At 62.9% G+C, this 51,407-nt stretch carries 51 protein-coding genes; 33 read left to right on the plus strand and 18 right to left on the minus strand.

Annotation, left to right across the window (positions count from 1 at the left end):
* Window positions 1-360, plus strand: a 360-nt coding sequence (locus NCS03_RS12205; protein WP_250529218.1) for a hypothetical protein, incomplete at its 5' end; no start/stop codon positions are given.
* On the opposite strand, the gene NCS03_RS12210 is transcribed toward NCS03_RS12205, so the two are convergent.
* Window positions 347-1,123 (minus strand): enoyl-CoA hydratase, encoded by a 777-nt coding sequence (locus NCS03_RS12210; RefSeq protein ID WP_250529219.1) that lies wholly within the window; start codon window positions 1,121-1,123, stop codon window positions 347-349. The genes NCS03_RS12205 and NCS03_RS12210 overlap by 14 nt on opposite strands.
* Window positions 1,124-1,264: 141 nt before the next feature.
* Here NCS03_RS12210 and paaN point away from each other — a divergent pair, with 141 nt between their 5' ends.
* The 4 genes from paaN to paaK all read left to right on the plus strand — a co-directional run bounded on the left by paaN (window position 1,265) and on the right by paaK (window position 5,749).
* Complete coding sequence (gene paaN / locus NCS03_RS12215; protein WP_175983113.1) at window positions 1,265-2,974, plus strand: phenylacetic acid degradation protein PaaN; 1,710 nt, start codon at window positions 1,265-1,267, stop codon at window positions 2,972-2,974.
* Window positions 2,975-3,132: 158 nt separating this feature from the next.
* Complete coding sequence (gene paaG, locus NCS03_RS12220) at window positions 3,133-3,924, plus strand: 2-(1,2-epoxy-1,2-dihydrophenyl)acetyl-CoA isomerase PaaG (protein ID WP_250529220.1); 792 nt, start codon at window positions 3,133-3,135, stop codon at window positions 3,922-3,924.
* Window positions 3,925-3,988: 64 nt separating this feature from the next.
* On the plus strand, window positions 3,989-4,375 hold the full coding sequence (gene paaI / locus NCS03_RS12225) for a hydroxyphenylacetyl-CoA thioesterase PaaI (protein WP_235366211.1): 387 nt from the start codon (window positions 3,989-3,991) through the stop codon (window positions 4,373-4,375).
* A 69-nt stretch (window positions 4,376-4,444) separates the two neighbouring features.
* Window positions 4,445-5,749, plus strand: coding sequence for a phenylacetate--CoA ligase PaaK (gene paaK / locus NCS03_RS12230; RefSeq protein WP_008344438.1), 1,305 nt, complete (start codon window positions 4,445-4,447; stop codon window positions 5,747-5,749).
* A gap of 65 nt (window positions 5,750-5,814) precedes the next feature.
* Here paaK and mltA read toward each other — a convergent pair whose 3' ends face one another.
* The gene (gene mltA / locus NCS03_RS12235; RefSeq protein WP_034473941.1) at window positions 5,815-6,978 is read right to left on the minus strand and encodes an MltA domain-containing protein; all 1,164 of its coding nucleotides are present in this window, start codon (window positions 6,976-6,978) and stop codon (window positions 5,815-5,817) included.
* Between mltA and NCS03_RS31340 the strand changes: the two genes are divergently transcribed.
* The gene (locus NCS03_RS31340) at window positions 6,977-7,126 is read left to right on the plus strand and encodes a hypothetical protein (RefSeq protein ID WP_502801101.1); all 150 of its coding nucleotides are present in this window, start codon (window positions 6,977-6,979) and stop codon (window positions 7,124-7,126) included. The two genes, mltA and NCS03_RS31340, sit on opposite strands and share 2 nt — an antisense overlap.
* 25 nt (window positions 7,127-7,151) lie before the next feature.
* Here NCS03_RS31340 and apaG read toward each other — a convergent pair whose 3' ends face one another.
* On the minus strand, window positions 7,152-7,526 hold the full coding sequence (gene apaG / locus NCS03_RS12240; protein ID WP_008344432.1) for a Co2+/Mg2+ efflux facilitator ApaG/CorD: 375 nt from the start codon (window positions 7,524-7,526) through the stop codon (window positions 7,152-7,154).
* Window positions 7,527-7,746: 220 nt separating this feature from the next.
* Between apaG and rpe the strand changes: the two genes are divergently transcribed.
* The 8 genes from rpe to NCS03_RS12280 all read left to right on the plus strand — a co-directional run bounded on the left by rpe (window position 7,747) and on the right by NCS03_RS12280 (window position 14,931).
* Entirely contained in the window at window positions 7,747-8,442 is a 696-nt protein-coding gene (rpe, locus tag NCS03_RS12245) for a ribulose-phosphate 3-epimerase (RefSeq protein WP_008344430.1), read from the plus strand.
* Window positions 8,439-9,179: a phosphoglycolate phosphatase gene (locus tag NCS03_RS12250; RefSeq protein ID WP_008344428.1), complete on the plus strand. Its 741-nt coding sequence runs from the start codon at window positions 8,439-8,441 to the stop codon at window positions 9,177-9,179. Before rpe ends, NCS03_RS12250 begins: the two co-directional genes overlap by 4 nt.
* A 364-nt stretch (window positions 9,180-9,543) precedes the next feature.
* Entirely contained in the window at window positions 9,544-11,040 is a 1,497-nt protein-coding gene (gene trpE, locus NCS03_RS12255; RefSeq protein ID WP_008344426.1) for an anthranilate synthase component I, read from the plus strand.
* A 12-nt stretch (window positions 11,041-11,052) separates the two neighbouring features.
* Window positions 11,053-11,637, plus strand: coding sequence for an aminodeoxychorismate/anthranilate synthase component II (locus NCS03_RS12260; protein WP_034473938.1), 585 nt, complete (start codon window positions 11,053-11,055; stop codon window positions 11,635-11,637).
* A gap of 4 nt (window positions 11,638-11,641) precedes the next feature.
* A complete protein-coding gene (gene trpD, locus NCS03_RS12265) occupies window positions 11,642-12,676 on the plus strand; it encodes an anthranilate phosphoribosyltransferase (RefSeq protein ID WP_008344422.1) in 1,035 nt (344 codons plus the stop codon).
* Between the two features lie 22 nt (window positions 12,677-12,698).
* Entirely contained in the window at window positions 12,699-13,484 is a 786-nt protein-coding gene (gene trpC, locus NCS03_RS12270; RefSeq protein ID WP_008344421.1) for an indole-3-glycerol phosphate synthase TrpC, read from the plus strand.
* Window positions 13,485-13,504: 20 nt separating this feature from the next.
* Complete coding sequence (locus tag NCS03_RS12275; RefSeq protein ID WP_008344419.1) at window positions 13,505-14,152, plus strand: CYTH domain-containing protein; 648 nt, start codon at window positions 13,505-13,507, stop codon at window positions 14,150-14,152.
* Window positions 14,149-14,931, plus strand: coding sequence for a uracil-DNA glycosylase (locus NCS03_RS12280; RefSeq protein ID WP_008344418.1), 783 nt, complete (start codon window positions 14,149-14,151; stop codon window positions 14,929-14,931). The genes NCS03_RS12275 and NCS03_RS12280 overlap by 4 nt, the downstream gene beginning before the upstream one ends.
* 48 nt (window positions 14,932-14,979) lie before the next feature.
* On the opposite strand, the gene NCS03_RS12285 is transcribed toward NCS03_RS12280, so the two are convergent.
* The 4 genes from NCS03_RS12285 to NCS03_RS12300 form a co-directional block, all read right to left on the minus strand.
* Window positions 14,980-15,576, minus strand: coding sequence for an FMN-dependent NADH-azoreductase (locus tag NCS03_RS12285; protein WP_008344416.1), 597 nt, complete (start codon window positions 15,574-15,576; stop codon window positions 14,980-14,982).
* A 142-nt stretch (window positions 15,577-15,718) separates the two neighbouring features.
* Window positions 15,719-17,518, minus strand: a complete 1,800-nt coding sequence (locus tag NCS03_RS12290) for a M61 family metallopeptidase (RefSeq protein WP_250529228.1) — start codon at window positions 17,516-17,518, stop codon at window positions 15,719-15,721.
* Window positions 17,519-17,689: 171 nt separating this feature from the next.
* Window positions 17,690-18,421: a DsbC family protein gene (locus NCS03_RS12295; protein WP_034473936.1), complete on the minus strand. Its 732-nt coding sequence runs from the start codon at window positions 18,419-18,421 to the stop codon at window positions 17,690-17,692.
* A 50-nt stretch (window positions 18,422-18,471) separates the two neighbouring features.
* A complete protein-coding gene (locus NCS03_RS12300; RefSeq protein WP_239295457.1) occupies window positions 18,472-19,644 on the minus strand; it encodes a UbiH/UbiF family hydroxylase in 1,173 nt (390 codons plus the stop codon).
* Between the two features lie 200 nt (window positions 19,645-19,844).
* Here NCS03_RS12300 and ychF point away from each other — a divergent pair, with 200 nt between their 5' ends.
* From ychF to NCS03_RS12320, 4 genes are all read left to right on the plus strand, one after another.
* Entirely contained in the window at window positions 19,845-20,939 is a 1,095-nt protein-coding gene (gene ychF, locus NCS03_RS12305; RefSeq protein WP_034473932.1) for a redox-regulated ATPase YchF, read from the plus strand.
* Between the two features lie 139 nt (window positions 20,940-21,078).
* Window positions 21,079-21,387: a DUF3761 domain-containing protein gene (locus tag NCS03_RS12310; protein WP_250529221.1), complete on the plus strand. Its 309-nt coding sequence runs from the start codon at window positions 21,079-21,081 to the stop codon at window positions 21,385-21,387.
* 138 nt (window positions 21,388-21,525) lie between these two features.
* On the plus strand, window positions 21,526-23,193 hold the full coding sequence (gene ettA, locus NCS03_RS12315) for an energy-dependent translational throttle protein EttA (protein ID WP_250529222.1): 1,668 nt from the start codon (window positions 21,526-21,528) through the stop codon (window positions 23,191-23,193).
* A gap of 131 nt (window positions 23,194-23,324) precedes the next feature.
* Window positions 23,325-24,452, plus strand: coding sequence for a DUF748 domain-containing protein (locus tag NCS03_RS12320; RefSeq protein ID WP_008344403.1), 1,128 nt, complete (start codon window positions 23,325-23,327; stop codon window positions 24,450-24,452).
* 23 nt (window positions 24,453-24,475) lie between these two features.
* Here NCS03_RS12320 and NCS03_RS12325 read toward each other — a convergent pair whose 3' ends face one another.
* The 3 genes from NCS03_RS12325 to NCS03_RS12335 all read right to left on the minus strand — a co-directional run bounded on the left by NCS03_RS12325 (window position 24,476) and on the right by NCS03_RS12335 (window position 27,304).
* Window positions 24,476-25,099, minus strand: a complete 624-nt coding sequence (locus tag NCS03_RS12325) for an HAD family hydrolase (protein ID WP_250435229.1) — start codon at window positions 25,097-25,099, stop codon at window positions 24,476-24,478.
* A gap of 18 nt (window positions 25,100-25,117) precedes the next feature.
* Window positions 25,118-26,905, minus strand: coding sequence for an aminopeptidase P family protein (locus NCS03_RS12330; protein ID WP_502801519.1), 1,788 nt, complete (start codon window positions 26,903-26,905; stop codon window positions 25,118-25,120).
* Window positions 26,906-27,031: 126 nt separating this feature from the next.
* On the minus strand, window positions 27,032-27,304 hold the full coding sequence (locus tag NCS03_RS12335) for a hypothetical protein (protein ID WP_034473925.1): 273 nt from the start codon (window positions 27,302-27,304) through the stop codon (window positions 27,032-27,034).
* A 369-nt stretch (window positions 27,305-27,673) separates the two neighbouring features.
* On the opposite strand from NCS03_RS12335, the gene NCS03_RS12340 reads away from it, so the two are divergent.
* The 7 genes from NCS03_RS12340 (at window position 27,674) to NCS03_RS12370 (ending at window position 33,856) form a co-directional block, all read left to right on the plus strand.
* Window positions 27,674-28,492: a glycosyltransferase family 2 protein gene (locus tag NCS03_RS12340; protein WP_250529224.1), complete on the plus strand. Its 819-nt coding sequence runs from the start codon at window positions 27,674-27,676 to the stop codon at window positions 28,490-28,492.
* 188 nt (window positions 28,493-28,680) lie between these two features.
* Window positions 28,681-29,976, plus strand: a complete 1,296-nt coding sequence (hemA, locus tag NCS03_RS12345) for a glutamyl-tRNA reductase (RefSeq protein ID WP_008344394.1) — start codon at window positions 28,681-28,683, stop codon at window positions 29,974-29,976.
* 97 nt (window positions 29,977-30,073) lie between these two features.
* Complete coding sequence (gene prfA / locus NCS03_RS12350; RefSeq protein ID WP_034473922.1) at window positions 30,074-31,156, plus strand: peptide chain release factor 1; 1,083 nt, start codon at window positions 30,074-30,076, stop codon at window positions 31,154-31,156.
* The gene (prmC, locus tag NCS03_RS12355; protein WP_239295460.1) at window positions 31,153-31,977 is read left to right on the plus strand and encodes a peptide chain release factor N(5)-glutamine methyltransferase; all 825 of its coding nucleotides are present in this window, start codon (window positions 31,153-31,155) and stop codon (window positions 31,975-31,977) included. The genes prfA and prmC overlap by 4 nt, the downstream gene beginning before the upstream one ends.
* Window positions 31,978-32,050: 73 nt before the next feature.
* Complete coding sequence (gene grxD, locus NCS03_RS12360) at window positions 32,051-32,362, plus strand: Grx4 family monothiol glutaredoxin (protein WP_034473919.1); 312 nt, start codon at window positions 32,051-32,053, stop codon at window positions 32,360-32,362.
* A gap of 11 nt (window positions 32,363-32,373) precedes the next feature.
* Window positions 32,374-32,976: a UbiX family flavin prenyltransferase gene (locus tag NCS03_RS12365; protein WP_034473917.1), complete on the plus strand. Its 603-nt coding sequence runs from the start codon at window positions 32,374-32,376 to the stop codon at window positions 32,974-32,976.
* 94 nt (window positions 32,977-33,070) lie between these two features.
* Window positions 33,071-33,856 carry a DODA-type extradiol aromatic ring-opening family dioxygenase gene (locus NCS03_RS12370; RefSeq protein ID WP_250480698.1) on the plus strand — a complete coding sequence of 262 codons (786 nt, stop codon included), beginning with the start codon at window positions 33,071-33,073 and terminating at the stop codon, window positions 33,854-33,856.
* A 57-nt stretch (window positions 33,857-33,913) separates the two neighbouring features.
* On the opposite strand, the gene NCS03_RS12375 is transcribed toward NCS03_RS12370, so the two are convergent.
* Window positions 33,914-35,464 (minus strand): APC family permease, encoded by a 1,551-nt coding sequence (locus tag NCS03_RS12375; RefSeq protein ID WP_075583595.1) that lies wholly within the window; start codon window positions 35,462-35,464, stop codon window positions 33,914-33,916.
* A 493-nt stretch (window positions 35,465-35,957) separates the two neighbouring features.
* Here NCS03_RS12375 and NCS03_RS12380 point away from each other — a divergent pair, with 493 nt between their 5' ends.
* A complete protein-coding gene (locus NCS03_RS12380; protein ID WP_007000074.1) occupies window positions 35,958-36,161 on the plus strand; it encodes a cold-shock protein in 204 nt (67 codons plus the stop codon).
* Between the two features lie 74 nt (window positions 36,162-36,235).
* Here NCS03_RS12380 and NCS03_RS12385 read toward each other — a convergent pair whose 3' ends face one another.
* Window positions 36,236-37,486, minus strand: a complete 1,251-nt coding sequence (locus NCS03_RS12385; RefSeq protein ID WP_034473913.1) for an Hsp70 family protein — start codon at window positions 37,484-37,486, stop codon at window positions 36,236-36,238.
* Between the two features lie 182 nt (window positions 37,487-37,668).
* On the opposite strand from NCS03_RS12385, the gene NCS03_RS12390 reads away from it, so the two are divergent.
* On the plus strand, window positions 37,669-39,156 hold the full coding sequence (locus tag NCS03_RS12390; protein ID WP_175983103.1) for an MFS transporter: 1,488 nt from the start codon (window positions 37,669-37,671) through the stop codon (window positions 39,154-39,156).
* A gap of 6 nt (window positions 39,157-39,162) precedes the next feature.
* On the opposite strand, the gene NCS03_RS12395 is transcribed toward NCS03_RS12390, so the two are convergent.
* Entirely contained in the window at window positions 39,163-39,759 is a 597-nt protein-coding gene (locus NCS03_RS12395) for a nitroreductase family protein (protein WP_250440230.1), read from the minus strand.
* Window positions 39,760-39,863: 104 nt separating this feature from the next.
* Window positions 39,864-41,147 (minus strand): MFS transporter, encoded by a 1,284-nt coding sequence (locus NCS03_RS12400; protein WP_033536108.1) that lies wholly within the window; start codon window positions 41,145-41,147, stop codon window positions 39,864-39,866.
* 131 nt (window positions 41,148-41,278) lie between these two features.
* Here NCS03_RS12400 and NCS03_RS12405 point away from each other — a divergent pair, with 131 nt between their 5' ends.
* Both NCS03_RS12405 and NCS03_RS12410 read left to right on the plus strand, forming a co-directional pair.
* On the plus strand, window positions 41,279-41,926 hold the full coding sequence (locus tag NCS03_RS12405) for a TetR/AcrR family transcriptional regulator (protein WP_250529225.1): 648 nt from the start codon (window positions 41,279-41,281) through the stop codon (window positions 41,924-41,926).
* Window positions 41,923-42,480 (plus strand): DUF1415 domain-containing protein, encoded by a 558-nt coding sequence (locus tag NCS03_RS12410; protein WP_250480701.1) that lies wholly within the window; start codon window positions 41,923-41,925, stop codon window positions 42,478-42,480. The genes NCS03_RS12405 and NCS03_RS12410 overlap by 4 nt, the downstream gene beginning before the upstream one ends.
* Here the strand turns inward: NCS03_RS12410 and NCS03_RS12415 are convergent, their stop codons facing one another.
* Complete coding sequence (locus NCS03_RS12415) at window positions 42,481-43,356, minus strand: class I SAM-dependent methyltransferase (RefSeq protein WP_008344377.1); 876 nt, start codon at window positions 43,354-43,356, stop codon at window positions 42,481-42,483.
* Between the two features lie 376 nt (window positions 43,357-43,732).
* On the opposite strand from NCS03_RS12415, the gene NCS03_RS12420 reads away from it, so the two are divergent.
* Window positions 43,733-44,053: a hypothetical protein gene (locus NCS03_RS12420; RefSeq protein ID WP_008344375.1), complete on the plus strand. Its 321-nt coding sequence runs from the start codon at window positions 43,733-43,735 to the stop codon at window positions 44,051-44,053.
* 48 nt (window positions 44,054-44,101) lie between these two features.
* Here NCS03_RS12420 and NCS03_RS12425 read toward each other — a convergent pair whose 3' ends face one another.
* Window positions 44,102-44,800, minus strand: coding sequence for a FadR/GntR family transcriptional regulator (locus NCS03_RS12425; RefSeq protein ID WP_175983099.1), 699 nt, complete (start codon window positions 44,798-44,800; stop codon window positions 44,102-44,104).
* A 224-nt stretch (window positions 44,801-45,024) separates the two neighbouring features.
* Here NCS03_RS12425 and NCS03_RS12430 point away from each other — a divergent pair, with 224 nt between their 5' ends.
* The 3 genes from NCS03_RS12430 to NCS03_RS12440 all read left to right on the plus strand — a co-directional run bounded on the left by NCS03_RS12430 (window position 45,025) and on the right by NCS03_RS12440 (window position 49,091).
* The gene (locus tag NCS03_RS12430) at window positions 45,025-46,149 is read left to right on the plus strand and encodes a mannitol dehydrogenase family protein (protein WP_034473910.1); all 1,125 of its coding nucleotides are present in this window, start codon (window positions 45,025-45,027) and stop codon (window positions 46,147-46,149) included.
* Between the two features lie 97 nt (window positions 46,150-46,246).
* Window positions 46,247-47,533, plus strand: coding sequence for an MFS transporter (locus tag NCS03_RS12435; protein WP_008344369.1), 1,287 nt, complete (start codon window positions 46,247-46,249; stop codon window positions 47,531-47,533).
* Between the two features lie 16 nt (window positions 47,534-47,549).
* Complete coding sequence (locus NCS03_RS12440) at window positions 47,550-49,091, plus strand: UxaA family hydrolase (protein ID WP_250529226.1); 1,542 nt, start codon at window positions 47,550-47,552, stop codon at window positions 49,089-49,091.
* Between the two features lie 53 nt (window positions 49,092-49,144).
* Here NCS03_RS12440 and NCS03_RS12445 read toward each other — a convergent pair whose 3' ends face one another.
* Together NCS03_RS12445 and NCS03_RS12450 are read right to left on the minus strand one after the other, a co-directional pair.
* The gene (locus NCS03_RS12445) at window positions 49,145-49,525 is read right to left on the minus strand and encodes a hypothetical protein (RefSeq protein ID WP_008344366.1); all 381 of its coding nucleotides are present in this window, start codon (window positions 49,523-49,525) and stop codon (window positions 49,145-49,147) included.
* 29 nt (window positions 49,526-49,554) lie between these two features.
* Entirely contained in the window at window positions 49,555-51,189 is a 1,635-nt protein-coding gene (locus NCS03_RS12450; RefSeq protein WP_250529227.1) for an NAD(P)/FAD-dependent oxidoreductase, read from the minus strand.
* Window positions 51,190-51,407: the final 218 nt, after the last annotated feature.

The following is a 51,407-nucleotide window of genomic DNA, read 5'->3' on the forward strand; positions in this document are numbered from 1 at the left end:
CTATCGCCGATTCCGAAGAACCAGCCGCACTCGCCATCAAGCGCCCACACTTATCGGCTGTTAGTTTTTAAAGAGCACATCGCAAGACAAGCCTTACTTCAACTTCCGTCTTGCGTCGCTGCATCAGCAGCAGAGAAACGAGATTATGAAGAACGTTTCGGTTCGTGTCAACAAGAATTCGAAGTTTCTTTTTCCTGCCGATCCGCGCCCGGAGCCTTCTACAACCTACCCCCCAAGCACACCGCCGATACCGCCCTCTCCCGCTTCCTTCGCGTTCATCGAATCGCGAAGGAACGGAATTCTAGTGAGCGGAATCGAGGAGCGCAAGCGCTTTCTCACATGAACGTCACCGATGCTTGAAAACCGGCTTACGCTTTTCAACGAACGCCGCCATGCCTTCCTTCTGATCCTCCGTCGCGAACAGAGAATGGAACAGACGCCTCTCGAAATGAACACCTTCTGCGAGCGTTGTCTCGTAAGCGCGATTAACAGCCTCCTTGGCCATCATCACGGCGGGCAGCGAGAAGCCGGCGATGATCGTCGCCGCTTCGACGGCCTCGTCCAGAAGGCGATCCGCCCCGACGATGCGCGACACCAGCCCCGCCCGTTCGGCCTCGCTCGCGTCCATCATGCGCGCAGTCAGGCACATATCCATCGCCTTGGCTTTCGATACAGCGCGCGGCAAGCGCTGCGTGCCGCCCGCTCCCGGAATCACGCCGAGCTTGATCTCGGGCTGACCGAACTTGGCCGTGTCGGCGGCGATGACGATGTCGCACATCATCGCGAGTTCGCAACCTCCGCCGAGCGCAAAACCCGCGACCGCGGCAATGATCGGCTTGCGAATCGTGCGGATCGTTTCCCAGTTACGCGTGATGTAGTCGCCCTTGTAGACATCCATATAGGAGTAGCCGGCCATCATGCCGATGTCCGCACCCGCCGCGAACGCCTTTTCGCTGCCGGTCAGCACGATTGCGCCGATGTCTCCGTCGGCGTCAAATGCCTTGAGCGCGACGCCCAGTTCGTCCATCAGCGCGTCATTCAGCGCGTTCAGCGCTTTCGGACGATTCAGCGCAATCAGTCCGACCCGACCACGCGTCTCAACCAGCAGATTGTCGTAAGCCATTCGCTCCTCCTTGCGATCCTCAGGTAAGCCCTAATGAAAAGTCATTCGTCACTGCATCTCGATAATGCTACCATCACCAACCAACCGGTCGGTTAATTATTCGGCCTGGCACCTTTCCCTCGTTCTTCTCTTCTCGCGACCATGACACATCCGCTATTCACGAAGCACGAAGCGACGCTCGACAAAGCGCTCGCAGCCATCGAAACGCGCGGCTACTGGAGCCCGTTCGCCGAAATGCCGAGCCCCAAAGTGTACGGGGAAACGGCCAGCGCCGATGGAGAGGCAGCATTCAAAGCTCATCTCGGCAAGACTTTCGAACTCGATCAGCCTTCGACGGGCGAAACGGTCGGGAAGGAGCGTTCGCCGTTCGGCATCGCGCTGGACGTCCGCTATCCGAAGGCCGATCCCGACGCGCTGACTCAAGCTGCGGCCAAGGCGCAGTCCGCCTGGCGCGCCGCCGGCCCGCAGGCTTGGGTGGGCGTGAGCCTCGAAATCCTGTCGCGCCTGAACCGCGCCAGCTTCGAGATCGCGTACGGCGTGATGCACACGACCGGCCAGGCATTCATGATGGCATTCCAGGCCGGTGGCCCACACGCGCAAGACCGGGCGCTGGAAGCCGTCGTCTATGCGTGGGACCAGCTACGTCGCATCCCCGCCGAAGCGCACTGGGAAAAGCCGCAAGGCAAAAATCCGCCGCTCGCGATGCAAAAGCGCTTCTCCATCGTCCCGCGCGGCACGGGCCTTGTGCTCGGCTGCTGCACGTTTCCGACCTGGAACGGCTATCCCGGCATGTTCGCCGATCTCGCAACCGGCAACGCCGTCATCGTCAAGCCGCACCCTGGCGCGATCCTGCCGCTCGCGATCACCGTGCGAATCGCGCGTGAAGTGCTTCGTGAGGCCGGCTTCGATCCGAACGTCGTCACGCTCTTGGCCACCGAACCCAACGACGGCGCGTTGGTCCAGGAACTCGCCGTGCGTCCCGAAATCAAGCTCATCGATTTCACGGGAAGCACGCAAAACGGCACCTGGCTCGAGCGCAACGCGCATCAGGCGCAGGTCTACACCGAGAAGGCGGGCGTGAATCAGATCGTCATCGATTCCGTGGACGACATGAAGTCCGCCGCGCGCAACATCGCCTTCTCACTCGCCCTCTATTCCGGTCAGATGTGCACCGCGCCGCAGAACATCTACGTGCCGCGCAATGGCATCCGCACCGCCGAAGGCCAACTGAGCTTCGATGACGTCGCGAAAGCGCTCGCGGGCGCCGTCGAAAAACTCGCATCCGATCCGGCCCGCGCCGTCGAGCTCACGGGAGCGATTCAGAACGATGGCGTCGTGGAACGCGTCACCGAAGCGCGCAAGCTCGGCGACATGCTGCTCGACAGCCAATCTCTCACGCACCCTGCGTTTCCCGAAGCCCGCGTTCACACACCCCTCATGCTCAAGCTCGACGCGCGCACCGACGAAGCGAAATTCACCAAGGAATGGTTCGGCCCGATTTCGTTCGTCGTCGCGACCGACTCGACCGCGCAATCGCTCGAACTCGCCGGGTCGATCGCGCGCACGCACGGCGCCTTGACGTTCTCGGTCTACAGCACCGACGACAAGGTGATCGAAGCCGCGCACGAAGCAGCCATTGAAGGCGGTGTCGCGCTCTCGATCAACCTCACCGGCGGCGTCTTCGTCAATCAGACCGCGGCATTCTCCGACTTCCACGGCACGGGCGCGAACCCCGCGGCCAACGCAGCGCTTTCGGATGCAGCTTTCGTCGCAAATCGCTTCCGAGTAGTGCAAAGCCGCGTCCATGTTGCACCGAAGGCCGCGTCGGCGGAAGCTGGCCAGACGGCATAAGCCAATCGACACAAACGATCCAAAGGCCGGATCGCCGTGCAAACGGCTTATGCCATTCGGCCTAATGGAAAGCTCGCGGTCGCGCGGCTAGTATCGGCTGCAAGGAATGGCGGCGAGCACGCGCCGCCGCAGCCGGATTCGTCGAGAGAGGAAATGTAATGACAGAGAAGTCCGTGTTCTTTCACGTCGATGTCGAGACGCGCGTCGCGACGTTGACGCTCAATCGCCCCGACAAACTGAACAGCTTCACGCGCGAGATGCATCGCGAGTTGAACCAGGCGCTCACTGAAATAGAAGCGGGCAATGCGCGCGCGCTCGTCATCACCGGCGCGGGTCGCGGCTTCTGCGCGGGACAGGATCTCGCGGATCTGGATTTCACGCCTGGCTCGATGTCGGATCTGGGCGATCTCATCGACGAGCACTTCAATCCGCTCGTGCGCAGGCTTCAGGCTTTGCCGATGCCGGTCATCGCGGCAGTGAACGGCACGGCCGCTGGAGCCGGCGCGAATCTCGCGATGGCGTGCGACTTCGTCGTCGCGGCGCGCTCGGCCAGCTTCATTCAGGCATTCGTGAAGATCGGCCTCGTGCCCGATTCGGGCGGCACATGGCTGCTGTCGCGCCGCGTCGGTGAGGCGCGTGCGCTCGGGCTCGCGCTGACGGGCGAAAAACTCAGCGCCGAGAAGGCGGAGGCGTGGGGCATCGTGTGGCGCGTCGTCGACGATGCCGAGCTGCAGCAAGCGGCCGCGCACCTGGCCGCCCAACTCGCGCAGCAGCCGGCGCGCGCGGTCGTCGCGATCAAGAAAGCGATCCGCGCGAGCGCGAACAGGACTTTCGACCAGCAGCTCGATCTCGAACGCGATCTTCAGCGCGAGCTCGGTGCGTCGCCGGATTACATCGAAGGCGTCGCCGCGTTCAAGGAGAAGCGCGCACCGCGCTTCGAAGGTCTGTGAGAACCGAATCGAACTGGAGATATCTGTGACGCCACAACAACTCGCGGAAGCCACGGCGAAAGCCATGTACGAAGCGGACGCATGCTCGCGCGCGCTCGGCATCGAGCTGATCGAAGTCCGGCCCGGCTATGCGCGTCTGCAAATGGACGTGCGCCCCGACTTTCTGAACGGCCATGCGATTTGCCACGGCGGCCTGATGTTCACGCTGGCGGACTCCGCGTTCGCGTTCGCCTGCAACTCGTACAACATCAGCACGGTCGCGGCGGGCTGCTCGATCGAGTTTTTGCGGCCCGTGCAGGGCGGCGATCGCCTGACTGCCGAAGCGATCGAGCAAACGCTGAGCGGGCGCACGGGTATCTACGATATCCGCGTGACGAATCGCGAAGGCGAGCCGGTCGCGATGTTCCGCGGCAAGTCGGCTCAGATAAGAGGCAACGTAATTCCCGTGTGACGGACTCGTTCATATAACGGACGCGGCATCTAAAAGCCGCGCCGCGTAGTCAGCATCAAGGAGACAGCAATGACCACATCGCTGCCGCTCGATCCGATCGAGAAGGCGAGCCGCGACGAACTCGCGGCGCTGCAGCTCGAGCGTCTCAAATGGACGCTCAAGCATGCTTACGAGAACTCGCCGGTTTATCGGCGCAAGTTTGACGAAGCAGGCGTTCATCCGGATGACGTCACGTCGCTCTCGGATCTTGGCCGTTTTCCGTTTACGACCAAGAAGGATCTGCGCGACAACTATCCGTTCGGCATGTTCGCGGTTCCGCAGGAGCGGGTCTCGCGCATCCACGCGTCATCGGGGACGACGGGCAAGCCGACTGTCGTCGGCTACACGGCGCAGGATCTGGACAACTGGGCGAACCTCGTCGCACGCTCCATTCGGGCGGCCGGCGCACGTCGTGGCGACAAGGTGCACGTGAGTTACGGCTACGGCCTCTTCACCGGCGGACTCGGCGCGCACTACGGCGCCGAGCGCGCGGGACTCACCGTCATTCCGTTCGGCGGCGGCCAGACGGAGAAGCAGGTGCAACTGATCCAGGATTTTCGGCCGGACATCATCATGGTCACGCCGAGCTACATGCTGTCGATCGCCGATGAACTGGAGCGCCAGGGCATCGATCCGGCAAGTTGCTCGCTGCGCATCGGCATTTTCGGCGCGGAGCCGTGGACGAACGACATGCGCCGCGCGATCGAAACGCGCATGGGCATCGACGCCGTCGACATCTACGGACTCTCGGAAGTAATGGGGCCGGGCGTGGCATCGGAATGCGCGGAGACCAAGGACGGCCCGACGATCTGGGAAGATCACTTCTATCCCGAGATCATCGATCCGGAAACCGGCGAGGTGCTGCCCGACGGCGAATTCGGGGAACTCGTGTTCACGTCGCTCACGAAGGAAGCGCTGCCGATCATCCGCTATCGCACGCGCGATCTGACGCGCCTTCTGCCCGGCACCGCTCGCACGATGCGACGCATGGAGAAGATCACCGGCCGCTCCGACGACATGATGATCGTGCGCGGCGTCAATGTTTTCCCGACGCAGATCGAGGAGTTGCTGCTCAAGCGCCCGGTACTCGCGCCGCACTATCAGATCGTGCTCACCAAGGAAGGCCCGCTCGACGTACTCACGCTGAATGTCGAGCCTTGCCCCGAATCCGCGCCGGATGTGACCGCGCTCGAAAACGCGAAGTCCGCGCTCGCCTACGACATCAAGGCGCTGATCGGTGTGAGCGCCGTGGTGAACGTGCTCGCGGTGAACGGCATCGAACGATCCGTCGGCAAGGCGCGGCGCGTGATCGACCGGCGCAACGTCGCGTCGTGAAGCAAAAAGCTCGCGAGCCATGATGGCCGCGAGCTTTTTGTGAAGCTGCCGGGAAACCGGCGATATCAGGAATTGGGCAGCAACAGCCACATCCTGCCGCCCTGCTTCATGCGCCCGGCGAGATCGCCGGCATCGTCCCCCAGTCCCCAGAAATAGTCCGCGCGCACACCGCCTTTGATCGCCGAACCGGTGTCCTGCGCGAAAACGAGGCGATTCATCGGCTGATTGCTGAGCGGACGCGTGGTCTGCAGGAAAACGGGCGTGCCGAGCGGAATCGCCGACGGATCGACGGCAATCGAACGCTCCGGCGTCAACGGCACGCCGAGCGCGCCGACGGGACCGTCGCCGAGACTTGCGGACATCGTTTCGTTAGCGGGCATCTCGCGGAAAAAGACGAAGCGCGGGTTCACGTCGAGCAGTGCGTCGACGCGCGCCGGATTCGCCTTCGCCCATGCTTTGATGCCTTGCATCGTCGCCTGTGCGGGCGTGAGTTCTCCGCGATCGAGCAATTCCTTGCCGATCGAGCGATACGGCTGGTTGTTGGTGCCGCCGAAGCCGACGCGCATCACGCTGCCGTCTTCCATGACGACGCGCCCCGAACCCTGCACCTGCAGAAAGAACGCTTCGATCGGATCGTCGACCCACACGAGTTCGTTGCCGTTCAACGCGCCCGAACGTTCGAGCTGCGCGCGCGCGGGAAGCGCCGAACCGGGCTTGTATCGATACGGCCACCGGTACAACGCATACTGATAAATCCCGTGACGCGTGCGCGACCCGCGCAGAAGCGGCTCGTAGTAGCCGGTCACGAGACCGTCGAGCGTGCCGTCGGTGTTGGCGAGCTGAAATGGCGTGAAATAGGCTTCGAAGAAGCTGCGCGCCGCCGACATGTCGAGGTCGTCGAGCCGCTCGGCCGCCGCGCACGCCTTCTGCCAGTTGGCCTGTCGCGAGAGCCGGTTGCAGTTCTGGCGCAGCGCGGCGGTCGCGCCGATCAGCGAATCGTCCTGCCAGCCCGGCACCTGCTGCCAGCTCACCGCAGTCAGGCGCGAAGCGGCGCGCTGTCCGGTGATGATCGGCGTGCCGGTCGCCGTCGCAGGCCCCGGCTTCACGTAATTGCCGCCGCCGCACGAGGCGAGCAGGACAGCGGTTGCAATCGATGCGGCCCAGGCCGCTGCTCGTGCGGCCGGCCGCACGAAGCGCATACAATGCTCGTTCTTGATGGGAACCGCCATGTCTGATCTGTTCGACGAATATCCAATGCTTATTTTTGCGCTCGAGTCGCTCGTGGCGCTCGCCTTGCTGATCTTCATCGTCGTATGGACGGCATCGGGCAAGAAGAAGAGCCAGAACCGCTCGAACGATCCCGCGAAACGGCGCTGATTCGCGCCGCCTGCCGCTGTTTCGCTCAGTGGAGCGTGCGCGGCATATGCAACGCAAATTCCGCTACGGGCGCTTCGAAGCGCTCGCCGTCTTCGGCCACGCAGAAATACTCGCCGCGCATCGTGCCGACCGGCGTCGCGATCACCGCCCAGCTCGTGTATTCGAACTGCTCGCCCGGCGGCAACAGCGGCTGATGCCCGACGACGCCCAGCCCCTTCACTTCCTGAACGTGATCGTTGCTGTCGGTGATGATCCAGTGCCGCGAGATCAACTGCGCCGCCACCTGGCCGGTATTGCGGATCGTCAGCGTGTAGGCAAATGCGTACTGCCTGCTATCCGGGTCTGATTGGTCCGGCAAATACCGCGTCTCCACGGAAACGCTGAATTCGTACTGGCTCATCGTTGTTCCAATTCCAATTCGATCGGCCGCTTGGCCGCCAGACACGGGCGCGCCGGCGCGCGGCCATTGGTCTGGCATTCTGCTTGATGCGAGCGGCGCCCGCAACACGATTGGCGTCCCGCCGCCACATCCGCGCGCCATCCGTTGGCCATTCGGACGAGGGACTCCGCGGAAAACGCGGGTTAAAATCACGGCTTTAGGTCGCTACCCGCATACGTCCATGGCGCAATTCCACATCGCTCCCAGCATCCTGTCCGCCGACTTTTCCCGCCTCGGCGAGGAAGTCCGCAACGTCGTCGCCGCCGGCGCCGACTGGATCCACTTCGACGTCATGGACAACCACTACGTGCCGAACCTGACGATCGGTCCGATGGTGTGCGAGGCTATCCGCCCGCACGTGGACGTGCCCATCGACGTGCATCTGATGGTGCGCCCGGTCGACCGCATCGTGCCCGATTTCGCGAAGGCCGGCGCCAATGTGATCAGTTTTCATCCGGAAGGTTCGGATCACATCGACCGCACGCTGTCGCTGATCCGCGATCACGGCTGCAAGGCGGGCCTCGTTTTCAATCCCGCCACGCCGCTGATCTACCTCGATCACGTAATGGACAAGGTCGATCTCGTGCTCATCATGTCGGTGAATCCGGGTTTCGGCGGGCAGTCGTTCATTCCCGAGGCGCTCAACAAGGTGCGCGAGGCACGCGCGCGCATCGATGCGTATCGGGATCGCACGGGGCGCGAAATCCATCTGGAAGTCGATGGCGGCGTAAAGGTCGACAACATCGCGGAAATCGCGGCGGCCGGCGCGGATTCGTTCGTCGCGGGATCGGCCATTTTCGGCAAGCCCGACTACAAGGCGGTCATCGACGCAATGCGCGCCGAACTGGCGAAGGTGGAATCTGGAGCGAAAGCATGAGTGAGATCGCAGCGGCGCAATCGCCCTTTGTGAATCGTCCGATCCGCGCGGCGATCATCGACCTCGACGGCACCATGGTCGACACCGCCGACGACTTCGTCGCGGCACTGAATGCAATGCTTGCGCGCATCGCCATCGAACAGCCGGTCACGCGCGATGAAGTCACGGGCTATGTCGGCAAGGGTTCGGAGAATCTGATCCGCAGCGTGCTCGCCGTGCGGCTGTCGCCGTCGCAGGCGGTCGCGCAGTTCGACGACGCGCTCGCGATCTATCAAAGCGAATACGCGAAGGTCAACGGCAAGCACTCGACGCTATTCCCCGAAGTGAGGGAAGGCCTCGAAGCGATGCGTGAAAGCGGCGTCGCGCTCGCATGCGTGACCAACAAGCCGCATCGCTTCGCCGTGGAGTTGCTTGCGCACTTCGGCATCGCGGATTTCTTCAAGGTGATTCTCGGCGGCGACTCGCTGCCCGCGAAGAAACCCGATCCGCTCCCGATGCTCACCGCATGCGAACGACTGGACGTCTTGCCGCGCGAGACCGTGGCGGTCGGCGATTCGGAAAACGACGCGCTCGCGGGCCGCGCGGCCGGCCTCGCGACCTTGACCGTTCCGTACGGTTACAACCATGGGAAGCCTGTACAGTCGGTGAAATCCGATGGTATAGTTTCCTCGCTGCGCACCGCAGCATCGGCGATTGCCGCCACCTTGGCGCCGCCGGACACCACACTGACTGAATAAGTCCATCCATTCATGTTTCTCAACAGAAAACGGAGTCTGAGCAGCATCGACCGGGGAGCCTGGCCCTGGCGTCGCTGGTCGCGCTAACCTCGCCCGAGGTGCGCTGAAGCCGTCATGCGTGATCGCGCTTCAGCATCCGTTTTTTGTTTCGCTGCGCATACCCGCGCCGTTTCCGTTGAATCGTCGTATATCGAACCTCGCTCACGCACGCGTCGTGTAGTGCCGCGAGTCGTCCTGTCCGCTTCCGCAAATCGAAGCGGCGGGGCCGTCGTATGCGATCATCACGAGATTCGACCGACCGCAGCGCCCTGCACTCCCCGATACCGCGCCACCCAGAAAGCGCGCATCGCTCAAGGATCGCAACATGACCGAACTCGAATTCCAATCGCTGGCGAACGAAGGCTTCAATCGCATTCCGCTCATCGCCGAAGCCCTCGCCGACCTCGAAACGCCGCTTTCGCTCTATCTCAAGCTCGCGCAGACGGAGCGCAACGGCGCGAACTCGTTCCTGCTGGAGTCCGTCGTGGGCGGCGAGCGTTTCGGGCGCTACTCGTTCATCGGTCTGCCGGCCCGCACGACCGTGAGCGTGCGAAACGGCAAGACGCAAGTCGTGACCGATGGCAACGTCGTCGAAACGGATGAAGGCGATCCGCTCACGTTCATCGAGCAATATCAAAAGCGCTTCAAGGTCGCGACGCGGCCCGGCTTGCCGCGCTTTTGCGGCGGTCTCGCGGGCTACTTCGGTTACGACGCGGTGCGCTACATCGAGAAGAAGCTCGCGCACAGTGCGCCGCCCGACGATCTCGATCTTCCCGACATCCAGTTGCTGCTGACCGAAGAAGTCGCGGTCATCGACAACCTCGCGGGCAAGCTTTATCTCATCGTCTACGCCGATCCGACCAAGCCGGAAGCGTATGCCAAGGCGAAGCATCGGCTGCGCGAACTGAAGGCGCGTTTGCGCGTGACGGTTCAACCGCCGGTGACATCCGCGAGCGTGCGTACGGAAACGTTCCGCGAATTCAAGAAGGACGATTATCTGAACGCCGTGCGCCGCGCGAAGGAATACATCGCGGCCGGCGAACTGATGCAAGTGCAAGTCGGCCAGCGGCTCATCAAGCCGTTCCGCGACAATCCGCTTTCGCTGTATCGCGCGCTGCGTTCGCTGAATCCGTCGCCGTATATGTACTACTACAACTTCGGCGGCGAAGTGCACGTGGTCGGTGCATCGCCGGAAATTCTCGTGCGTCAGGAAAAGCGCGCCGACGATCGCATTGTGACGATTCGTCCGCTCGCAGGCACGCGCCCGCGCGGCAACACGCCCGAACGCGACGCCGAACTCGCCACCGAACTGCTTAACGATCCGAAGGAAGTCGCCGAGCACGTCATGCTGATCGACCTCGCGCGCAACGACGTCGGCCGCATCGCGCAGACCGGGTCGGTCACCGTGACGGACAAACTGGTCATCGAAAAATACTCGCACGTCCAGCACATCGTGAGCTCGGTCGAAGGCAAGCTCAAGGAAGGCATGAGCAATTTCGACGTGCTGCGCGCCACCTTCCCTGCCGGCACGCTGTCCGGCGCGCCGAAGGTTCGCGCGATGGAACTCATCGACGAACTCGAGCCGATCAAGCGCGGCTTGTACGGCGGCGCTGTCGGGTATCTGTCCTTCAGCGGCGAAATGGATCTGGCCATCGCGATCCGCACCGGCCTCATCCACAAGGGCAATCTCTATGTTCAGGCGGCAGCGGGCGTCGTCGCCGATTCGGTGCCCGAATCCGAATGGCAGGAAACGGAGAACAAGGCGCGCGCCGTGCTGCGCGCCGCCGAGCAAGTGCAAGACGGCCTCGACAGCGACTTCTGAGGAGACAAGACCATGCTGCTGATGATCGACAACTACGATTCCTTCACCTACAACCTGGTCCAGTACTTCGGCGAACTCGGCGAGGACGTGCTCACGTATCGCAACGACGAAATCACGCTCGACGAAATCGCGAAGCTCAACCCCGAGCGCATCTGTCTTTCGCCGGGACCGAGCAATCCGCAACACGCGGGCATCACGCTCGACGTGTTGCGTGAGTTTTCCGGCAAGCTGCCGATTCTCGGCGTGTGCCTCGGCCATCAGGCAATCGGCGAGGCGTTCGGCGGACGCGTCGTGCGCGCACAGACGATCATGCACGGCAAGGTGAGCCAGATCGAAACCGACTGTAAAGGCGTGTTCGCCGATCTTCCCAAACACTTCAACGTGACGCGCTATCACTCGCTCGCTATTGAGCGCGAGTCTTTGCCCGACTGTCTGGAAGTGTCCGCGTGGACGCCCGACGGTGAAATCATGGGTGTTCGTCACCGTGAGCTGGAAGTGGAAGGCGTGCAGTTCCATCCGGAATCGATTCTTTCCGAGCACGGCCACGCGCTGCTCGAAAACTTCGTGAAAAACTCTTCGACCGGAAAGCGAGCCTGACGACATGACCATCACCGCACAGGAAGCGCTGCAGCGCACGATCGAACATCGGGAAATCTTTCACGACGAAATGCTGCATCTGATGCGCCAGATCATGCGCGGCGAGATGTCGCCCGTCATGGCCGCCGCGATCATCACCGGCTTGCGCGTGAAGAAGGAAACCATCGGCGAAATCGCCGCTGCCGCGACCGTCATGCGCGAATTTGCGAATCACGTCGAAGTGGCGGACAACTCGAATTTCGTCGATATCGTCGGCACGGGCGGCGACGGCTCGCACACGTTCAATATCTCCACGGCGTCGATGTTCGTCGCGGCCGCGTCGGGCGCGAAGGTCGCGAAGCACGGCAACCGCGGCGTGTCGAGCAAATCCGGCAGTGCGGACGTGCTCGAAGCCCTCGGCGTGAACATCGATCTGACACCGGAACAAGTGGCCGCTTCCATTGCCGAAACCGGCATGGGCTTCATGTTTGCGCCGAATCATCATCCGGCGATGAAGAACATCGCGCCCGTACGCCGCGAACTCGGCGTGCGGACCATCTTCAATATCCTCGGGCCGCTGACGAATCCGGCCGGCGCGCCGAATCAGCTTCAGGGCGTGTTTCACGAAGACCTCGTCGGTATTCAGGTGCGCGTGATGCAGCGTCTCGGCGCGAAACACGTTCTCGTCGTGTACGGCAAGGACGGCATGGACGAGGTGTCGCTCGGCGCCGCGACGAAAGTCGGCGAGCTGAAAAACGGCGAAGTCACCGAGTACGAGATTCATCCGGAGGATTTCGGCCTGCAGATGGTGTCGAATCGTTCGCTGAAGGTGCAGGACGCGCAGGAATCGAAGGCAATGCTGCTAGGCGCGCTGAACAACAAGGCGGGCGTCGCGCGCGAGATCGTCACATTGAATGCGGGAACCGCGCTTTATGCCGCGGACGTCGTCGATTCGATCGAAGCCGGCATGGCCGCCGCGCGCGAAGCGATCGAGAGCGGCGCGGCGCGCGAGAAGGTCGAGACGCTCGTGAAGTTCACGCAGCAATTCGCAAAGAAATAACGGAACCCGAACGGAAGCCGACATGAGTGACATTCTGGATCGCATCATCGCGGTCAAGCGCGAGGAAGTCCGCGCTGCCGAACAAAGCGCGCCGCTCGAAGAGCTGAAACTCGAAGCCAGTTCGCGCGACCTGCGCGATTTCGTCGGCGCATTGCGCGCGAAGCATGCGGCGAATCAGGCGGCGGTGATCGCGGAAGTGAAGAAGGCGAGCCCGTCGAAAGGCGTGCTGCGAGAGGATTTCGTACCCGCCGACATCGCGCGTTCGTACGAAAAAGGCGGCGCCGCATGCCTTTCCGTGCTCACCGACGTGCAGTTCTTCAAGGGTAGCGTCGCGTATCTGGAGGAAGCGCGCGCGGCGTGCAGTCTGCCGGTGCTGCGCAAGGACTTCATCATCGATCCGTATCAGATCATCGAAGCCCGCGCGATGGGCGCGGACTGCATTCTGCTGATCGCCGCCGCGCTCGAACTCTCGCAGATGCAGGACCTCGAAGCCTACGCGCACTCGCTCGGGCTCGCGGTGCTGGTCGAAGTCCACGACGCCGACGAACTGCGCGACGCGCTCACGCTGAAGACGCCGCTCATCGGCATCAACAATCGCAATCTGCGCACGTTCGAAACGACGATCGAAACGACCATCGGCTTGCTGGAGCAGATTCCCGATGACCGCATCGTGGTAACGGAATCCGGCGTTCTGTCGCGCGTCGATGTCGACCGGCTGCGCGCGATGCGCGTGCATACGTTCCTCGTCGGCGAAGCGTTCATGCGCGCCGACGATCCGGGCGCCGAACTCGCGCGCATGTTCTTCTAAATCTCATCGACGGGAACCGCATGGGCATCGAACGGGAATTGAAACTCGCGCTCGCGCCGTCGCAACACGACGACGTAGCGCGCTTCTTCGACGAACGCACCGGCGCGGGCAAGCCGATCGAGCTTGCCAACGTCTACTTCGACACGCCGGACTGCGCGCTCGCGAAGGCGAAATCCGCGCTGCGCCTGCGCCGCACGCCGGAGCAATGGCTGCAGACGTTCAAGACGCTCGGCAAATCGGTGGCTGGCCTGAGCAACCGGCACGAGTGGGAGTTGCCGGTGCAAGGCGAAGCGCTCGAAATCGATGCGCTCATCGCCGCCTGCGACAACGACGCCGCGCGCGAAGCGCTGGAACGCGCCGCGCCGGACCTGATCGCGCTGTTCAAGACCAACTTCAGGCGCATCGTCTGGGACATCGAGCGCGAGGGTTCGCATATCGAAGTCGCGCTGGATCGCGGCGAAATCACGGCGGACGTCGACGGCACGACGCGTCGCGCGGATATCAGCGAGCTGGAGCTGGAACTGAAATCCGGCGAGGAAAGCGCGCTTTCGATGCTCGCGGCGGAATTGCGCGGCGCGTTTCCCGAGATCGTTCCCGAAGACCTCAGCAAGGCGCAGCGCGGCTATCTGCTACGCGAGCCGCCCGAAGGCAAGAACCGCAACGCATGAATCAGCAGCCTTCCCTTTTCGCGGATAACGAAGCCGCGAACGCGTCGTCGAACTCCACGACGCTCGAAAGTCAGTTCGACGCGCTGCCCGCCGACTGGCGCCGCCATCTGAAGCCGTTCATCGACAGCAAGCATTACGCGGCGTTGTGCGCGTTCGTCGATGCCGAGCGCGCCGCTGGCAAGACCGTCTATCCCGCCGATGTCTTTCGCGCGCTGCGCCTCACGAGTCCTGCCGACGTGAAGGTCGTCATCCTCGGACAAGACCCGTATCACGGCGAGGACAAAGGCGCGCCGCAAGCGCACGGCCTCGCGTTTTCGGTGCCCGCACCCGTGCGCCCGCCGCCGTCCTTGCGCAACATCTTCAAGGAGATTCACGCGAGTCTCGGATTTCCCGCGCCCGCGCACGGTTGCCTCGATTCGTGGGCCAAACAAGGCGTGCTGCTGCTGAACACGTCGCTGACGGTCGAGCGCGATAAAGCCGGAAGCCACGCGAAACGCGGCTGGGAACAATGCACCGACACGCTGATCCACGAAATGGCGCAGCGTCACGATGGCCTCGTGTTCATGCTGTGGGGTGCACACGCGCAGGCGAAGCGCAAGCTGATCGACGACACGCAGAAGGCGCATTGCGTGCTGGAGGCGGCGCATCCGTCGCCGTTGTCGGCGTATCGCGGATTCTTCGGCTGCGGGCACTTCGCGCTCGCGAACGAATATCTGACGAAGCACGGACGCGCGCCGATCGACTGGCGTCTGCCCGCCGAGCCTGAATTGCTCGCCTGAAACGCAAAAAACCCCGCCACGCGAGGTTTTTCTTCGATACGAAAGCGCTTAAACCGCTGCGATCGCCTCACGCGCCGACGCGAGTGCCGCGCCAGCCGCTTCCGGTCCCATGTTCAGGCCTTCGGCGTAGATGAAGTTCACGTCCGTCATGCCGAGGAAGCCGAGGAACGTCTTGAGGAACGGCGTCTGCGAATCGTTCGGCGTGCCTGCGTACTTGCCGCCGCGCGCCGACACCACGTACACCTTCTTGCCCTTCACGAGACCTTCCGGACCATTCGCGGTGTAGCTGAACGTGATGCCCGCACGCGCGATCCAGTCGAAATACGTCTTCAGTTGCGACGAGATGCCGAAGTTGTACAGCGGCGCTGCGATTACGACGATATCCGCGGCTTGCAGCTCGGCGATCAGCGCTTCGCTCTTCGCGTTGATCGCGGCTTGCTCGGCGGTGCGCTGATCGGCGGGCGTGAAGAACGCGCCGAGCGTGGCGTCGTCGAGATGCGGCAGCGCGTCGCCCAGCAGATTGCGCACGACCACCTTCGCGCCCGGATTGCTTTGTTGCAGTTTCGCGGTCAGTTCGTCGGCGAGCAGCGTCGATTGAGCCCCTTGCGAACGGGCGGCGGAGTTGATCTGGAGAATCGTCGTCATGATGGCTTCCTGTCTCTGAGAGGTTCGGGCGCACTCGGCGTCCCGTTAGGAAGCATTCTTCTCATTTCGACCTTCGGGAAAAAGCCGTCAGATCGTGACGGATCGTTGCACCGATAGAACAATCCGCCACATATTCCGGCGATCAGCCTTTCAGCCAGCGCTCGCGCCATTGTTTCGACGGACCCCGACCGTCGATGGCCGTCAGCACGTAACGCGCGACTTCCGGTCCGTCCAGCTTGACCTCGGTGCGGCGCAGCTCGTCGCGACGGAACGCGTGCACCTCCACTTTCGCGCCCGGCAGATAACGCGACAGCAGCGCATCGAGATTCGAGCCGTTGACGCGCAGTCCGTCGATCGCGACGAGCACATCGCCCGCCGACAATCCCGCCTTCTGCGCCGCGCTGCCTTCGTGGACGACGGCGAGCGTGCAATCCGCGCCGCCACGCACGCGCGCGCCGAGCGACGGCTTGACGGCCGCGCCGTTGCCCGGCAGATCGGGGGCGAGCGCAATGCCGAACGGCTCGAAAAGCGCATCGAGCGGCAAATCGCGCGTGCCGCGCACGCCGTCGCGGAACAGCGAGCGCAGGTCAGCGCCGGCCGCTTCGGCGAAAAGCGCCTCGACGTCTTCCTCCGCAATGCCGCGCCCCTTGCCGTTGTAAAACTCGCGACCGTAGCGCTGCCAAAGCAGACGCATCACGTCGTCGAGCGACTTGCGGTTGTCGGTCTGCGCGCGAATCGACAGATCGAACGCCAGCGCGACGAGCGAGCCTTTCTGGTAATAGCTGACGATCGCGTTCGACGCGTTTTCGTCGGCGCGGTAGTACTTCACCCAGGCGTCGAACGAGCTTTGCGCGACCGATTGCTTGAACCGCCCGGAGCCGCGCAGCACGCCGCCGATCGTCTTGCCGAGCAGACTGAAATAATCGCCGGCGGAAATCAGGCCGCTGCGCACGAGCATCAGATCGTCGTAGTACGACGTGAAGCCTTCGAAGAGCCACAAGAGCGTCGTGTAATTTTCCTGCGACAGATCGTACGGCGCGAACGTCGCCGGCTTGATCCGCTTCACGTTCCACGTATGGAAATACTCGTGGCTGCACAGGCCGAGATACGTGCGATAACCCTCGGTCGTTTCCGGGCGGCCCTGCACCGGCAGATCCGTGCGATTGCAGATGAGCGCCGTCGATGCGCGATGCTCCAGCCCGCCGTAACCATCGCTGACGGCGACGGTCATGAACACGTAGCGATCCATCGGCGCTTTCTTCGTGCGCGGCTCGAAGAGCGCGATCTGCGCTTCGCAGACGCGCTTCAGGTCGGCGGCGAGCCGGTTCATATCGAGATTGACGACGCGCCCCGAAATCACGATGTCGTGCTTCACGCCGTGCGCGCTGAAACTGCCGAGCGCGAATTCACCGAGCGTGACCGGATGGTCGACGAGTTCGTCGTAATTCGCCGCTTCATAGGCGCCGAAACCGTAGCGCTTCGTGCCGCGCGCTTCTGAAAGCGCCGTCGCGACGCGCCAGTTGCGATACGCGCCGCCCTGCGGCGGTTCGATATCGACGACGCACGGCGCGCCCGACTGCCCTTCCACCGCGAGGAACGTGCTCGTGCCGTTGAAGAAGCCGACGGTGTCGTCGAGATGCGCGGCGCGCACCGACATGTCCCACGCGTAGACCTCGTAGCGCAGCGTGATCGGGCCGTCGGTCGGCGCGGCTTGCCACGCGTGCTTGTCGATCTTTTCGATGGCGATCTTGCGGCCCGCCGCGTTGAACGCCTGCAGCGTCACGATGTTGCGTGCGAATTCGCGGATCATGTAGCTGCCCGGAATCCAGACCGGCAGCATGAAGCGCTGGCCGGCCGGATCGGGAACGGCTACGGTCAGCGTCACTTCGAAGAGATGCGCGGCGGGATTTTTCGGAACGATGCGGTAGCGGACGGGCTGCACCGTTTGCAAAAGCGTAGTCATCTCGATGTCCTTTGTTCTTGTTCTGGGCGCGTCGATCTTGAACGAACCGCGCCCGGCGCCTTGCTTGTTTACGCTGCGCTTTCGGAAAAGCAAGGCCGTAAAAACACAGGAGGCGCATGACGCGCCTCCCTTCTTCGTTTCGGACCGCGCTCAGCGCACGGCGGACAGTTCCTTTTCGAGCCGGTCGGCGGGCACGGCGCCTGGCAGACGCCGGCCATCGGCGAGGAATACGGTCGGCGTGCCGGTGACGTTCATCGCGCGGCCGAGCTTTAGATTCTTGTCGATGGCGGTCGTATCGCACGATGCCGACGCGGTCGGCGCCTTGTGATCGAGCATCCAGCTTTCCCACGACACACCGCGATCCTGCGCGCACCAGATCGACTTCGACTTGGCCGTCGAATCGGGCGAGAGCACCGGATACAGGAAGGTGTAGACCGTCACGTTGTCGATCGACTTCAGCGTCGATTCGAGTTGCTTGCAGTACGGGCAGTTCGGATCGGAAAACACCGCGATCTTGCGGCTGCCGTTGCCCTTCACGACCTTCACCGCGTTCTCGAACGGCAGCTTCGCGAAGTCGATCTTGTTGGTTTCGGCAAGCCGCGCCTCGGTCAGGTTCTTGCTGTTCCGTGTATCGACGAGATCGCCGATCAGCACGTAATTGCCGCTCGCGTCGCTATACACGATCTGGGAGCCGAGATTCACCTCGTAGAGACCGGGAATCGGCGTCTTTTCGATGCTCTTGATGGTCGCGTCGCCCATGCGCGATTCGAGGGCCGACTTGAGCTTGTCGGTGGTCTGATCGGCCTGCGCCGAACAGCCGACGCCGAGCGTCACGGCGAGCGCCGCGGCCGTCGCCAGGGCCAGTCTGAGGGTGGTTTTCATGCGGTTTCCTGTGAGTCGTGCGGCATCGCGCCCGAGAAAGTGAGATTGTTTCAGCCGAGCGCCGCCGAGACGAGCCAGCGCTTGATGAGCGGCTGCGCGCCGACGAACGCCATGCCGGTGTTGCGGACCGCGCGCGCGAGCGTACCCGGCACGGCGAAAAGCCGCTGCAGGCCGTCGGTCGCGAACATGAGCTTCTGGATGTCTTCACGGCGCGCGCGTTCGTATCGGCGAAGGAGGATCGGATCGCCGAGATCGCGGAACGACTCCTTGTTCGCGATGACGTCCGCGAGCGCGGCGACGTCGCGCAGGCCGAGGTTCATGCCCTGCCCCGCGAGCGGATGAATCAGATGCGCGGCATCGCCGACGAGCGCAACACGCGGCGCGACGAGTTTGTCGACGGTTTGCAGCCCGAGCGGAAAGCCTTGCGCCGGCGTCACGCAATCGAGCGTGCCGAGCTGGTTTTGCGTTGCCGTTTCGACTTGCGCGGCGAGTTGCGCCGGATCGAGCGCGAGCAGTTCGTCGGCGTGTTCGGTGCGCGCGGACCACACGAGCGAAACGTGATCGCCCGGCAGCGGCAAGAGCGCGATGATTTCGGTATCGCGGAACCATTGGTACGCCGTTTCGCCGTGCGGCTTTTCGGCCTTGAAATTGGCGACGACGCCCGTCTGCCGATAATCGCGCCGATTCATCTTCGCGCCCATTTGCGCGCGCACCCACGAATGCGCGCCGTCCGCGCCGACGATCAGATCCGTCTCCAGCATTTCGCCGCTCGCGAGCGCAATGTGCGCGGCGTCGGTTTCGACCGTCATGCCCTGCGCGCGCGATTCGAACCACGAAAGACTCGGCGAAAAGCGCAACGCGGCATCGAGCGATTGCTCGATCAGCGACGATTCCACGATCCACGCGAGCTGCGGCACCGACGCCTGAAACGCCGAGAAGTGCAATTCCGCGTGGGCATCGCCGAACACGCGCATGTCGAAGACGGGACCGAGCCGCGAACGATCGAGCGCCTGCCAGACGCGCAGACGCTCCAGCAGCGCCTGCGAGCTCGACGACAGCGCGTAGATGCGCGAATCGAACGCCGCGCCCGGCGGCAGGCCAGCCGCGCGCGACGCGACGAGCGCGGTGCGCAGCCCGGATTGCGCGAGCGCGAGCGCCGCCGTCTTGCCGACGAGCCCGCCGCCGACGACGATAGCGTGAAATTTCAGTGGATGCGGAGTCATCCGGGCATTATAGCCGTGGGGTTCGAACGGGTTTGCGAGCCGGCCGCGGCGCTTGCCCGCGACGGTGCGGCGGTACAATAGCGGTTTGCCTGGCCGCCGCACGCGGCCGTAGCGTGGCGGGCGGTTCTCGCCCGCTCATTGCGCACCATTTTTGACGAAACCCGCGCGGCCCGCGCCGTCTTACCAGTTCGAAGGATTCCATGAGCCTCCAATGCGGCATCGTCGGCTTGCCTAATGTCGGCAAGTCCACTCTTTTCAATGCGTTGACCAAGGCGGGCATTGCCGCCGAGAACTATCCGTTCTGCACCATCGAGCCGAACGTCGGCGTGGTCGAAGTGCCGGACGCGCGCCTCACCGCGCTCGCCGAAATCGTGAAGCCCGAGCGCATCCTGCCGGCGGTCGTCGAATTCGTCGATATCGCGGGGCTCGTCGCCGGTGCGTCGAAAGGCGAAGGCCTCGGCAATCAGTTCCTCGCGAACATCCGCGAAACCGACGCGATCACGCACGTCGTGCGCTGCTTCGAGGACGAGAACGTGATCCACGTCGCGGGCCAGATCGATCCGATCGCGGATATCGAAGTCATCAATACTGAACTCGCGCTCGCTGACCTGGCGACGGTCGAAAAAGCGCAGGCGCGCTATTCGAAGGCGGCGAAGTCGGGCAACGACAAGGAAGCGATCAAGCTCGTCGCCGTGCTGGAAAAAGTGCGCGCGCAGCTCGATCAGGCGAAGCCGGTGCGCGGCCTTTCGCTGACGGAAGAAGAACTGCTGCTCATCAAGCCGTTCTGCCTGATCACGTCCAAGCCGACGATGTACGTCGCGAACGTGAAGGACGACGGCTTCGAGAACAACCCGCATCTCGACGCGGTGCGCAAGCATGCGGAAGCGGAAAACGCGCCGGTGGTCGCGGTGTGCGCGGCGATCGAAGCGGAAATCGCCGATCTCGACGATGCCGACAAGCTCGAATTCCTCGCCGACATGGGCATGGACGAGCCGGGCTTGAATCGCGTGATTCGCGCGGGTTTCAAGCTGCTCGGCCTGCAGACGTACTTCACGGCGGGCGTGAAGGAAGTGCGCGCGTGGACGATTCATATCGGCGATACGGCGCCCCAGGCGGCGGGTGCCATTCACACGGATTTCGAGCGCGGGTTCATTCGCGCGCAGACCATCTCGTTCGATGACTACATCGCTTATAAGGGCGAGCAAGGGGCGAAGGAAGCCGGGAAGATGCGCGCCGAAGGGAAGGAGTATGTCGTGCACGACGGGGATGTCATGAATTTCTTGTTTAACGTCTGACGCGCGACGTAAAGAAACGTCAAAGCGGCTTGCCTCGCGAAGCGGAGTGTCTTTTCATGGACACTCCGCTTTTTTCTTGCGCGGACGAGACAACGCAGCAACGCTGCGATCGACAAAAACAACGAGACATAACCACGAGATGCAGAGACACGCACTGCGCGCATTCACAGCTTTCACGCTGATCGCGGCGAGCTTGCTCGCAACGTCCGGCGCCTTCGCCTATCGCGGCAACCCGTACCAGTATCAACCGCAGCCCGACGAGTCCGATCTCGACAACCACGGTCATTACGTCAACCGCGACGGCAACGTCGTCCACTCGCCCGCGCGCACGCGCTCCGGCGCTGTCCCCGCGGGCGCGACCGCGCAATGCCGCGACGGCTCCTACAGCTTCAGCCAGCATCACAGCGGCACATGCTCGCGGCACGGGGGCGTAGCCGCCTGGCAATGACCGCCTCCACCGCGAAGTACAATGCCACCTCATCCCGCCTGCGCGAAACGCCACGGCGGGAACGCGCGAATCCGCGCCACCGAACATCCTCGCGCGCCGAACCGGGCGCCCCGCATTCATCCATCCAGCTAGGACAACATGGCCCAATACGTCTTCACCATGAACCGCGTCGGCAAGATCGTCCCGCCGAAGCGTCAGATCCTGAAAGACATCTCCCTTTCGTTCTTCCCCGGCGCCAAAATCGGTCTGCTCGGCCTGAACGGTTCCGGCAAATCGACGCTCATCCGCATCATGGCGGGCGTCGACAAGGACATCGAAGGCGAAGCCACGCCGATGCCCAATCTGAACATCGGCTATCTGCCGCAGGAGCCGCAGCTCGATCCGCAGCAGACCGTGCGTGAAGCCGTCGAAGAAGGTCTCGGCGATGTCTTCCTGGCGCAAAAGAAGCTCGACGAAATCTACACCGCCTACGCCGAACCCGACGCCGATTTCGACGCGCTCGCCGCCGAACAGGCGAAGTACGAAGCCATCCTCTCGACGAGCGATGGCGGTAGCCCCGAGCAGCAACTCGAAGTCGCCGCCGACGCGCTGCGCCTGCCCGCGTGGGACGCGAAAATCGAACATCTGTCGGGCGGCGAAAAGCGTCGCGTCGCGCTGTGCAAGCTGCTGCTGCAAAAGCCCGACATGCTGCTCCTCGACGAACCGACCAACCACCTCGACGCCGAATCCGTCGAATGGCTCGAACAGTTTCTGACGCGCTATCCGGGCACCGTCGTCGCGGTGACGCACGATCGCTACTTCCTCGATAACGCCGCCGAATGGATTCTCGAACTCGACCGCGGACACGGCATTCCGTGGAAGGGCAACTATTCGAGCTGGCTCGATCAGAAGGAAGACCGCCTGAAGCAGGAAGAGGCGAGCGAATCCGCGCGTCAGAAGGCGATCAAGAAAGAACTCGAATGGGTGCGACAGAATCCGAAGGGACGTCAGGCGAAATCGAAGGCGCGTATCGCGCGATTCGAGGAACTCAACAGCCAGGAATACCAGAAGCGCAACGAAACGCAGGAAATCTTCATTCCGGTCGGCGATCGCCTCGGCAATGAAGTCATCGAGTTCAAGAACGTCAGCAAGGCGTATGGCGACCGCCTGCTCATCGACAACCTGAACATGAAGATTCCGGCGGGCGCGATCGTCGGCATCATCGGGCCGAACGGCGCCGGTAAGTCCACGCTCTTCCGCATGCTGACCGGCAAGGAGCAGCCGGATTCGGGCGAAATCGTCAAGGGACCGACGGTCAAGCTCGCGTACGTCGATCAGAGCCGCGATGCGCTCGCCGCCGACAAGACCGTCTTCGAGGAAATCTCCGGCGGCGCCGACGTCCTCACGGTCGGCAAATACGAAACGCCGTCGCGCGCGTATATCGGCCGCTTCAACTTCAAGGGCAGCGATCAGCAGAAACTCGTCGGCAATCTGTCCGGCGGCGAGCGCGGACGTCTGCATCTGGCGAAGACGCTCATCGCGGGCGGCAACGTGCTGCTGCTCGACGAACCGTCGAACGACCTCGACGTCGAAACGCTGCGCGCGCTCGAAGACGCGCTGCTCGAATTCGCCGGCTCCGTGATGGTGATTTCGCACGACCGCTGGTTCCTCGACCGCATCGCGACGCACATCCTCGCGTTCGAGGGCGATTCGCACGTCGAATTCTTCGACGGCAACTATCAGGAATACGAGGCCGACAAGCGCAAGCGTCTCGGCGAGGAAGCCGCGAAGCCCAAGCGTCTGCGCTACAAGCCGATCACGCGCTAACGTCTGACGAAAGAGCCTATGCGGGGGCGCGCACCGACATCAGGCGTAAAAGTGGCGACTGTGTAGGGCGCAGTCGCCACTTACTTTTTCGAGCGACGCTTTCCAGTAAGCCGACACGGAGACACACGCAGATGGCGGGATCGAGCGCGCGGCGGGGAGCGCTTTGGGCAATCGGAATCGTCGTGGCGCTCGTCGTCGTGGTGATCGGCGGCTGGTTTTTCGTCGTCCATCAGATGAAAGAGCGGATCCTCGAGACGCTCGGCCCGAACGGTTCGGTGGAAGAGATCGACGTCGGCTTCGGGCACGTCACGCTCTCGCGCGTGCGGCTGCGCGGCCCGAAAGACTGGCCAGCCGGCGACGCGATGCGCGCGGAGCGCATCGTGCTCGACGTCGACATGCAATCGCTCATCTCGAGGCCGATTCATCTGCGCAGCGTGAGCGTCGACAACTACTATCTGTCGATCGTCCGCTCCGCCGATGGCCGCGTACGCATCCTGCCCGGCCTCAAGGAAACCGCGCGCGAAGCCGACGCCCGGCCCGACAGCAAGGAACGTCAGGAGCACGCGCAAGAAGAAAAAATCATCGATCGCGTGTCGTTCGAGCGCGGCTCGATGGAGTTCTTCGACGGCTCCGTGCAGAACCCGCCGTATCGCGTGCTGATCGGCGATGCGCGCGCCACTGTCGATCATCTGCATCTGCCCGCGCTCACCGAGCGCACCGAGCTTTCGATGACCGGTTCCATCAAAGGTCCGTCGCACACGGGCAACGTCACGTGGGGCGGCTGGATGATCATCGCCAACAAGGATTCGCAGACGCGCGCGACGCTGCGCAACGTCGATGTCGCGACGCTCGATCCGTATCTGCTGAAGAAGGCCGGCGCAAAGGCGGCGGTGACAGGCGGCACCATCGACATGACGATCGATGCAACCGTGAAGAATTACCGCATTCACGCGCCCGGCACGTTGACGCTGAATCATCTGCAGATCAGCGATACCGGCAACGCGCTCGACACCTTTCTCTCGATTCCGACGAAAGCCGCGATCGCCGCGCTCAAAGACCGCAAGGAACAGATCAAGCTCGACTTCACGCTCGAAGGCGATCTGCGCGATCCGAAATTTTCGCTGAGCGAGAGTCTGTCGAAGAAGCTCGCGGCGGGATTCGCGAAGGCGCTGGGCGTCAGCGCTGAAGGCGTCGCGCGCGGCGCGGGCGATACGGTTCGGGGAATCGGCAACGCGCTGAAGAACCTGCTCGGGCAATAGCGCGTCGCCTTCTCGCTTTACTTTCAGATCGGCAGATTCAGCGCGCGCAGCTTCGTTTCGGTTTCCAGCGCGCCGGTGTAGTGAACGCCGTGCCAGCCGAGCGCCGTCGCGGCTTGCGCGTTCATCGGGTTGTCGTCGATGAACACGAGTTCGTTCGGCTGAACGCCCGGCAGATGCCGTTCGATTTCCGCGCGCATCAAACCGAAAATCTGCGGATCAGGCTTCACGAGGCCCACGCGCCCTGACACGACGATCTCGCGAAACTTCCGCAAGACGTCGAAGCGTTCCCACGCATACGGAAACGTCTCCGCCGACCAGTTCGTGAGGCCGAAGAGCGGCACGCCCGCCGCTTCGAGCCGGTCGACGAGCGCCACGCCCTCTTCCAGCACGCCGGACACCATTTCCGGCCAGCGTGCGTAGAACGCGCGGATCAGCGCTTCGTGCTCGGGATAGACGGCGATCAGTTCGGCGGTGCCGTCCTCGATGGTCTGCCCGCCGTCCTGTTGCACGACCCATTCCATCTTGCAGACGTTGTCGAGGAACCAGCGGCGCTCGGTGTCGTCTGGAATCAGATGCTTGTAGAGATATTCGCGATTCCAGTCGATCAGCACGCCGCCGAAATCGAATACGACTGCCTTGATGGTCATTGCTCGCTGCTCCGTGGGTCAGATCGCCTTGGTCCGCTCTTCGAGCCATGCCAGCGCCTTGCCCGTCACATGCGGCGACACGCGGCGCCGCACGGTTTCGTGATACGCGTTGAGCCACGCGCGTTCGTCTTCGCGCAGCAACGACACATCGATGCAGCGCGCGTCGATCGGACAAAGCGTCAGCGTTTCAAACTCGAGGAAATCGCCGAATTCGGTCTTGCCCGCCGCCTGGTTCATCACGAGATTCTCGATGCGGATGCCCCACTTGCCCGGCCGATAAATGCCCGGCTCGACCGACGTGATCATGCCCTCTTCCATCGCCGTCCACGGTTCGGCGGGCGCGTAGTGCGAAATTACTTGCGGGCCTTCGTGCACGTTCAGGAAATAGCCGACGCCGTGTCCCGTGCCGTGGCCGTAGTCCGCGCCCGCTTCCCAGATCGGCGCGCGCGCGATCGAATCGAGCATCGGCGAACGGATGCCGCGCGGAAAACGCGCGCGCGAAAGCGCCATCGTACCCTTCAGCACGACGGTGAAATCGCGCTTGTGCTCGGCCGTGATTTCGCCGATCGGCACGACACGCGTGATGTCCGTGGTGCCGCTCAGATATTGGCCGCCCGAATCGATCAGCAGCAGACCGTTGCCTTCGATGACCGCATGCGACGCTTCCGTCGCGCGGTAATGCGGCATCGCGCCGTTCGCGTTGAAGCCCGCGATCGTGCCGAAGCTCAGCGTGACGAAACCCGGGCGGCGCGCACGCGCGGCAGTCAGCTTCTCGTCGATGGTCAGTTCCGTGATGCGCTCGCGTCCCAGCGCTTCCTCGAACCACGCGAAGAATTCGGCGAGCGCGGCGCCGTCCTGCTCCATCGTCGCGCGGATCTGCTTTGCTTCCGCCGCGGTCTTGCGCGACTTCGCGAACGTCGACGGATTCACCGCCTCGACGATTTTCACCGCCGACGGCACTTTCTCCAGCAAGCCGTGCGTGATTCGGCGCGGGTCGATCAGGAGCGTCGCGCCCGCGGGCAGCGACGCGAGCGATTCCGATGCGGCGGCGTACGGCGCGACGCGCACGTTGTCGCGCGACAGGGATTCGACGAGCGCGCCCGGAATCTTGCCGTCCGCGACGAAAATCGTCGCATCGTCGAGACCGATCAGCGCGTGCGCGACGAAAACCGGGTTGTAGCTCACGTCGCCGCCGCGCAGATTGAAGATCCACGCGAGATCGTCGAGTGTGGAAACGAAGTGCCATTGCGCGCCTTTGGCACGCATCGCGTCGCGCACTTGCGCGAGCTTGTCCGCGCGAGCGACGCTCGCATTCGGCGCCGCATGCTCGTAGACGGCCGCCTCCGGCAAGCCGGGGCGCGCGGGCCACACGGCATCGAGCAGATCGACATCGGTGCGTAATACGATGCCGCGCGCACTCAGCGCATCGGACAGTGCACGCGCCGCCGCGACGCCGAGCACGGTGCCGTCGACGGCGACCGTCGCGCCCGATGCGACGTTTTCAGCGAGCCAGTCGACGTGCGGCGCGGTCTGCTGCCCGCCCATCATCTTCATGAGCACGATGCCGGTGCCGGCGAGTTGCGTCTCGGCTTGCGTCCAGTAGCGGCTGTCGACCCAGACGCCCGCGAAGTCCGCCGTCACCACGAGCGTGCCGACCGAGCCGGTGAAGCCCGAAAGCCACTGACGCCCTTGCCAGCGTTCCGGCAGATATTCGGAAAGATGCGGATCCGCCGATGGAATCAGCACGGCGGCGAGCTTTTCGCGCGCCATCTGGCCGCGCAACGACTCGATGCGGCTCGCGAACATGGCGGGTTCCGGAATGGCTGAATCTGCAATGCGATCGTTCATGAAGTCACCTGCTTGAAAGCCCGCGTAGGGCGCGAAGAGCACGACGCGCGGCAAGGATCACCCGCCCGCGTCACAAAATCGAGATCAGCGGCGCGCCGCCAGTCCGACAGTCGTCGTCACGACGAAGAGCGCGAAGACCGCGCACGCGAGCCATTCGAGCGTGTCGCCGTCGTGATATACATCGACGATATTGCCGAGCATGCGCGCAACAACCGTCGCCAGTATGCCAGCGGCGATGGCCGTCCAGACGTAGCCCGCCGGACCGCGCGCGACGCGTCCCGCACGCCGTAGCGGATGCAGCCACCAGCCCGCCGCGCCGATCACCGCACCGAGAAAAATCAGTCCGATCCAGCCCATCAGCGGCGATGCTCCATCGGTGTCGATTCGTTGCAAAGCGGAGCAGATCGGTGGATGTACATGATTTAGGGCAATCCTCGGCGCGACGTAGCGCTTGAGTTTAGGGGCCGGATATGGGGAGCGCAAGGCTCGGAATGCGCGTACCGAAATCGCATCGAAGGGAACCAAAAGCGCGCTTCTTCTTTTTGAGAAGATTATGCGAGTTTTCCGAAACTCCGCCGCTCGGCCGAATGATAAAATCCTTTCATCTTTGCGCTTTATATATGTTCTTGCCATTTATAAAGCGAACTTCACATTTATCGCCACTTCGTTAATCGCGTTACTGATTTTCACGCGACGAATTGACGGTTTCAAAGGCGGCATTTTCCTATGACTGAAGCCAATCCAATTTCCCTGCGTGGTCTCGAAATGATCGTCACGTATCGCGGCTCCGGTCAGGAAAGGCGCGGTAACCTGCGTGGCGTTCTGCGCCACCTTGTCCGCACCTATTCGGACTTTCACATCTGGCTGATCGAAGCGGACGCCGCGCCCACGTTCAGTTGGACCGAGATCGGCGATTCGCGCATCCGGCACGTATTCGTGCACGATACCGGCCCGTTTCCGAAAGCGAGGCTCGTCAATCTCGGTGCGTTAATGGCAAAAAGCCCGATTATCTGCATGCACGATGCCGATATGATCGCCAATCCACGCATGATGAAATCGGCCGTCGACGCATTAATGGACGGCGATGCCAGCGACGTGCTTTGCCCCTTCTCGCGCGTGCTGAATGTTTCAGGCGATCGACGCCAAACGTTTATCGAATCGGGAAACTTCGACGAATTCGCTCCGTTCATGGAAGGCGATTTACCGGACGATATCAATGTGCTCTACGCCAACACGCCGGGCGCAATCAACCTTTTTAAACGCCCGGAATTCATCCGTATCGGCGGCGTGGATCCGCAGTTCACGGGCTGGGGCGGCGAGGACGACGACCTGTTCATCCGCGGCGCGCGGCTCGGTCTGCGTTGGCATGCACTTGCCGGACCGGATTCCTCGCTGTTTCATCTGAATCATGACTCCGCGTCACGCGCCGCGATGTGCGAGGAAGAACATAGCGCGCGAAACCGGCAAATGGCGCGCCGAACCGATGAAATGCCGATCGAGGAACTGGAGGCGCGAGCGCTCGAGCTTGCGAAGTATTTCCGCTGACCGGCGCGGCTTTCTGTCACACGCTCGTTCCGGCAAACCGCTCGACGCCCGGCTGCGCGGGCGTTTTCGGCACTTCGGGCTCGGTCGCGCCCCAAATGCCACCTATAAATGAAGAAATACGCAAAAGGCTATAATATTGGGCTATCTGAAAGGCCATCGGCTTAGGCCCAAAGCATCAGCCCAAAAAAATGCAGCTCCTCACGATCGGAATCAACCACCACACTGCGCCTGTCGCTCTGCGCGAACGCGTGGCGTTTCCGCTCGAACAGCTGAAGCCCGCGCTGGGCGCGCTGAAGGACATTTGGCTTGGCCCGCTCGCGAAGGCGTCGCCCGAAGCGGCGATTCTCTCGACCTGCAATCGCACAGAACTCTACTGCGCCACCGACGACTCCGCCGCCCGCGAAGCTGCGATCCAGTGGCTCTCGAAGTACCACAACATCCCCGTTCCCGAGCTCGCGCCGCATGTCTATGCGCTGCCGCAGTCGGAAGCGGTGCGTCACGCGTTCCGCGTCGCATCGGGGCTGGACTCGATGGTGCTCGGAGAGACGCAAATCGTCGGACAAATGAAGGACGCGGTGCGCACCGCGTCCGAAGCCGGCGCGCTCGGCACGTATCTCAATCAGTTGTTCCAGCGCACGTTCGCAGTCGCGAAGGAAGTTCGCACGACGACCGAAATCGGCGCGCAATCCGTCTCGATGGCCGCCGCCGCCGTGCGCCTCGCGCAGCGCATCTTCGAGAATATTTCCAGCCAGCGCGTGCTGTTCATCGGCGCGGGCGAAATGATCGAGCTCTGCGCCACCCATTTCGCGGCGCAGAATCCGCGTGAGCTGGTCGTCGCCAACCGCACGGCGGAGCGCGGCGAGAAGCTCGCCGGCCGCTTCAACGGCCGCGCGATTCCGCTTTCCGAATTGCCGTCGCGCATGCACGAGTTCGACATCATCGTGTCGTGCACGGCGTCGACGCTGCCGATCATCGGTCTCGGCGCGGTCGAGCGTGCAGTGCGCGCGCGCCGGCATCGCCCGATCTTCATGGTCGATCTCGCCGTGCCGCGCGATATCGAGCCGGAAGTCGGCAATTTGCACGACGTGTTCCTCTACACCGTCGACGATCTCGGTGCGATCGTGCGCGAGGGCAACGCGTCGCGTCAGGCGGCGGTCGCGCAGGCCGAATCGATCATCGAGACGCGCGTCGCGAATTTCATGCAATGGCTCGATGCGCGCAGCATCGTGCCGGTCATCCGCCACATGCACACGCAGGCGGACGCGCTGCGCCGCGCCGAACTCGAACGCGCGCGCAAGATGCTCGCGCGCGGCGACGACCCCGCCGCCGTGCTCGAAGCGCTCTCGCAATCCCTCACGAACAAGCTGATTCACGGTCCGACGCACGCGCTCAACCGAGCAAGCAGCGAGGAGCGCAACCAGCTCATCGACCTGATGAGCGGCTTCTACCGTCACGGCTCGTCGTCCGATTCGTCGGAACGTTAGCGGCCTTCTCTTTGCTATTCTCAAAGGCTGTCCGCGATTTACGCGGCGGCTTTCCGATCGCAGTTCTTCCTGACGCTCACCGCGTCATCTCCGTCCGATGAAAACGAGCATGCAAGGCAAGCTCGACCAGCTTGCAAAGCGGCTGGTCGATCTCAACGAACTGTTGAGCCGCGAAGACGTGACTTCCGACATGGATCAGTACCGGAAACTCACGCGCGAGCACGCGGAAATCAGTCCGATCGTCGAGCAATACGCTCTGTGGCGACAGGCTTTGACCGACGAAGCGACCGCGCAGGAACTGCTTTCCGATCCGTCGATGCGCGATTTCGCCGAAGAGGAAATCGGCGAGGCGCGCGAGCGCATGACGAAGATCGAAGGCGAACTGCAGACGATGCTTCTGCCGAAAGATCCGAACGACGATCGCAACATCTTCATCGAAATTCGCGCGGGCACGGGCGGCGACGAATCCGCGCTGTTCGCGGGCGATCTGCTGCGCATGTATCTGCGTTATGCGGAACGCAATCGCTGGACGGCCGAGACGATGTCGGAAAGCGTCTCGGATCTCGGCGGCTATAAGGAAGTGATCGTGCGGCTCGCCGGACAGGGCGCGTATTCGCGGCTCAAGTTCGAATCGGGCGGGCATCGCGTGCAGCGGGTTCCGGCGACGGAAACGCAAGGCCGCATTCATACGTCCGCGTGCACGGTCGCGGTGATGCCGGAAGCCGATGAGATCAGCGAAGTCGTCATCAATCCGGCCGATTTGCGCATCGATACGTTCCGCGCGTCAGGCGCGGGCGGGCAGCACATCAACAAGACGGATTCGGCGGTGCGCGTCACGCACTTGCCGACGGGCATCGTCGTCGAATGTCAGGATGACCGCTCGCAGCACAAGAACAAGGATCGCGCGCTGAAGGTGCTGGCCGCGCGCATCAAGGACAAGCAGTATCACGAGCAGCACGCGAAGGAAGCGGCGACGCGCAAGAGTCTGATCGGCTCGGGCGACCGTTCGGAACGCATTCGCACGTACAACTTCCCGCAAGGGCGCATGACGGATCACCGCATCAACCTCACGCTCTACAAGCTCGAGTACATCATGGACGGCGATCTCGACGAACTGATCGGCGCGCTCGTGTCCGAGCATCAGGCGGAGCAGCTCGCGGCGCTCGGGGAAACGGAGTGAGCGACGCCGCCGCGTTATTGCGCGCGTGCGCGCTGCCGCCGCTCGAAGCGCGCATTCTCTTGATGCACGTACTCGGCTGGCGGCGCACGGAACTCATCACGCGCGATCGCGAGACGCTGCCGCAAGACGCGGTCGCGCGTTTCGAGGCGCTCGCGGCGCGGCGCTCGAACGGCGAGCCGATCGCGCAGTTGATCGGCAAGCGCGAATTCTTCGGCCTCGAATTCGACGTGACGCCCGACGTGCTGATCCCGCGGCCGGAAACCGAGTTGCTCGTGGAACTCACGCTCGAAGCCATCGCCGATGCGTCGAACCCGCGCGTGCTCGATCTCGGCACGGGAACCGGCGCGATCGCGATTTCGATCGCCCACGCGCGGCCCGATGCGCGCGTGTGGGCCGTCGACCGGTCGCGCGCCGCGCTCGATGTCGCGCGCGGCAACGCTTCGCGCCTGCTGAAGAGCGGTAACGTGACCTTCGTCGAAAGCGATTGGACCGCGAACATCGATCCGTCGTTGCGGTTCGAGGCGATCGTCAGCAATCCGCCGTATATCGCGAGCGGCGATCCGCATCTCGAACAAGGCGACCTGCGCTTCGAGCCGCGCGGCGCGCTCACCGACGACGCCGACGGTTTGTCCGCGATCCGCACGATCGTCGATAACGCGCCGCGTCTTCTCGCGCACGACGGCGCGCTGTGGATCGAGCACGGCTACGACCAGGCGGAATCGGTGCGCGCGCTGCTCACCGCACGCGGTTTCAGCGACGTGCACTCGATGCGCGATCTCGCGGGCATCGAACGTTGCTCGGGCGGCCGGTTCGCGGCCTGACGGCCCGGCTCGTGTAATCGAAATCCGCTATCATTTCGAGAACTCTCACCGAAATCTCAAGCGCAGGAACGCCATGGATACGCAAGAACGCATCAAACAAATCGTCGATCAGAACGCGGTCGTCCTTTTCATGAAGGGCACGGCGCAATTCCCGATGTGCGGCTTCTCCGGCCGCGCAATCCAAGTGCTCAAGGCATGCGGCGTCGATCAGATCAAGACCGTGAACGTCCTCGAAGACGACGAAATCCGCCAGGGCATCAAGGAATTCTCCAACTGGCCGACCATTCCGCAGCTCTACGTGAAGGGCGAGTTCATCGGCGGCTCGGACATCATGATGGAGATGTATCAATCGGGCGAACTGCAACAGCTTTTCGCCGCCGCTTAAGTCTTTAGCAAGTGAGCGCGCCCGCTGCCGCGAAACGACGGCTCATCGTCGCGATCACCGGCGCAACGGGCGCCATCTACGGCGTGCGTCTGCTCGAGACGCTGCGCCGGCTGTCCGGCGTCGAGACGCATCTGCTCGTTTCCAGCGCCGGCTGGCTCAATATCCAGCACGAACTCGAACTCGATAAAGCCGCGGTCCACGCGTTCGCCGATGTCGTCCACAGCGTGCGCGATGTCGGCGCGACCATTGCGTCGGGTTCGTTCGCAACCGACGGCATGGTGGTCGCACCCTGTTCGATGCGAACGCTCGCGAGCATCGCGCACGGTCTCTCCGACAATCTCATCACTCGCGCCGCCGATGTCGTGCTGAAAGAACGTCGCCGTCTGGTGCTGCTTGTGCGCGAAACGCCGTTCAACCTCGCGCATCTGCGGAATATGACGGCCGTCACCGAAATGGGCGGTGTGATCTTTCCGCCGTTGCCGGCGTTCTATCAGAAGCCGGCGAGCATCGACGAAATGGTCGATCACACCGTCGCGCGCGTCATCGATCTGTTCGGCTTTGCCCAACCGGTTGCACCCGCGTGGCGCGGGCTGCGCGGCGAAGCGTCGGATTGACAACGCCGGCGACACAATTCATTGCCCATCGGACCGTTTATAAACGAAGCTAGCGGTACTACATTCACGGCATACCGCTTAGGAATTTGCCGCCATGAGCCGACTCCCCACCGTTTTCATTTCCCACGGCGCGCCGACGCTGCCGATCGACCCGTCGATGCCGTCCGCCGAATTCGCATCGCTCGGTCAGACGCTGCCGCGCCCCGGCGCCATTTTGATGCTGTCCGCGCATTGGGGCACGGCGCAGCCGGTCGCTAGCACGGCCGAGCGCCCGGAAACCATCCACGACTTCTACGGCTTCCCGCGCGCGCTCTACGAACTGCGCTATCCGGCGCCCGGCGCGCCCGATCTGGCGAAGCGCGCCGCCGCGCTGCTCGGCGCGCAAGGCATTCCTGCCGCGACGACGAATCACGGGCTCGATCACGGCGCATGGGTGCCGATGCTGCTGATGTTCCCCGACGCCGAGGTGCCGGTCACGCAGCTATCGATTCAGCCGCATCTCGATGCCGCGCACCATTTCCGCATCGGCCGGGCGCTGCGCGAGTTGCGCGATGACGGCGTGATGATCGTCGGTTCCGGGCAAATCACGCACAATCTGCGCATGGCCGATTTCAGCGCTCGCCCTGAAGACGCCGATCCGCGCGTGGCCGAATTCACCGACTGGTTCGAGAGCCGCATGGCCGAACGCGACATCGACGCCCTGCTCGACTATCGTGCACGCGCGCCGCACGCCGCGCTGATGCATCCGACCGACGAGCATCTGCTGCCGGTGTTCAGCGCGCTCGGCGCGGCGGCCGACGATTATCGGCTCGGCATCCAGTCGCTCGGCACATTCCAGCGTGCGCTCGCGATGACCAACTACGTCTTCACCGACGACTGATCGAAAAAAAGCCCGCCTGATCGCTCAGGCGGGCTTTGTTCGGCGAAGGCGAAACGCTTACGCGCCGACTTCGTGAAGAATGTCGTCGGTGCTTTCGCGCTCTTCGAGATAGGTCGTGCGATAACCCGTGTGCACGCCCCAGTAATAGAAGATCAGCGCGAGCACGGCGACCGCCGCCATGTCCCAGCCGTACGGCAGCAATCCGTTTCCGCCGAAGTCCTTGCTGCCGATCAGCGACATGACCGCCATCGACGGCAGATAGGCCACGAGCCACCAAGCAGCCTTCAGATCGCGGCCCCAGCCTGCGAAACCGACCTTGCTCTGAAAATAGAAGTACACCGGCAACGCGACGACCATCAGCAGAATGATCTCGCCGGTCAGCGGCCACTTCGCCCAGAACAGCACGAGCGACGCGCACACGAATGCGAACGGCGCGACCAGGCCCATCAGCGGAATATTGACCGGGCGATCCAGATCCGGCGCCGCGCGGCGCAACGCCATCAGGCTGACGGGGCCGGTGAGATACGAGATGACCGTCGCCACCGAGATCACCGCCGCGAGCGTGCCCCAGCCGCGGAAGAAGAACAGGAACACGAACGACACGAACAGGTTGAACCACATCGCCTGACGCGGCACGCCGTAAAACGGATGCACGTTGCCGAACATCTTCGGCATCGTGTTGTTGCGCTCCATCGCGTAGATCATGCGCGTGGTCGTGGCCATATAGGTCGTGCCGGTGCCGCTCGGACTGACGAACGCATCGACGTACAAGAGGATGGCGAGCCAATTCAGGTTGAGCGCGATCGCCAGTTCCGCGAACGGCGATGCAAAGTTGAAGTGCTGCCAGCCCTTCGCCACATCCGCCGGATTCACCGCGCCGATGTACGCGATCTGAAGCAGCACGTAGATCACGAGCGCGATCAGGATCGAACCGACCACGGCGAACGGGATGCTTTTCGCCGGATGGCGCGCCTCGCCCGCGAGGTTCACCGGGCTCTGAAAGCCGTTGAAGCTGAACACGATCCCGCTCGTCGCCACGGCGGTGAGAACCGCGGACCATCCGAACGGCGCGAAATTCGACGCCGTGCCGAAGTTCTCCGAATGGAAGCCCGAGAAGACGAGGCCGCCGATCGTCAAACCCGGCACCAGGAACTTGAAGATCGTGATGATCGAGTTCGCGCGCGCGAACAGCTTGACGCCCCAGTAATTCAGGAGGAAGTAAATGACGACCAGCACGGCCGACAACAGCAGGCCAGTAGTCGTGAGCGTATGTCCGACGAACAGCTCGTGCGCCCATTCGTACGGCCAGGTGCTCATGTACTGGATGGACGCTTCCGCTTCGATCGGAATGACGGACACGATCGCGATCCAGTTCGCCCAAGCGCTGATGAATCCGACCAGCGCGCCGTGCGAATAGCGCGCGTAGCGCACCATGCCGCCGGATTCGGGAAAGGTTGCGCCCAGTTCGGCGTAGGTCAGCGCAATCGCCAGAATGACCACCGCACCGATGATCCACGCGCAAATCGCGGCGGGTCCGGCGATCTGCGACGCCTTCCACGCACCGAACAGCCACCCCGACCCGATGATGGATCCGAGGCCCGTCAGCATCAGCGCCAACGGACCGATGTTTCGCTTAATCGACTTCTCTGTCACTTTTCCTCCAAATATCTCGCACTGCCGGAATAGAAACGGCTCGCGGAGCCGCCGTTGCCCGATCCAGCAACGACCATGTCTGGCAGCCGGCGATATCGGTGCAACCGTCAAGAAGGCGCGTAGTTTAACGGTTGCACCTTTCGAATGCAGTGCATATTGGAGAGAAGTTCGCCCCAAAGCGGGGATTCCTTGAGCCAGTCGAGACCGGATGCGCAAGCGCTGTAAAATTTGCTTACGCATCTCAAAAAAATCCCTTCAGAGTTGTCGGATATTAATTGACCGCGAAATCGTTTCGCCGTATAAAGCTTCTTGCAGGATTTCAAGTGGCGAGTGAATTGGTTCTTTCGAGTTCGCCATCACGGTACTCCGGTTGGTCCCATTGCCCCTTCCTTGATTTTCCGCACCCCTGGGCTTCGGCCTTATTCATCATTTTTTTGGAACAAGTAACATGGAAACCGGTACCGTCAAGTGGTTCAATGACGCAAAGGGCTTTGGCTTCATCACTCCGGATGGCGGCGGCGAAGATCTGTTCGCGCACTTCTCGGAAATCCGCATCGAAGGCTTCAAGACGCTTCAGGAAAACCAAAAGGTTTCCTACGAAGTGAAGACCGGCCCGAAGGGCAAGCAAGCCGCGAACATCAAGCCGGTCTAAGACCCGCTAGAATTCGTATGAAAAACCCCGCTTCGGCGGGGTTTTTTGTTTTCTGCGCGGCTGCGTGATCCGCATCAGGCGAAGATGCGTTGCGCGTAGATTCCGAGTCCTTTCGCCACGCTGGCGAGGCGATCGCCGAATACCGGTTTCGCGCCGGGAAACGCCGCCGAAAGCGCGTCCGACAGGAATCGCAGACCCGTCGTGCCACCTGTGAAATAAACCGCGCCCACGTCCGCCGGCGCGACGCCCGCCCGCTTGAGCGTCTCGTGCGCCGCCTCGACGATCCGCCGCGTTTCGTCCGCGCCGGCCGCGATGAGCTGCGTCTCGTCGAACCCGACGCGCAGCGCTTCTTCCACCTCTTCCATGTCGATTTCGGTCGTGCCGCCCGCGGCGACGTCGATCTTCGCTTCCTCGGCGTGCGCGGTCAGCGCGTGCCCGAGCCGGCGATACACGACGCGCATCAGCCGATCGTGATGCCGCACGTCGGTGTAGAGATGGCGCATCAGTTGCAATTCGCTCACGCGCTTCGGCGTATAGACCGTGTTGATCAGATGCCAGGTCGCGAGATCGAAATACACGGGGCTCGGCACTTCGCGCCCTTTCGGATCGAGCGATTGATAGCCGAGTTCGCGCAGCACCGTCGCGAGTTCCACGCGCCGGTCGAAATCCGTGCCGGCGACGTGCACGCCGTGGTGCGCGAGCACATCGCCCTTGCGCTCGAGATGCCGCGCGCGCTCCGGACCGACGCGCACGAGCGAAAAGTCCGACGTGCCGCCGCCTATATCGGCGACCAGGACGAGGCCTTCCTGCGTCAGCCCGGCCTCATAGTCGAAGGCCGCCGCGATCGGCTCGTATTGGAAATGGATCTCGCGCAAGCCGACCGCGTGCGCGCACGCTTCGAGCTGCTTTTGCGCGAGATGGTCGGCGCGCGGATCGTCGTCGACGAAAAATACGGGGCGGCCGAGCACCGCGCGCGTGAGCGGTTCGGCGGCGAGCGCCTGCGCCTTCTGCTTCAAATGCTGCAGAAAGAGCGTGATGACATCGGTGTATTTGATCGCCGAGCCGTCGCCCAGGTCGGTGCTGTTGTCCGCGAGCGGCGAACCGAGAATGCTCTTCATCGAGCGCATCAGGCGGCCGTCGAAGCCGTCGATGTACGCTTCGAGCGCCGCGCGGCCGTAGGACTGGTTATTCTCGTCGGTGTTGAAGAAAACCGCGGTGGGCAGCGTCGTCGCTTCGCCTTCGACGGGCGCCAGCCGGATCGACAATCCGTCGGGCAAAGCCACCGCTGAATTCGATGTGCCGAAATCGATCGCGCAATAAGTCATGGGCATCGGCGGCGTCCTGAAGACGCCGCATTCAAACATGGACGGCGTTTTTAACACGTTCGCGCGGGCGCATCAACCGCATTTCAGATATTTTTAAACCATTGAGTTTATTCGACAAAAGCGGAATATAACTTGCTCGCCTCGCGGCAATTTGTTTGATTTCGAGAGCACGCTCCGGACGCATGAACGAAACCGCCACGCCACGGGAGACCCGTTTGAGCGATACAGCCAGCGATCGCCCGGCCATCATCGAAACCGATCTGCCCGGGCGGCTCGATCGCCTGCCGTGGGGACGCTTTCACACGCTGATCGTCCTTGCGCTCGGCATCACCTGGCTGCTCGACGGCCTCGAAGTGACGCTCGCCGGCGCGGTCGCGAGCGCGCTGAAATCGAGCCCGGCGCTGCAGTTTTCGAATGCCGATGTCGGTATCGCGGGCAGCGCGTATATCGCGGGCGCGGTGCTCGGCGCGCTCGGGTTCGGCTGGCTCACGGACCGGCTCGGCCGGCGCAAGCTGTTCTTCATCACGCTCTTTCTGTACGTGGCCGCGACCGCCGCGACCGCGTTCTCGTGGAATCTCGCCACGTTCGTACTGTTCCGTTTTCTGACGGGCGCGGGCATCGGCGGCGAATACACGGCAATCAATTCGACGATTCAGGAATTCACGCCCGCCCGCCTGCGCGGCTGGACCGATCTCGCGATCAACGGCACGTTCTGGGTCGGCGCGGGCATCGGCGCGGCGGGCTCGATCGTGCTGCTCGATCCCGCGCTGCTTCCGCCCGATTGGGGCTGGCGGGCGTGCTTTCTGATCGGCGCGGCGCTCGGGCTCACGATTCTCTTCATGCGCATGTGGGTGCCGGAAAGCCCGCGCTGGCTCATCACGCACAATCGCGCGGACGAGGCGAGGCACGTCGTCGAGGAAATCGAGGCGCATTTCCGGCAGCACGGCATCGAGATTCCCGACACGCCCGTCAAGCCGCTGCGTCTGCACGCGCGTGATGGCACGCCGATCCGCGAAGTCGTCCACACGCTGTTCAAGGCGCATCGCAGCCGCTCGCTCGTCGGATTGGTGCTGATGACCGCGCAGGCGTTCTTCTACAACGCGATTTTCTTCACCTACGCGCTCGTGCTGACCGATTTCTATCATGTGCCGGGCGATCACATCGGCTGGTACGTGCTGCCGTTCGCCGCCGGGAATTTTCTCGGTCCGGTGCTGCTCGGCAGGCTTTTCGACGTGCTCGGACGGCGTCGCATGATCGCGTCGACGTATGCGATCTCGGGCGTGCTGCTGACGGTGAGCGGCTGGATGTTCATGCACGGCATGCTCACCGTGACGACGCAAACCATCGCGTGGATGGTGATTTTCTTCTTCGCGTCGGCGGCGGCGAGTTCCGCGTATCTGACCGTGAGCGAGACGTTCCCGCTGGAAATTCGCGCGCTCGCCATCGCCGTGTTCTACGCGTTCGGCACGGCGCTCGGCGGCATTATCGGGCCGACGCTTTTCGGCCAGTTGATCGACACGCACGAGCGCGGCCCTGTGTTCGTCGGCTATCTGATCGGCTCGCTGCTGATGATCGCGGCGGCGGTCGTCGCCGGAATCTGGGGCGTCGCGGCGGAGCGCAAATCGCTCGAAGATGTCGCTCGTCCGCTGTCGGCGGCGGACGAGCACTGACCGCGCTTACTTGAACGCCTTGTCCCACGCGCCTTCGAAGGCCGTTTCAGCCAGCGTCTTGCGTGCGCGCGGCGCCGCTTCGCGCTCGCGCAGCGCGTCGTCGAGCTCGCTCGCGTCGCCGTGATGCCCGATCGCGATCATCGCGATGATCTCGACATCGGCGGGAACCGAGAACGCCTGACGGAAGGCGTCGCGGTCGAAGCCGCCCATCTGATGCGTCGCGAGTCCGAGCGCGTGCGCCTGGAGCACCAGCGCCATCGCGGCCGCGCCGGTGTCATAAGTCGCGGTGCGGTTCGCGTCGCCTTTCGGCGTGAGCGTCGAGGCCGTCACGCAGACGAGCAGCGGCACGTTCACGTTCCATTTCTGATTCGACGGCGCGAGCGTATCGAACGCGCGCTTGAACGCGGCTTCGTCGCGATGACGATCGAACGCGATGAAACGCCACGGCTGCAAATTGTTCGACGACGGCGCCCAACGCGCCGCTTCGAGCAGGCGATGCAACGTCGTGCGCTCGATCGGCGCATTGGAAAAGGCGCGCGGGCTCCAGCGGCCGGCGATCAGTTCGTGGATGTCGACATCGGTCGGAGCGGGTTTCGTGCTCATGTTGGGCCTCGTTGGCGTGATGAAAGACAAACGGCGCGCATCGGCAAAGATGCGCGCCGTTCAACGCGACAAGGATAAACAAGCTCGCGCGCGCGTGCAGATCGTCAGGTCGCGGCGACGCCCATCGTCCGGCCCGCGCGATTGATGCGCAGCACCGTCACGGCGGCGACGAGGCACAGGCCGCCGGAGATCATCGTGGCGACGGTATAGCTGCCGAGGCTCGAACGCAGCATGCCGCCGCCGAGCGCCGCGAACGCCGCGCCGAGCTGATGGCCCGCGACGACCCAGCCGAACACGATCGGCGCCGATTCCTTGCCGTAGACATCGGTGGCGAGGCGCACGGTCGGCGGCACGGTGGCGATCCAGTCGAGCCCGTAGAACACGGCGAAGAGCGGCAGGCCGAAGAAATCGATGCCGAACGCATATGGCAGATAGATCAGCGACAGTCCGCGAAGGCCGTAGTACCAGAACAGCAGCACGCGCGAGTTGAAACGGTCGGAAAGCCAGCCGGAGAGCGTCGTGCCGAACAGATCGAAAATGCCCATCGCGGCGAGCAGCGTCGCGCCCTGCACTTGCGTCATGCCGTAGTCGGAGCACATCGCGATCAGATGCGTGCCGACGTAACCGTTCGTGCTCGCGCCGCAAACGAAGAAGCTGAAGAACAGCAGCCAGAAATCGCGCGTCTTGCTGGCCATCGCGAGCGTGCCGAACGCGACCTTGATCGGATTTTTCGGCGGCGGGAGCGCGCCGGGCGGCAAGTCGGCGGTCTCGCCGACCGGACGCAGCGAGAGATCGGCCGGGCGCTCGGGCAGCAGCCACGCGACGAGCGGCAACACGATCGCCGCCGCCGCCGCGACGACGAACACTACCGGACGCCAGCCGTAATGCTCGGAGATCGAAGCGAGGAACGGCAGGAACACGAGCTGGCCGGTCGCGGAACTCGCGGTGAGAATGCCCATCGCGAGGCCGCGATGCGTCGTGAACCAGCGATTCACGATCGTCGCGGACAGCGTGAGCGCGGCCACGCCCGTCGCGCTGCCGACCATCACGCCCCAGACGAGTACCATTTGCCACGGCTCGGTCATCATCGACGAAATGCCGACGCCGGCGGCAAGCGTCGCAATTGCGGCCAGCACGGTCGGGCGCACGCCGAAACGCTGCATCGCGGCCGCGGCGAACGGGCCCGCGAGACCGTAGAGCGCGAGATTGATCGAAATCGCCAGCGAAATCGTGCCGCGCGACCAGCCGAACTGCTTTTCGAGCGGCAACATCATGACGCTCGGCGTTGCGCGCGTGCCAGCCGCCGCGAGCAACACCAGGAACACGACGCCCACCGCGACCCAGCCGTAATGCATACGGCCGTTCAGCCGTCTCGCTACCCAATTCATCGCTGCTCCGTCAGGTTGATTTTTATCTCAAGCAAGAACCTTCGTTACCGTTCTGTCACATCAGAGTTGCGAGCTTAGTTACCGATCGGTAACATGTCAAGCATGCAGCAGAAATCATCGAGGATCCGATCTTGACCCGAGTAACGTCCGATCAGCCGAAAACCGCCGCCCGTCGCAACGCGCGCACGGACGCGGCGACCGCGCAGGAGCAATTGCTCGACGCGGCGCAGGAGCTTTTCTATCGCGACGGCATCCGCGCGATCGGCGTCGATGCCGTCGTCGAGCGGGCGGGCGTCAATAAAATGAGCCTGTATCGGCAATTCGCGTCGAAAGACGAACTCGTCGTCGCGTATCTGGAGCGCATGGATGAAAGATTCCGGCGGCGCTTCGAGGCGAGCGTCGCGAAACATCCCGGCGAGCCGGCGAAACAGCTCGTCCAGGCGCTCGAAGATCTGGTGAAGCGCGCGTCGTCGCCCGATTACCGCGGCTGCCCGTTCGTGAACATCGCGTGCGAATTCGGCGATCCGGCGCATCCCGCGCGCCAATCGGTCGAGCGCAACAAAAGTTACCTGATGACCCGTCTCGCCGAAATTTCGGCGGCCGCCGGAGCGGATAATCCCGTCGAGCTGGCGGAATCGCTCGCGTTGCTCGTCGACGGCATCTACGCGACGAGCCAGACCTACGGCCCCGGTTCGGGCCCGCTGCTCGCCGCGCCGCGCATCGCGCGCACGCTGATCGCGGCGGCCTGCGCCGCGCATCGCAAACAGGAAGATTCATGAATGACAGCAGCAACCGCGACGAAGTGATCGCGGCGACCCGACACTGGCTCACCCGCGCGGTGATCGGACTCAACCTGTGCCCGTTCGCGAAGAGCGTGCATGTCAAAGAGCAGATTCGCTATGTGGTGAGCGAGGCGCGCGGCGTGGACGACCTCGTCGTGGAACTGACCGATGAACTTCGCCTCTTGCGCGACACCGACGCGGAAGTAATCGACACGACGCTTTTCATCACGCCGCACGCGTTCGCCGATTTCGCCGACTATAACGACGCGCTCTTCTTCGCCGAGCGCCTCGTCGATCAATTGGGACTCGCGGGCGAATTGCAGATCGCGAGTTTTCATCCGGACTATCGGTTCGAAGGCACCGGGCCCGACGATATCGACAACTACACGAATCGCGCGCCGTACCCGACGTTCCATCTGATCCGCGAAGCGAGCATCGATCGCGCGGTGGCTGCATTTCCCGATGCGGCCGACATCTACGAACGCAATATCGAAACGCTGCGCCGTCTCGGGCACGACGGCTTCGCAGCGTGGATGAAAGAGAAGTCCTGATCAGTGCGCGGGCGCGAAAAAGCGCTCGCGCAACTCGTCCAGCCCGAGCGTTTCCAGCACGTCAGACAGCCTTTGCGCAGGCCGGCCGCGCGGCAAGTCCTTGAATTGCGCAACGATGAGCTCGTTCTTCATCGAATGTTCCCAGCCGACGAGTTCCGTTACGCTCACCTGATAACCGTGCGATTCGAGCTGCAGGCAGCGCAGCACGTTCGTGATCTGGCTCCCGAATTCGCGCGTGTGCAGCGGATGCCGCCACATTTCCGTCAGCACGTTCTTCGAAAGCGAGTGGCCCTTGTTCTTGCGCAGCACCGAAGCCACTTCCGCCTGACAGCACGGCACCACGACGATGTATTTCGCTTTCTTTTGCAGAGCGAACTGGATGGCGTCGTCGGTGGCGGTGTTGCACGCGTGAAGCGCGGTGACGATATCGATCGAATCAGGTAGACGATCTGAATCAATTGATTCGGCCACCGACAGATTCAAAAATGACATCCCCGTAAACCCGAGTCGGCCAGCCAATTCTTCCGATTTTTTTACGAGCTCTTCGCGCGTCTCGATTCCAAAGATGTGTGACCGATCGCGCAGAGTCTTGAAGAAGAGATCGTAGAGAATAAACCCAAGATAGGATTTTCCTGCACCGTGATCGACAAGTGATACGGCCCCTTGGCGCTCGTGAACTTCGGCGAGAAGCGGTTCGATGAACTGATAGAGGTGATAGACCTGCTTCAGTTTGCGGCGGCTGTCCTGATTCATCTTGCCGTCGCGCGTGAGGATATGGAGTTCCTTCAGCAGTTCGATCGACTGGCCTGGACGAATCTCGTGTTTGGTGGATGGGTCGGGTGTGCCCGGAGCCGACGCGGAGGACTTCCTGGTCATCTTGAAGGTGTGTTGAATAAAAAAAGCGGAGCAGTTCGCGCCGAATGTGCGCTAACCGCTGGTTCTGCCGTCTCAAAAGGGGAAGTTTACCCAAAAGCGCGAAGACGCTCTTGTTCCAGCCACGGCTGATCGGCCAATGCGTGGCAGCAAACGCATGGAACGGATTGTGCATCGTCGGACAATGAGGCCATTGGAAAAGACGACACAGCGTGGCCTCGCGGCTGCGTACCGATGCAGCAAGCAGGAGCAACAAGCCAGTAACAAGCCGTGCCTCGACACGTCGAACGTCGTCACCCGCGCCCACCTTGTTACGTAACACCTAACGCACAGCGCGGCGAATGCGACTCGCCGGCGCCATGAACATGAGAGGACGGCGATGGATGCGATCCCGGACAAGAAAGCAGAGAAACAATTTCAGGAGATGCTCGCGGCACTGACCGCGATGCCCGCGTGGAGCGAAAAGCAGCAACTCGAACTCGAAATGGCACGAGAGATTTCCGTGGAGATGTTGCGCCTCGCCGAATCGATGCGCGACGGCTCCACCGATATCGAAACGTGCCTGACCATGCTGAAGTACGCCAAGGTGATGGATTTCGTCCTGACGACGCTCGCGTCACGCCGCGAGATTGCGCCGCAAACGTTGCGCGTGATCTTCAAGCTGGCGGGTCTGAAGGTCGATGAAGCCTATCCGGGCTGACGCGATCGCGCGTCTGAAACCGGTGCGCGTTCCGAGCGCGCGCCGGCGTCAGCTTTTGCGTTTGGTCATGAGGCGCGCCGCGGACTGACGCATGTGCCGCTGCATCGCCGCTTGCGCCTGTATGGCGTCGCGCGCTTCCAGTGCTTCCAGAATCTCGCGATGCTCGCCAAGCGCGGCCGCCCACGTTTCCTCTCCTTCGAAGTGCCCACGCAGTGTCGATGACAGCGGACTATGCCGCTCGTCATACAGACTGCCGACCGTTCGCACGAGCACGTCGTTGCCGGTCATCTGCGCGATCGCGATGTGAAACGCGCGATCGGCCGCCATCGGCACCTGGCCGTTCGCGACTTCGCGCGCCATCGTCTCGTACACGGCGCGCAACGCCTTGATCTCTTTCGGTTTCGCGAACGGCGCGACGCTCGCCGCGATCGCGCCCTCGATTACGCCGCGCGCGTTCATGATCTCGATCGGGCTTTCGCCCAGTTCCGCTTCGCTCGTCGCCGGCTTCGCCGACGGCGCCGCGACGATGTACACGCCCGAGCCCATGCGAATTTCGACGCGCCCTTCCAGTTCCAGCGCGACAAGCGCCTCGCGCACCGATGGCCGCGACACGCCGAGCGTCTGCGCCAGTTCGCGCTCGGACGGCAAGCGGCCGTTCGGCGCGAAATCCTGCTGTTCGATCAGCCCGCGCAGCTTGTCGGCGATCTGTAGATAGAGGCGACGCGTTTCGGCTGGTTTGACGCTCACGAGCTGGCTCCTGCTTTTCGTCTCGGGGAAAACGTGGATTGTAATCAGTGGAAGGGTTGACGCGCCGTGGGGCGGGCGTTTGCCGTCCGCAGACTGCTTACAAGTGGCTTGACCAATTCTATTTCAAGACACTAGTATGCAATCCGGTAAGGCCAGGTGGGCCAATTTTTTTACGGCGATCTGGAACCGTTCCCAGACGAAATTCCTCCCTAGCGCGCGCGACGATGAGCAATCCGATTCTTCAATTCGGCACCAGCCGCTTTTTGCAGGCACACGTCGATTTTTTCGTGACCGTTGCGGCGCGCCGCGATCCGGCGAAAGCGCTCGGCAAGATTACCGTCGTCCAGACGACGTCGAGCGCCGACAGCCGCGCGCGTGTCGAGGCCTTGCGCTCGGCCGGGCGTTATCCGGTGCGCATCCGTGGCCGTCAGCGCGATGAAACCATCGATATGACGGTCGAATGCGATGCCATCACCGAAGCGCTGCACGCGAACGAAGACTGGCCCTTGCTGATCGAGCGCGTGAAGCGCGACGTGAAAGTGATCGTCTCGAACACCGCCGACGCAGGGTACGCGCTTTTCGATGAAGACACCGCCGATCTGCTCGACGGCCAGCGCACGCCGCGCGGCTTCGCGGCAAAGCTCGCGGTGCTGCTGCACGCGCGGCATCGCGCCGGCGGCGCGCCGATCACGCTTCTGCCCTGCGAACTCGTTTCGCGCAACGGCGATACGCTGCGCGATCTGGTGATCGGCGTGGCGCGCGGCTGGAACGTCGACGACGCGTTCATCGCTTATCTGACGAACGACTGCGTGTGGGTGAATTCGCTCGTGGACCGCATCGTGTCGGAGCCGATACAACCTGTCGGCGCGATCGCGGAGCCGTACGCGCTGTGGGCGATCGAGCGTCAGGACGGCATGGTATTGCCGTGCGAACACGAGGACATCGTCGTCACCGACGATCTCGCGCACTACGAACGCCTCAAGCTTCTGATGCTGAATCTCGGCCACACGATGCTCGCGCAGATCTGGCGCACGCGCGACGGCTCGCCGGACATGACCGTACTCGACGCGATGCGCGATCCGGCCTATCGCGAGCCGCTCGAAGCGACGTGGCGCGACGAAGTGCTTCCCGTATTCGCGGCGCTCGGCAAGGGCGACGTTGCGGCCGACTACCTCGCGAGCGTGCGCGACCGCTTCGAGAACCCGTTTCTCGTCCATCGGCTCGCTGACATCGCGCGCAATCACGACGAGAAGAAAGTTCGACGCTTTCAGCCCGTAATCGATCTGGCGCGCGAACTGAAGCTCGACATCGAACAAACGCGTCTTCGCGACGCACTCGAAACCGCCTGACGACCGGCCCGACCGATTTTCAATCACGGCTCACCGCGCCGGCATCGCGGATCGAGCTGGAACACATTGAAGTGCCGCCCCATTGAGGAGACAAACGATGCGCAAAATGCGTTGGGTAGTGATATTTCTGGCCTTTTTGGCAATCGCGATCAATTACATCGATCGTGCAAACCTTGCGGTCGCCGCGCCGCAAATCGAAAAAGCGCTCAATATCGGCCCGGCCGAAATGGGCTTCATCCTGAGCGGCTTCTTCTGGAGCTACGCGCTCATGCAGATGCCGTTCGGCTGGTTCGTCGATCGCGTCGGCGCACGCATCGCACTGCCGCTCGCGGTGGGCTGGTGGTCGGTGTTCACGGCGTTGACCGCGGTTGCGACGAGCGTCGTCGGCATGTTCGGCTGCCGCCTGATGCTGGGCGTCGGCGAAGCGGGCGCGTATCCGTCGTGCGCGAAGCTCGTGTCGCAATGGTTCACAAAATCGCAGCGCGCATTCGCGACCAGCATCTTCGATTCGGGCTCGCGCGTGGGTTCGGCACTGTCCATTCCGGTCGTCGCGTTCATCATCAGCTCGTTCGGCTGGGAAGCGTCGTTCGTCATTACCGGCGTGATCGGCTTCGTGTGGATTCTCGGCTGGTTCCTGATCTACCGTAACAAGTCGAAGGGCGATCTCACCGGCGAAACCGATGTCGCGCCGGTGCCGGTTGCGCCGAAGAACAAGGTGTCGTGGGCGTCGCTGTTCAAGTACCGCACGCTGTGGGGCATGATGCTCGGCTTCTTCTGCCTGAACTTCGTGATCTACTTCTTCATCACCTGGTTCCCGAGCTATCTCGTGCAGGCGCACGGCTTCTCGCTGAAATCGCTCGGCACGCTCGGCACGATTCCCGCGCTGATGTCGATTCCCGGCGGCTGGCTCGGCGGCTTCATCTCCGATTCGCTCTTCAAGCGCGGCTGGAGCCTGACCGCCGCACGCAAGACCTGCATGGTCGGCGGCATGCTGATGTCGTCCGTCATCACGCTGTGCGCGTTCGTCGAAAACATTTATCTGATGCTCGCGTTCTTCGGCATCGCTTACGCGAGTCTCGCGTTCGCCGCTGCATCGATCTGGTCGCTCCCGAGCGACGTCGCGCCGACGCCGGATCACGTCGCGTCGATCGGCGGCATCCAGAATTTCGCGTCGAATCTGGCGGGCATCGTCATCACCACGTTCACCGGCGTGATGCTCGCGATCACCAAGGGCTCGTTCGTGATTCCGCTGTGCGTCGCGGGCGGCTTCTGCTTCCTCGGCGCGTTCAGCTATCTTTTCATTGTCGGCAAGATCGAACCGCTCAATCGCGCCGAAGAAGAGCAAGCCCGGCGCGACGACGGTCGCGCACCTTCCACGGTCTGAGTCTGAGAACAAAACCATGTCCACCACATCCACCGACCATGCGGTCATCCGGCTGCATCCCAACGACGACGTCGTGATCGCGACGCGTCAGTTGCTCTCCGGCGCGCGGATCGCGTCGGAGGATCTCGTCGTCGCCGGGCTGATTCCGCCGGGCCACAAGATCGCGACGCGCGATATCGCGGCGGGCGCGCCCGTGAAGCGCTACAACCAGATCATCGGCGTGGCGAAGGAAGCGATCGCGCGCGGGCAGCACGTCCACACGCACAATCTGTCGATGGCCGATTTCGCGCGCGAGCACGAGTTCGGCGTCGATCTGCATCCGACGCCGTTCGTCGACAAGCCCGCGACTTTCATGGGCATCCGCCGCGAGGACGGCCGCGTCGCCACGCGCAATTTCGTCGGCGTGCTGACGAGCGTGAACTGCTCGGCGACGGTCGCCCGCGCGATCGCCGATCATTTCCGGCGCGACGTGCATCCGGAAGCGCTCGCGGATTACCCGAACGTCGACGGCGTGATCGCGCTGACGCACGGTCTCGGATGCGGCATCGACATGCAGGGCGAAGGGCTCGGCATCTTGCGGCGCACGCTTGCGGGTTACGCGGTGCATCCGAATTTTCATTCGGTGCTGTTCGTGGGTCTGGGATGCGAGACCAATCAGATTTCCGGTGTGCTCGAATCGAGCGGGCTGAAGGACGGTTCGCATCTGAAGAGCTTCACGATTCAGGATAGCGGCGGCACGCGCAAGACGATCGAACGCGGCATCGCGCTGGTGAAGGAAATGCTCGCCGATGCCAATCGCGTGCAGCGCGAGCCGCTGCCGGCGTCGCACCTGATCGTCGGTTTGCAGTGCGGCGGGTCGGATGGCTATTCGGGCATTTCGGCGAATCCCGCATTGGGCGCGGCGGTCGACAAGCTCGTCGCGCATGGCGGCACGGCGATTCTTTCCGAAACGCCGGAAGTGTATGGCGCGGAGCATCTGCTGACGCGCCGCGCGGTGAGCCGCGAGGTCGGAGAGAAACTGGTCACGCGTATCAAGTGGTGGGAAGAATACTGCGCGCGCAATGGCGCGGCGATGGACAACAATCCGTCGGCAGGCAACAAGGTCGGCGGATTGACGACGATCCTCGAGAAATCGCTCGGCGCGGTCGCGAAAGGCGGGACAACGAATCTCGTCGAAGTGTACGAGTACGCTCAGCGCATCGACGCGAAAGGCTTCGTGTTCATGGATTCGCCCGGCTATGATCCGATGTCGGCGACGGGCCAGGTTGCATCGGGCGCAAATCTGATCTGCTTCACGACGGGACGCGGTTCGGCTTATGGATGCGCGCCGTCGCCGTCGCTCAAACTGGCGACGAACACCGCGCTGTGGGAACGCCAGGAAGAGGACATGGATATCAATTGCGGCGGCGTGATCGACGGCTCCGCGACCATCGAACAACTCGGCGACGAAATCTTCCAGATGATGCTCGACTGTGCGTCAGGCGTGGCGTCGAAGAGCGAACTCCACGGGTATGGGCAGAGTGAGTTCGTGCCTTGGCAGGTGGGTGTGGTGACTTGAGGCTTCTATTTTGGTGAAAAAAACGCGCCGTGTTCCGGCGCGTTTTTCTTTGATCAGGCCGGTCCGAGGTCGATTTGGATTGGCTCGTGCGAGCAGTCGAACACCGTGCCGTGAAGCCGCACTTCGCACCATTCGCGAAAGAGTTTGAGCGATCGCTTCTGCGGCCACAATGCGTCGTCCGTGTACCAGTCGTCGAGCATCTGTTCGAAAATCGTCTGCCAGTTTCGGTTGATCCATTTCTCGGCGGACTCGATAACATCGTCGCCTCCGCATGGAATCAGGAACGTGTTTGGGTCGTCGCGCGCCTCGTCGAAAAGAACGGGACGCTGCGGGTCTGGTGCCGGATCGGCGCGGTTGATCCAATCGACGAACGGCTGCTTCGGCAAGACGACAGCAACCGCTCGATTGGTGATGAGAAGCGCATCGGATGGCATGTTCGCGACCTCGTTGGGAGCGCGGACGATCAGACCGTCTCGGCGTGTTGCGCCATCATCTGCAACGCGACGGCTTCCGCCACTTCGATGCCGTCGATCGCAGCCGAATAGATGCCCCCAGCGTAGCCCGCGCCCTCTCCCGCCGGATAAAGCCCCTCCACATTGACGCTCTGATAGTCGTCCTTGCGACGCACGCGGATCGGCGACGACGTGCGCGTCTCGACACCGGTCAACACTGCGTCGTGCATCGCGAATCCCTTGATCTTCTTGTCGAGCTCGGGCAACGCTTCGCGAATCGCTTCGATCACGTAATCGGGCAGCGCGGTGCTCAGATCGGTCGGCTTTACGCCCGGCTTGTAGGACGGCGCCACGGAACCGAGCGAAGTGGATGCGCGCCCCGCGATGAAATCGCCGACGAGTTGCCCCGGCGCGGAGTAGTCGCCGCCGCCGAGTTCGAACGCGCGCTCTTCCCACTTGCGCTGAAACGCGATGCCGGCCAGCGGGCCGCCCGGGTAGTCATCCGGCGTAATGCCGACGACGATGCCCGCGTTCGCGTTACGCTCGGCGCGCGAATACTGGCTCATGCCGTTCGTCACGACGCGGCCCGGCTCGGACGTCGCCGCGACGACCGTGCCGCCCGGGCACATGCAAAAGCTATAGACCGCGCGTCCATTGCTGCAGTGATGGACCACTTTGTAGTCGGCCGCGCCGAGCTTTTCGTGGCCGGCGAATTTCCCGAAGCGGCTTCTGTCGATGACGCCTTGCGGATGCTCGATCCGGAAGCCGAGCGAGAACGGCTTGGCCTCCATGTAGACGCCGCGTTCGTGCAGCATCTCGAACGTATCGCGTGCGCTGTGACCGACGGCGAGCACGACGTGATCGCAGCGCAGCGTTTCGCCCGTCGAAAGCTTGAGCCCGCGCACCTTGCCGTTATCGATGTCGATGTCTTCAACGCGGTGCTGAAATCGCACTTCCCCGCCAAGCTGATGGATTTGCGCGCGCATCTTCTCGACCATGCTCACCAGCCGGAAGGTACCGATGTGCGGCCGGCTCAAATACAGAATGTCTTCCGGCGCGCCAGCTTTGACGAACTCGTCGAGCACCTTGCGGCCGTAATGTTTGGGATCTTTGATCTGGCTGTAGAGCTTGCCGTCCGAGAACGTGCCTGCGCCGCCTTCGCCGAACTGCACGTTCGATTCCGGATTGAGCTCGTTGCGACGCCAGAGGCCCCACGTGTCTTTCGTCCGCTCGCGCACCGCTTTGCCGCGTTCGAGAATGATCGGCCGAAAGCCCATCTGCGCGAGGATCAAGCCGGCGAAAAGCCCGCACGGTCCCATGCCGATGACGACGGGACGCAGCATCGTCGATTGCGCCGGCGCTTTTGCGACGAAACGATACGCCATGTCGGGCGTCACGCCGCAGTGCGGATGCTGATGCGCTTCCAGTCGCTTCAACACCGACGCTTCGTCTCGCAACTCGACATCGATGATGTAGGTGAGCTTGATATCGGCGCGCTTGCGGGCATCGTGTGCGCGGCGAAATACGTGAAAGCTCACGAGTTCGTTCGCGCCAACGCCGATTTCGGCGAGACGCGCGAGAACCGCAGTTTCGATAGCCGATTCGGGATGATCGAGCGAGAGCTTGAGTTCGCTTAGACGTAGCATGGGGAAATCGACGGCGCTGCCGTACTTTTTGAAAAGCTGTAGAGAGATTCTAGCGCTTGCGCAACGCGTACTTCGCGGATTTGCAGATACCGCGCTTCAAACGCAAAAACCCCACCTTTTTGGGGTGGGGTTTTTGTTTGGAGCATGAGGAGCCTGACGATTACCTACTTTCACACGGGTATCCGCACTATCATCGGCGTGGAGTCGTTTCACGGTCC

Source organism: Caballeronia sp. ATUFL_F1_KS4A, assembly GCF_023630905.1.
GTDB lineage: Bacteria > Pseudomonadota > Gammaproteobacteria > Burkholderiales > Burkholderiaceae > Caballeronia > Caballeronia zhejiangensis.

Coding starts and splice junctions, on each gene's coding strand:
- NCS03_RS12295 (WP_034473936.1), bottom strand. CDS start 18,421: ATGAAAACCACCCTCAGACTGGCCCTGGCGACGGCCGCGGCGCTCGCC.
- NCS03_RS12375 (WP_075583595.1), bottom strand. CDS start 35,464: ATGCTGACGGGCCTCGGATCCATCATCGGGTCGGGGTGGCTGTTCGGT.
- NCS03_RS12210 (WP_250529219.1), bottom strand. CDS start 1,123: ATGGCTTACGACAATCTGCTGGTTGAGACGCGTGGTCGGGTCGGACTG.
- NCS03_RS12410 (WP_250480701.1), top strand. CDS start 41,923: ATGAATGACAGCAGCAACCGCGACGAAGTGATCGCGGCGACCCGACAC.
- ychF (WP_034473932.1), top strand. CDS start 19,845: ATGAGCCTCCAATGCGGCATCGTCGGCTTGCCTAATGTCGGCAAGTCC.
- NCS03_RS12415 (WP_008344377.1), bottom strand. CDS start 43,356: ATGACCAGGAAGTCCTCCGCGTCGGCTCCGGGCACACCCGACCCATCC.
- NCS03_RS12310 (WP_250529221.1), top strand. CDS start 21,079: ATGCAGAGACACGCACTGCGCGCATTCACAGCTTTCACGCTGATCGCG.
- NCS03_RS12280 (WP_008344418.1), top strand. CDS start 14,149: ATGAATCAGCAGCCTTCCCTTTTCGCGGATAACGAAGCCGCGAACGCG.
- paaN (WP_175983113.1), top strand. CDS start 1,265: ATGACACATCCGCTATTCACGAAGCACGAAGCGACGCTCGACAAAGCG.
- paaK (WP_008344438.1), top strand. CDS start 4,445: ATGACCACATCGCTGCCGCTCGATCCGATCGAGAAGGCGAGCCGCGAC.
- paaG (WP_250529220.1), top strand. CDS start 3,133: ATGACAGAGAAGTCCGTGTTCTTTCACGTCGATGTCGAGACGCGCGTC.
- NCS03_RS12445 (WP_008344366.1), bottom strand. CDS start 49,525: ATGCCATCCGATGCGCTTCTCATCACCAATCGAGCGGTTGCTGTCGTC.
- rpe (WP_008344430.1), top strand. CDS start 7,747: ATGGCGCAATTCCACATCGCTCCCAGCATCCTGTCCGCCGACTTTTCC.
- NCS03_RS12325 (WP_250435229.1), bottom strand. CDS start 25,099: ATGACCATCAAGGCAGTCGTATTCGATTTCGGCGGCGTGCTGATCGAC.
- NCS03_RS12420 (WP_008344375.1), top strand. CDS start 43,733: ATGGATGCGATCCCGGACAAGAAAGCAGAGAAACAATTTCAGGAGATG.
- NCS03_RS12440 (WP_250529226.1), top strand. CDS start 47,550: ATGTCCACCACATCCACCGACCATGCGGTCATCCGGCTGCATCCCAAC.
- NCS03_RS12335 (WP_034473925.1), bottom strand. CDS start 27,304: ATGGGCTGGATCGGACTGATTTTTCTCGGTGCGGTGATCGGCGCGGCG.
- NCS03_RS12340 (WP_250529224.1), top strand. CDS start 27,674: ATGACTGAAGCCAATCCAATTTCCCTGCGTGGTCTCGAAATGATCGTC.
- NCS03_RS31340 (WP_502801101.1), top strand. CDS start 6,977: ATGTCTGATCTGTTCGACGAATATCCAATGCTTATTTTTGCGCTCGAG.
- NCS03_RS12390 (WP_175983103.1), top strand. CDS start 37,669: ATGAACGAAACCGCCACGCCACGGGAGACCCGTTTGAGCGATACAGCC.
- grxD (WP_034473919.1), top strand. CDS start 32,051: ATGGATACGCAAGAACGCATCAAACAAATCGTCGATCAGAACGCGGTC.
- paaI (WP_235366211.1), top strand. CDS start 3,989: ATGTACGAAGCGGACGCATGCTCGCGCGCGCTCGGCATCGAGCTGATC.
- NCS03_RS12330 (WP_502801519.1), bottom strand. CDS start 26,905: ATGTTCGCGAGCCGCATCGAGTCGTTGCGCGGCCAGATGGCGCGCGAA.
- trpD (WP_008344422.1), top strand. CDS start 11,642: ATGACCATCACCGCACAGGAAGCGCTGCAGCGCACGATCGAACATCGG.
- NCS03_RS12385 (WP_034473913.1), bottom strand. CDS start 37,486: ATGACTTATTGCGCGATCGATTTCGGCACATCGAATTCAGCGGTGGCT.
- hemA (WP_008344394.1), top strand. CDS start 28,681: ATGCAGCTCCTCACGATCGGAATCAACCACCACACTGCGCCTGTCGCT.
- NCS03_RS12370 (WP_250480698.1), top strand. CDS start 33,071: ATGAGCCGACTCCCCACCGTTTTCATTTCCCACGGCGCGCCGACGCTG.
- apaG (WP_008344432.1), bottom strand. CDS start 7,526: ATGAGCCAGTACGAATTCAGCGTTTCCGTGGAGACGCGGTATTTGCCG.
- NCS03_RS12380 (WP_007000074.1), top strand. CDS start 35,958: ATGGAAACCGGTACCGTCAAGTGGTTCAATGACGCAAAGGGCTTTGGC.
- NCS03_RS12285 (WP_008344416.1), bottom strand. CDS start 15,576: ATGACGACGATTCTCCAGATCAACTCCGCCGCCCGTTCGCAAGGGGCT.
- mltA (WP_034473941.1), bottom strand. CDS start 6,978: ATGGCGGTTCCCATCAAGAACGAGCATTGTATGCGCTTCGTGCGGCCG.
- NCS03_RS12395 (WP_250440230.1), bottom strand. CDS start 39,759: ATGAGCACGAAACCCGCTCCGACCGATGTCGACATCCACGAACTGATC.
- NCS03_RS12400 (WP_033536108.1), bottom strand. CDS start 41,147: ATGAATTGGGTAGCGAGACGGCTGAACGGCCGTATGCATTACGGCTGG.
- ettA (WP_250529222.1), top strand. CDS start 21,526: ATGGCCCAATACGTCTTCACCATGAACCGCGTCGGCAAGATCGTCCCG.
- NCS03_RS12435 (WP_008344369.1), top strand. CDS start 46,247: ATGCGCAAAATGCGTTGGGTAGTGATATTTCTGGCCTTTTTGGCAATC.
- NCS03_RS12320 (WP_008344403.1), top strand. CDS start 23,325: ATGGCGGGATCGAGCGCGCGGCGGGGAGCGCTTTGGGCAATCGGAATC.
- NCS03_RS12250 (WP_008344428.1), top strand. CDS start 8,439: ATGAGTGAGATCGCAGCGGCGCAATCGCCCTTTGTGAATCGTCCGATC.
- NCS03_RS12300 (WP_239295457.1), bottom strand. CDS start 19,644: ATGACTCCGCATCCACTGAAATTTCACGCTATCGTCGTCGGCGGCGGG.
- trpE (WP_008344426.1), top strand. CDS start 9,544: ATGACCGAACTCGAATTCCAATCGCTGGCGAACGAAGGCTTCAATCGC.
- trpC (WP_008344421.1), top strand. CDS start 12,699: ATGAGTGACATTCTGGATCGCATCATCGCGGTCAAGCGCGAGGAAGTC.
- NCS03_RS12275 (WP_008344419.1), top strand. CDS start 13,505: ATGGGCATCGAACGGGAATTGAAACTCGCGCTCGCGCCGTCGCAACAC.
- NCS03_RS12430 (WP_034473910.1), top strand. CDS start 45,025: ATGAGCAATCCGATTCTTCAATTCGGCACCAGCCGCTTTTTGCAGGCA.
- NCS03_RS12450 (WP_250529227.1), bottom strand. CDS start 51,189: ATGCTACGTCTAAGCGAACTCAAGCTCTCGCTCGATCATCCCGAATCG.
- NCS03_RS12260 (WP_034473938.1), top strand. CDS start 11,053: ATGCTGCTGATGATCGACAACTACGATTCCTTCACCTACAACCTGGTC.
- prfA (WP_034473922.1), top strand. CDS start 30,074: ATGAAAACGAGCATGCAAGGCAAGCTCGACCAGCTTGCAAAGCGGCTG.